The organism is Salmonella sp. A29-2 (assembly GCF_020150755.1).
Classification (GTDB): domain Bacteria; phylum Pseudomonadota; class Gammaproteobacteria; order Enterobacterales; family Enterobacteriaceae; genus Salmonella; species Salmonella enterica.
In genome coordinates this window covers 4,260,980-4,316,298 of record NZ_CP083731.1, presented here as the reverse complement: position 1 = coordinate 4,316,298, position 55,319 = coordinate 4,260,980, and the positions used below count along the sequence as shown (strand labels likewise).

61 protein-coding genes, 3 tRNA genes and 1 pseudogene are annotated in these 55,319 nt (G+C 53.2%); 47 read left to right on the top strand and 18 right to left on the bottom strand.

The window, feature by feature from the left end; translation table 11 throughout:
* Nucleotides 1-261 precede the first annotated feature (261 nt).
* A complete protein-coding gene (epmB, locus tag K8W53_RS21035) occupies nucleotides 262-1,290 on the bottom strand; it encodes an EF-P beta-lysylation protein EpmB (RefSeq protein WP_000940477.1) in 1,029 nt (342 codons plus the stop codon).
* A 40-nt stretch (nucleotides 1,291-1,330) separates the two neighbouring features.
* On the opposite strand from epmB, the gene efp reads away from it, so the two are divergent.
* The 3 genes from efp to ecnB all read left to right on the top strand — a co-directional run bounded on the left by efp (nucleotide 1,331) and on the right by ecnB (nucleotide 2,347).
* A complete protein-coding gene (efp, locus tag K8W53_RS21030; protein ID WP_000257282.1) occupies nucleotides 1,331-1,897 on the top strand; it encodes an elongation factor P in 567 nt (188 codons plus the stop codon).
* A 61-nt stretch (nucleotides 1,898-1,958) separates the two neighbouring features.
* Nucleotides 1,959-2,093, top strand: coding sequence for an entericidin A/B family lipoprotein (locus K8W53_RS21025; RefSeq protein WP_000977687.1), 135 nt, complete (start codon nucleotides 1,959-1,961; stop codon nucleotides 2,091-2,093).
* Between the two features lie 107 nt (nucleotides 2,094-2,200).
* Nucleotides 2,201-2,347: a lipoprotein toxin entericidin B gene (gene ecnB, locus K8W53_RS21020; protein ID WP_000239598.1), complete on the top strand. Its 147-nt coding sequence runs from the start codon at nucleotides 2,201-2,203 to the stop codon at nucleotides 2,345-2,347.
* A gap of 30 nt (nucleotides 2,348-2,377) precedes the next feature.
* Here the strand turns inward: ecnB and K8W53_RS21015 are convergent, their stop codons facing one another.
* Complete coding sequence (locus tag K8W53_RS21015) at nucleotides 2,378-2,965, bottom strand: helix-turn-helix transcriptional regulator (protein ID WP_000912959.1); 588 nt, start codon at nucleotides 2,963-2,965, stop codon at nucleotides 2,378-2,380.
* Between the two features lie 256 nt (nucleotides 2,966-3,221).
* Here K8W53_RS21015 and sugE point away from each other — a divergent pair, with 256 nt between their 5' ends.
* Nucleotides 3,222-3,539, top strand: a complete 318-nt coding sequence (gene sugE / locus K8W53_RS21010; protein WP_000118469.1) for a quaternary ammonium compound efflux SMR transporter SugE — start codon at nucleotides 3,222-3,224, stop codon at nucleotides 3,537-3,539.
* Between the two features lie 16 nt (nucleotides 3,540-3,555).
* Here the strand turns inward: sugE and K8W53_RS21005 are convergent, their stop codons facing one another.
* The 5 genes from K8W53_RS21005 to frdA form a co-directional block, all read right to left on the bottom strand.
* Nucleotides 3,556-4,089 carry a lipocalin family protein gene (locus K8W53_RS21005; RefSeq protein ID WP_001221670.1) on the bottom strand — a complete coding sequence of 178 codons (534 nt, stop codon included), beginning with the start codon at nucleotides 4,087-4,089 and terminating at the stop codon, nucleotides 3,556-3,558.
* A 110-nt stretch (nucleotides 4,090-4,199) separates the two neighbouring features.
* Complete coding sequence (gene frdD / locus K8W53_RS21000; protein ID WP_000609650.1) at nucleotides 4,200-4,559, bottom strand: fumarate reductase subunit FrdD; 360 nt, start codon at nucleotides 4,557-4,559, stop codon at nucleotides 4,200-4,202.
* 10 nt (nucleotides 4,560-4,569) lie between these two features.
* Nucleotides 4,570-4,965, bottom strand: coding sequence for a fumarate reductase subunit FrdC (gene frdC, locus K8W53_RS20995; protein ID WP_000208749.1), 396 nt, complete (start codon nucleotides 4,963-4,965; stop codon nucleotides 4,570-4,572).
* A gap of 10 nt (nucleotides 4,966-4,975) precedes the next feature.
* Nucleotides 4,976-5,710 carry a fumarate reductase iron-sulfur protein gene (gene frdB / locus K8W53_RS20990; RefSeq protein ID WP_000829509.1) on the bottom strand — a complete coding sequence of 245 codons (735 nt, stop codon included), beginning with the start codon at nucleotides 5,708-5,710 and terminating at the stop codon, nucleotides 4,976-4,978.
* The gene (frdA, locus tag K8W53_RS20985; RefSeq protein ID WP_001192952.1) at nucleotides 5,703-7,493 is read right to left on the bottom strand and encodes a fumarate reductase (quinol) flavoprotein subunit; all 1,791 of its coding nucleotides are present in this window, start codon (nucleotides 7,491-7,493) and stop codon (nucleotides 5,703-5,705) included. Before frdA ends, frdB begins: the two co-directional genes overlap by 8 nt.
* 322 nt (nucleotides 7,494-7,815) lie before the next feature.
* Between frdA and epmA the strand changes: the two genes are divergently transcribed.
* The 3 genes from epmA (at nucleotide 7,816) to K8W53_RS20970 (ending at nucleotide 10,887) form a co-directional block, all read left to right on the top strand.
* Complete coding sequence (gene epmA / locus K8W53_RS20980) at nucleotides 7,816-8,793, top strand: elongation factor P--(R)-beta-lysine ligase (RefSeq protein ID WP_000004797.1); 978 nt, start codon at nucleotides 7,816-7,818, stop codon at nucleotides 8,791-8,793.
* Nucleotides 8,794-9,018: 225 nt separating this feature from the next.
* The gene (yjeM, locus tag K8W53_RS20975) at nucleotides 9,019-10,521 is read left to right on the top strand and encodes a glutamate/gamma-aminobutyrate family transporter YjeM (RefSeq protein WP_001651321.1); all 1,503 of its coding nucleotides are present in this window, start codon (nucleotides 9,019-9,021) and stop codon (nucleotides 10,519-10,521) included.
* A gap of 51 nt (nucleotides 10,522-10,572) precedes the next feature.
* Nucleotides 10,573-10,887 (top strand): YjeO family protein, encoded by a 315-nt coding sequence (locus K8W53_RS20970; protein WP_000074656.1) that lies wholly within the window; start codon nucleotides 10,573-10,575, stop codon nucleotides 10,885-10,887.
* 66 nt (nucleotides 10,888-10,953) lie between these two features.
* On the opposite strand, the gene mscM is transcribed toward K8W53_RS20970, so the two are convergent.
* From mscM to rsgA, 3 genes are all read right to left on the bottom strand, one after another.
* Nucleotides 10,954-14,280 carry a miniconductance mechanosensitive channel MscM gene (gene mscM / locus K8W53_RS20965; RefSeq protein WP_001236749.1) on the bottom strand — a complete coding sequence of 1,109 codons (3,327 nt, stop codon included), beginning with the start codon at nucleotides 14,278-14,280 and terminating at the stop codon, nucleotides 10,954-10,956.
* Nucleotides 14,281-14,298: 18 nt separating this feature from the next.
* Nucleotides 14,299-15,267, bottom strand: coding sequence for an archaetidylserine decarboxylase (gene asd, locus K8W53_RS20960; protein WP_023201206.1), 969 nt, complete (start codon nucleotides 15,265-15,267; stop codon nucleotides 14,299-14,301).
* Nucleotides 15,268-15,358: 91 nt separating this feature from the next.
* Nucleotides 15,359-16,411 (bottom strand): small ribosomal subunit biogenesis GTPase RsgA, encoded by a 1,053-nt coding sequence (gene rsgA, locus K8W53_RS20955; RefSeq protein ID WP_000041945.1) that lies wholly within the window; start codon nucleotides 16,409-16,411, stop codon nucleotides 15,359-15,361.
* A 106-nt stretch (nucleotides 16,412-16,517) separates the two neighbouring features.
* Between rsgA and orn the strand changes: the two genes are divergently transcribed.
* Complete coding sequence (orn, locus tag K8W53_RS20950; protein WP_001271546.1) at nucleotides 16,518-17,063, top strand: oligoribonuclease; 546 nt, start codon at nucleotides 16,518-16,520, stop codon at nucleotides 17,061-17,063.
* A gap of 61 nt (nucleotides 17,064-17,124) precedes the next feature.
* Here orn and K8W53_RS20945 read toward each other — a convergent pair whose 3' ends face one another.
* Nucleotides 17,125-17,865, bottom strand: coding sequence for an arginine ABC transporter substrate-binding protein (locus tag K8W53_RS20945; RefSeq protein WP_000727897.1), 741 nt, complete (start codon nucleotides 17,863-17,865; stop codon nucleotides 17,125-17,127).
* A 275-nt stretch (nucleotides 17,866-18,140) separates the two neighbouring features.
* Between K8W53_RS20945 and K8W53_RS20940 the strand changes: the two genes are divergently transcribed.
* From K8W53_RS20940 to K8W53_RS20930, 3 genes are all read left to right on the top strand, one after another.
* Nucleotides 18,141-18,216 (top strand) — tRNA-Gly (locus K8W53_RS20940).
* A 37-nt stretch (nucleotides 18,217-18,253) separates the two neighbouring features.
* A tRNA-Gly gene (locus K8W53_RS20935) sits at nucleotides 18,254-18,329 on the top strand.
* 36 nt (nucleotides 18,330-18,365) lie between these two features.
* Nucleotides 18,366-18,441, top strand: a tRNA-Gly gene (locus K8W53_RS20930).
* Nucleotides 18,442-18,710: 269 nt separating this feature from the next.
* On the opposite strand, the gene queG is transcribed toward K8W53_RS20930, so the two are convergent.
* On the bottom strand, nucleotides 18,711-19,850 hold the full coding sequence (gene queG, locus K8W53_RS20925) for a tRNA epoxyqueuosine(34) reductase QueG (protein WP_001615111.1): 1,140 nt from the start codon (nucleotides 19,848-19,850) through the stop codon (nucleotides 18,711-18,713).
* Between queG and nnr the strand changes: the two genes are divergently transcribed.
* From nnr to K8W53_RS20815, 22 genes and pseudogenes are all read left to right on the top strand, one after another.
* On the top strand, nucleotides 19,849-21,396 hold the full coding sequence (gene nnr, locus K8W53_RS20920) for a bifunctional ADP-dependent NAD(P)H-hydrate dehydratase/NAD(P)H-hydrate epimerase (RefSeq protein ID WP_023223755.1): 1,548 nt from the start codon (nucleotides 19,849-19,851) through the stop codon (nucleotides 21,394-21,396). The two genes, queG and nnr, sit on opposite strands and share 2 nt — an antisense overlap.
* Nucleotides 21,368-21,829, top strand: a complete 462-nt coding sequence (gene tsaE, locus K8W53_RS20915; protein ID WP_000981984.1) for a tRNA (adenosine(37)-N6)-threonylcarbamoyltransferase complex ATPase subunit type 1 TsaE — start codon at nucleotides 21,368-21,370, stop codon at nucleotides 21,827-21,829. Before nnr ends, tsaE begins: the two co-directional genes overlap by 29 nt.
* Before the next feature lie 16 nt (nucleotides 21,830-21,845).
* On the top strand, nucleotides 21,846-23,165 hold the full coding sequence (amiB, locus tag K8W53_RS20910; RefSeq protein WP_000640348.1) for an N-acetylmuramoyl-L-alanine amidase AmiB: 1,320 nt from the start codon (nucleotides 21,846-21,848) through the stop codon (nucleotides 23,163-23,165).
* Between the two features lie 9 nt (nucleotides 23,166-23,174).
* Nucleotides 23,175-25,031 (top strand): DNA mismatch repair endonuclease MutL, encoded by a 1,857-nt coding sequence (gene mutL, locus K8W53_RS20905; RefSeq protein ID WP_017441210.1) that lies wholly within the window; start codon nucleotides 23,175-23,177, stop codon nucleotides 25,029-25,031.
* The gene (gene miaA / locus K8W53_RS20900; RefSeq protein ID WP_023203307.1) at nucleotides 25,024-25,974 is read left to right on the top strand and encodes a tRNA (adenosine(37)-N6)-dimethylallyltransferase MiaA; all 951 of its coding nucleotides are present in this window, start codon (nucleotides 25,024-25,026) and stop codon (nucleotides 25,972-25,974) included. Before mutL ends, miaA begins: the two co-directional genes overlap by 8 nt.
* A gap of 82 nt (nucleotides 25,975-26,056) precedes the next feature.
* Complete coding sequence (hfq, locus tag K8W53_RS20895; RefSeq protein ID WP_001051875.1) at nucleotides 26,057-26,365, top strand: RNA chaperone Hfq; 309 nt, start codon at nucleotides 26,057-26,059, stop codon at nucleotides 26,363-26,365.
* A 71-nt stretch (nucleotides 26,366-26,436) separates the two neighbouring features.
* Nucleotides 26,437-27,717, top strand: a complete 1,281-nt coding sequence (hflX, locus tag K8W53_RS20890) for a ribosome rescue GTPase HflX (RefSeq protein WP_023223752.1) — start codon at nucleotides 26,437-26,439, stop codon at nucleotides 27,715-27,717.
* Between the two features lie 214 nt (nucleotides 27,718-27,931).
* Nucleotides 27,932-29,191: an FtsH protease activity modulator HflK gene (hflK, locus tag K8W53_RS20885; RefSeq protein WP_000312505.1), complete on the top strand. Its 1,260-nt coding sequence runs from the start codon at nucleotides 27,932-27,934 to the stop codon at nucleotides 29,189-29,191.
* 2 nt (nucleotides 29,192-29,193) lie between these two features.
* The gene (gene hflC, locus K8W53_RS20880) at nucleotides 29,194-30,198 is read left to right on the top strand and encodes a protease modulator HflC (RefSeq protein ID WP_001232417.1); all 1,005 of its coding nucleotides are present in this window, start codon (nucleotides 29,194-29,196) and stop codon (nucleotides 30,196-30,198) included.
* Between the two features lie 78 nt (nucleotides 30,199-30,276).
* Complete coding sequence (locus tag K8W53_RS20875) at nucleotides 30,277-30,474, top strand: DUF2065 domain-containing protein (RefSeq protein ID WP_001089290.1); 198 nt, start codon at nucleotides 30,277-30,279, stop codon at nucleotides 30,472-30,474.
* A gap of 102 nt (nucleotides 30,475-30,576) precedes the next feature.
* Nucleotides 30,577-31,875, top strand: coding sequence for an adenylosuccinate synthase (purA, locus tag K8W53_RS20870; protein WP_000527972.1), 1,299 nt, complete (start codon nucleotides 30,577-30,579; stop codon nucleotides 31,873-31,875).
* Between the two features lie 219 nt (nucleotides 31,876-32,094).
* A complete protein-coding gene (gene nsrR, locus K8W53_RS20865; RefSeq protein ID WP_001177632.1) occupies nucleotides 32,095-32,520 on the top strand; it encodes a nitric oxide-sensing transcriptional repressor NsrR in 426 nt (141 codons plus the stop codon).
* A 37-nt stretch (nucleotides 32,521-32,557) separates the two neighbouring features.
* Nucleotides 32,558-34,996, top strand: coding sequence for a ribonuclease R (gene rnr, locus K8W53_RS20860; protein WP_000076354.1), 2,439 nt, complete (start codon nucleotides 32,558-32,560; stop codon nucleotides 34,994-34,996).
* Nucleotides 34,997-35,086: 90 nt separating this feature from the next.
* On the top strand, nucleotides 35,087-35,818 hold the full coding sequence (gene rlmB, locus K8W53_RS20855) for a 23S rRNA (guanosine(2251)-2'-O)-methyltransferase RlmB (RefSeq protein ID WP_001293274.1): 732 nt from the start codon (nucleotides 35,087-35,089) through the stop codon (nucleotides 35,816-35,818).
* A gap of 131 nt (nucleotides 35,819-35,949) precedes the next feature.
* A complete protein-coding gene (locus K8W53_RS20850; protein ID WP_000312604.1) occupies nucleotides 35,950-36,354 on the top strand; it encodes a YjfI family protein in 405 nt (134 codons plus the stop codon).
* A 14-nt stretch (nucleotides 36,355-36,368) separates the two neighbouring features.
* Nucleotides 36,369-37,067, top strand: coding sequence for a PspA/IM30 family protein (locus K8W53_RS20845; protein WP_023224966.1), 699 nt, complete (start codon nucleotides 36,369-36,371; stop codon nucleotides 37,065-37,067).
* Nucleotides 37,067-37,168 (top strand): annotated as a pseudogene (locus K8W53_RS20840) (hypothetical protein); the annotation flags it as partial. The gene K8W53_RS20845 and the pseudogene K8W53_RS20840, both read left to right, overlap by 1 nt.
* 122 nt (nucleotides 37,169-37,290) lie before the next feature.
* Nucleotides 37,291-37,974: a YjfK family protein gene (locus K8W53_RS20835; protein ID WP_000090290.1), complete on the top strand. Its 684-nt coding sequence runs from the start codon at nucleotides 37,291-37,293 to the stop codon at nucleotides 37,972-37,974.
* A gap of 17 nt (nucleotides 37,975-37,991) precedes the next feature.
* Nucleotides 37,992-38,390, top strand: a complete 399-nt coding sequence (locus K8W53_RS20830) for a DUF350 domain-containing protein (protein ID WP_000547738.1) — start codon at nucleotides 37,992-37,994, stop codon at nucleotides 38,388-38,390.
* A 9-nt stretch (nucleotides 38,391-38,399) separates the two neighbouring features.
* Nucleotides 38,400-39,038: a DUF1190 domain-containing protein gene (locus K8W53_RS20825; RefSeq protein WP_001085608.1), complete on the top strand. Its 639-nt coding sequence runs from the start codon at nucleotides 38,400-38,402 to the stop codon at nucleotides 39,036-39,038.
* 2 nt (nucleotides 39,039-39,040) lie between these two features.
* Nucleotides 39,041-40,204 (top strand): glutathionylspermidine synthase family protein, encoded by a 1,164-nt coding sequence (locus K8W53_RS20820; protein WP_000943934.1) that lies wholly within the window; start codon nucleotides 39,041-39,043, stop codon nucleotides 40,202-40,204.
* Nucleotides 40,205-40,288: 84 nt separating this feature from the next.
* Nucleotides 40,289-41,911, top strand: coding sequence for an isovaleryl-CoA dehydrogenase (locus tag K8W53_RS20815; protein ID WP_000118965.1), 1,623 nt, complete (start codon nucleotides 40,289-40,291; stop codon nucleotides 41,909-41,911).
* A gap of 44 nt (nucleotides 41,912-41,955) precedes the next feature.
* Here the strand turns inward: K8W53_RS20815 and yjfN are convergent, their stop codons facing one another.
* The gene (yjfN, locus tag K8W53_RS20810; protein ID WP_001518964.1) at nucleotides 41,956-42,231 is read right to left on the bottom strand and encodes a DUF1471 family protease activator YjfN; all 276 of its coding nucleotides are present in this window, start codon (nucleotides 42,229-42,231) and stop codon (nucleotides 41,956-41,958) included.
* 130 nt (nucleotides 42,232-42,361) lie between these two features.
* The gene (bsmA, locus tag K8W53_RS20805; RefSeq protein WP_000586836.1) at nucleotides 42,362-42,691 is read right to left on the bottom strand and encodes a biofilm peroxide resistance protein BsmA; all 330 of its coding nucleotides are present in this window, start codon (nucleotides 42,689-42,691) and stop codon (nucleotides 42,362-42,364) included.
* A 183-nt stretch (nucleotides 42,692-42,874) separates the two neighbouring features.
* Here bsmA and yjfP point away from each other — a divergent pair, with 183 nt between their 5' ends.
* Nucleotides 42,875-43,624 (top strand): esterase, encoded by a 750-nt coding sequence (yjfP, locus tag K8W53_RS20800; RefSeq protein WP_023224892.1) that lies wholly within the window; start codon nucleotides 42,875-42,877, stop codon nucleotides 43,622-43,624.
* Here the strand turns inward: yjfP and ulaR are convergent.
* On the bottom strand, nucleotides 43,621-44,376 hold the full coding sequence (ulaR, locus tag K8W53_RS20795) for an HTH-type transcriptional regulator UlaR (protein WP_000133618.1): 756 nt from the start codon (nucleotides 44,374-44,376) through the stop codon (nucleotides 43,621-43,623). The genes yjfP and ulaR overlap by 4 nt on opposite strands.
* Before the next feature lie 104 nt (nucleotides 44,377-44,480).
* Entirely contained in the window at nucleotides 44,481-45,545 is a 1,065-nt protein-coding gene (ulaG, locus tag K8W53_RS20790) for an L-ascorbate 6-phosphate lactonase (protein ID WP_000049161.1), read from the bottom strand.
* Nucleotides 45,546-45,907: 362 nt separating this feature from the next.
* Between ulaG and ulaA the strand changes: the two genes are divergently transcribed.
* The 6 genes from ulaA to K8W53_RS20760 are packed head-to-tail and all read left to right on the top strand — an operon-like array spanning nucleotide 45,908 to nucleotide 50,314.
* Nucleotides 45,908-47,305: a PTS ascorbate transporter subunit IIC gene (gene ulaA / locus K8W53_RS20785; protein WP_000404873.1), complete on the top strand. Its 1,398-nt coding sequence runs from the start codon at nucleotides 45,908-45,910 to the stop codon at nucleotides 47,303-47,305.
* Nucleotides 47,306-47,320: 15 nt separating this feature from the next.
* Nucleotides 47,321-47,626, top strand: coding sequence for a PTS ascorbate transporter subunit IIB (ulaB, locus tag K8W53_RS20780; RefSeq protein ID WP_000218358.1), 306 nt, complete (start codon nucleotides 47,321-47,323; stop codon nucleotides 47,624-47,626).
* A gap of 9 nt (nucleotides 47,627-47,635) precedes the next feature.
* Nucleotides 47,636-48,100, top strand: coding sequence for a PTS ascorbate transporter subunit IIA (gene ulaC / locus K8W53_RS20775; protein ID WP_000776531.1), 465 nt, complete (start codon nucleotides 47,636-47,638; stop codon nucleotides 48,098-48,100).
* A 13-nt stretch (nucleotides 48,101-48,113) separates the two neighbouring features.
* Nucleotides 48,114-48,764, top strand: a complete 651-nt coding sequence (gene ulaD, locus K8W53_RS20770; protein ID WP_000056761.1) for a 3-keto-L-gulonate-6-phosphate decarboxylase UlaD — start codon at nucleotides 48,114-48,116, stop codon at nucleotides 48,762-48,764.
* Nucleotides 48,765-48,773: 9 nt separating this feature from the next.
* A complete protein-coding gene (gene ulaE / locus K8W53_RS20765) occupies nucleotides 48,774-49,628 on the top strand; it encodes an L-ribulose-5-phosphate 3-epimerase UlaE (RefSeq protein WP_023224891.1) in 855 nt (284 codons plus the stop codon).
* The gene (locus K8W53_RS20760) at nucleotides 49,628-50,314 is read left to right on the top strand and encodes an L-ribulose-5-phosphate 4-epimerase (RefSeq protein WP_001170770.1); all 687 of its coding nucleotides are present in this window, start codon (nucleotides 49,628-49,630) and stop codon (nucleotides 50,312-50,314) included. The genes ulaE and K8W53_RS20760 overlap by 1 nt, the downstream gene beginning before the upstream one ends.
* 128 nt (nucleotides 50,315-50,442) lie before the next feature.
* On the opposite strand, the gene yjfY is transcribed toward K8W53_RS20760, so the two are convergent.
* Nucleotides 50,443-50,718, bottom strand: coding sequence for a DUF1471 family protein YjfY (gene yjfY / locus K8W53_RS20755; RefSeq protein ID WP_001529484.1), 276 nt, complete (start codon nucleotides 50,716-50,718; stop codon nucleotides 50,443-50,445).
* 193 nt (nucleotides 50,719-50,911) lie between these two features.
* Between yjfY and K8W53_RS20750 the strand changes: the two genes are divergently transcribed.
* The 6 genes from K8W53_RS20750 (at nucleotide 50,912) to K8W53_RS20725 (ending at nucleotide 53,702) form a co-directional block, all read left to right on the top strand.
* Entirely contained in the window at nucleotides 50,912-51,118 is a 207-nt protein-coding gene (locus tag K8W53_RS20750) for a hypothetical protein (RefSeq protein WP_024132254.1), read from the top strand.
* A gap of 70 nt (nucleotides 51,119-51,188) precedes the next feature.
* On the top strand, nucleotides 51,189-51,584 hold the full coding sequence (gene rpsF / locus K8W53_RS20745; RefSeq protein ID WP_001216673.1) for a 30S ribosomal protein S6: 396 nt from the start codon (nucleotides 51,189-51,191) through the stop codon (nucleotides 51,582-51,584).
* Nucleotides 51,585-51,590: 6 nt separating this feature from the next.
* Nucleotides 51,591-51,905, top strand: a complete 315-nt coding sequence (gene priB, locus K8W53_RS20740) for a primosomal replication protein N (RefSeq protein ID WP_001519453.1) — start codon at nucleotides 51,591-51,593, stop codon at nucleotides 51,903-51,905.
* A gap of 4 nt (nucleotides 51,906-51,909) precedes the next feature.
* On the top strand, nucleotides 51,910-52,137 hold the full coding sequence (gene rpsR, locus K8W53_RS20735) for a 30S ribosomal protein S18 (RefSeq protein WP_000135199.1): 228 nt from the start codon (nucleotides 51,910-51,912) through the stop codon (nucleotides 52,135-52,137).
* A 41-nt stretch (nucleotides 52,138-52,178) separates the two neighbouring features.
* A complete protein-coding gene (gene rplI / locus K8W53_RS20730) occupies nucleotides 52,179-52,628 on the top strand; it encodes a 50S ribosomal protein L9 (protein WP_001196065.1) in 450 nt (149 codons plus the stop codon).
* A 147-nt stretch (nucleotides 52,629-52,775) separates the two neighbouring features.
* Entirely contained in the window at nucleotides 52,776-53,702 is a 927-nt protein-coding gene (locus K8W53_RS20725; RefSeq protein WP_023224890.1) for a DMT family transporter, read from the top strand.
* Nucleotides 53,703-53,751: 49 nt separating this feature from the next.
* Here K8W53_RS20725 and K8W53_RS20720 read toward each other — a convergent pair whose 3' ends face one another.
* Entirely contained in the window at nucleotides 53,752-54,387 is a 636-nt protein-coding gene (locus tag K8W53_RS20720) for an OapA family protein (RefSeq protein WP_001119448.1), read from the bottom strand.
* 219 nt (nucleotides 54,388-54,606) lie between these two features.
* Between K8W53_RS20720 and fklB the strand changes: the two genes are divergently transcribed.
* Nucleotides 54,607-55,227, top strand: coding sequence for an FKBP-type peptidyl-prolyl cis-trans isomerase (fklB, locus tag K8W53_RS20715; protein ID WP_000235161.1), 621 nt, complete (start codon nucleotides 54,607-54,609; stop codon nucleotides 55,225-55,227).
* Nucleotides 55,228-55,319 lie beyond the last annotated feature (92 nt).

The following is a 55,319-nucleotide window of genomic DNA, read 5'->3' as shown; positions in this document are numbered from 1 at the left end:
AAATAATTAAATGTTTTACTGCAATGTATTTGATATATAAATTGTTTATGCCGTCCTATAAAAAGGAGAACCAGTATAATTCGAAAATGCAGTACACGCTAAGCGAGTCCTAAAACGGACTTTATTGAAAAGAGAGGACCGGAAAGGTGTATTTAACGAAGGTTAGTTTATCCTCGCCAGAGGGTGAGGAGAATCGCGGGGGAATCTCCTCGTAATATTGCGCGCTAATATTTTTCGTCGTCCCTGACGCGCCCGCGAGGATTAGCACTGCCGAAGCTGTAAATCCAGCGGTGTTTTGCTCGGTTCGCCGCCGATTTCACGCGCCAGTCTTGGCACCATATAGCCGGATACCAGCGTGAGCAGTTCGCGCATGATTTGCCGGGCTTCGTCATCGGTGACCATAAAATGCGCGGCGCCCTGCACTTTATCCAGCACATGCAGGTAATAGGGCATCACGCCGGCGTCAAATAGCGCGTTGCTCAGATTCGCCAGCGTTCGCGCGTTATCATTCACGCCACGCAGCAGGACGCTCTGGTTGAGAAGCGTGACGCCCACGTGGCGCAGTTTCTTCATCGCCAGGCAGAACGCCTCGTCCACTTCATTAGCGTGGTTGATATGGTTCACCAACAAAATTTGCAGACGTGACTGGTCAAAGCGGGCGACCAGTTCGTCAGTAATGCGTGCCGGGATGACGATAGGCAACCGACTGTGGATGCGTAGCCGCTTGACGTGCTTAATGGCTTCCAGTTGCGTGAGCAGCCAGTCCAGCTCATGATCTTTCGCCATCAGCGGATCGCCGCCGGAAAAGATGATCTCATCCAGTTCCGGGTGTGCGGCGATATACTCCAGCGCGACTTTCCAGTTGCGCTTATTGCCTTGATTCTCCGCATACGGGAAGTGACGACGGAAACAGTAGCGGCAATTTACCGCACATCCGCCTTTTACCAGCAATAGCGCCCGGTTTTGGTATTTATGCAATAATCCTGGCACCACGCTGTGTTGCTCTTCCAGCGGGTCGGTGGAGAAACCGGGGGCGACAATAAATTCATCCCGGGACGTCAGCACTTGACGTAAAAGAGGATCGTCAGGGTTGCCCTTCTCCATGCGCGCAATAAAAGCGCGCGGCACGCGGAGGGCAAACAAGCGCCTGGCGTCCTGTCCTGCCCGGAGGTTTTCATCAGCTTCAATCTGTAAAAGATGCAGCAGTTCGTCGGGATTGGTCACAACATCGGCAAGTTGCGCTAACCAATCTTCTCGCAATGGGGTATTTAGGGTTACAATATGCGCCATTTTGTGGCTTAGCTACCAGTTAACAATTTCAGAGGGCCTTATGGCGACTTACTATAGCAACGATTTTCGTTCCGGTCTTAAAATCATGTTGGATGGCGAACCTTATGCGGTTGAATCCAGTGAATTCGTGAAACCGGGTAAAGGCCAGGCGTTTGCCCGCGTTAAGCTGCGCCGTCTGCTGACCGGCACGCGCGTTGAGAAAACCTTCAAATCGACCGATTCCGCAGAAGGCGCGGATGTAGTCGATATGAACCTGACTTACCTGTACAACGACGGTGAGTTCTGGCATTTCATGAACAACGAAACCTTCGAGCAGCTGTCTGCAGATGCCAAGGCTATCGGCGACAACGCAAAATGGCTGTTGGATCAGGCGGAATGCATCGTGACCCTGTGGAACGGTCAGCCTATCTCTGTCACTCCGCCGAACTTTGTTGAACTGGAAATTGTTGATACCGACCCAGGTCTGAAGGGCGATACCGCAGGTACTGGCGGCAAACCAGCCACGCTGTCTACTGGCGCAGTGGTTAAAGTTCCGCTGTTCGTGCAGATTGGCGAAGTGATCAAAGTCGATACCCGTTCCGGCGAATACGTATCCCGCGTAAAATAATTTACGTTATCGGGAAAAATGGTGCAGCGTATGCTGCGCCATCCTATTTTTCGCGCCATCAATGATGAAACGCTTTATCGGCCTTGTCGCGCTGGTTCTTCTTACCAGCACATTATTAACGGCATGTAATACCGCCCGCGGCTTCGGCGAAGATATTCAGCATCTTGGCCACGCCATCTCCCGCGCAGCCAGCTAATCGCTTCTCGTCTTCCTAAAATTAGTCGATCGCCCGTCATTTTCTGGGATGTTGTCTATTATTAAGTTGCTATACACAAACAACATTGGCTAGAAAAGGAAGACATTATGGTTAAAAAGACAATTGCAGCGATCTTTTCTGTTTTGGTACTTTCCACTGTATTAACTGCTTGTAATACCACGCGCGGCGTGGGCGAGGACATCTCGGACGGTGGTAGTGCGATCTCTGGCGCTGCAACCAGAGCTCAGCAGTAATCATCAACGGTACGGCATGGCGTCGTACCGTTAATCGATTTTCTCCGGAAGCATAAGAAAGGGAGAATACCGGTTATCCATATGAAGTTTCATACGGATATTACGCTTATAGGTGTAAACCGTTTTCCCGTGAATGCCAAGCGCATACGCAATCTCTTTATTGCTGGTGCCTTCCGTCCACATCGCGAGCACCTTTTCCTCCTGCGGAGAGAGCAATGGCGTGGCGCTTTCCGGCGCTTCCTGCAGTGGATGAGTATATAGCGCTCCTTTAATTCGTTGTGCAAGCTCATGTAAAGGCGTGTGTTTAGATAACACCGCATGACTGGCATATTGCGGTCTGTACGGCATATTCCCTGACTGTAATAATACCAACGGCGTCATCCTGCAGGCGGCAAAAAATGCATTGATAGGCTGTTCGGGTAAGGCATCGTTGAGAAAACCATATAAATCAGCGATAACCAGATGGGGCTTCCATTGCAGAATATGTTCTTTCGCCAGTATAAGGTTATTCATCCCGGATACCAGCAGTGAAGAACTGAGCACATCAGTGTGATTAAGCCAGGCCTCCATGCCCGTACGGGTAAAGTGGCATCGGTCTATCACTAAAATTTTCAACATAGTTTTTTGCACCCGGAAGTAGATAAAGCACTTTCTTTCCCAGAAGGCGTTCCATCATAGAGAACTCCTGTGGGCGCTAAATGCGAAAACTACGCGGCTTAAAAGGGCCAATTCCCGCCTTTAGACGGAAAAAAATAAAAAGGTTGAAATTTATTTTCTCTCAGGCAAAAATGGCTTTTCATCCGTGTACGTTACAGGACGACCTGTAAACGCTATTCTCACCGGGGACGGCCCCATTAATTATCTGGAGCCTGCTATGTCCTGGATCATTCTATTAATCGCTGGTTTACTTGAAGTGGTATGGGCTGTCGGCCTGAAGTATACCCACGGTTTTTCTCGTCTGACCCCCAGTATTATCACCATTACGGCCATGGTTATCAGTATGGCGTTACTTTCCTGGGCAATGAAAACGCTGCCCGTTGGAACGGCGTACGCCATCTGGACCGGTATCGGCGCCGTCGGGGCGGCAATCACCGGTATCCTTCTGCTGGGCGAGTCTGCCTCACCGGCGCGTTTGCTCAGTCTTGGCTTGATCGTCGCGGGTATCATTGGGCTAAAACTCAGTGCGCATTAATTCGTCGCTGATATTGCTACGAACCTGATTGTTTTACCCAAATTAATTTATTGACGTCAAACCCCTCCCGGGTCGCGACGGCCAGCATTTGCTGTTTTATTTCCTCAGAAAGCGTTGGCGTGCGAGAGAGTATCCACAGATAGTCGCGATCCGGGCCGCACACCAGCGCATGACGGTATTCCCGGTCAAGCGCAATCACGTTATAGCCGCCGTAGAATGGGCCGAAAAAAGAGACCTTGAGCGCGGCGCGGTTTGGGCTACCGGTAAAATACGCTTTGCCTTCTGTTTTTTGCCACATTCCCCGATCCGGGTTATAGCCTTTATTGATGACATTAATCCCGCCATCGTCACGCAGACTATAGGTGGCCGTGACTTGTTCCAGCCCACGTTCAAATCGATGATCGAGGCGTGCGATCTCATACCAGGTGCCGAGGTAACGTTTGGCATCAAAGTTATTTACCACGGTAACGCCTTTAGGCGGGGTAGGTGAACTACAGGCGACAACCAGAAATGCAGCCGTAACTGCAGCAACGACGGGCAGAATGCGCATAAAATTTTCCTTCCAGTGTTTTTTCTAAGTGTAGAACCTGGCGGGAAAATGAGAGGCAGGAAAAGAAAAAACGCCCTCTTATCGGGTAGATAAGAGGGCGTCGTGGCAACTTAGAGAGTGATAACGCCAATTGCCGTCACAACGGTCAGGATTGCCGCCAGACCGTAGAAGACCCATTTGCCCGCAGGCACGTGGATTTTCAGGTCATGCATCGCGTGGTGCATACGGTGTAGGCCACACCATAGCGGCAGCACGATCATCAGGAACAGAAAAACGCGACCAATAAAGCTTTGGGCGAACGTCAGTACGCGCTCAAAACTCAGGGCATCGCCCGGAAATAGCCCCAGCGGCAGCATGATGCCAACCAGTAGCACAATCACCGGCGCGATGATCGCGCCCCACATACCGCCTGCGCCAAACAGTCCCCAGAATACGGGTTCATCAGAACGTTTTGGGTTTGGATTAATCATCCGGGACTCCTTACCAGAACAGGGCAACATACAGAATGACTACGGTGACTACCGCAGTGACCACCCAAAGCCCTTTGATGATTGGCTCTGGCCCCATTTTTTCGTCTTTTACAATGATATTGGCCGCCTTCGGCGCCAGTTCAAACCAGGTTTTGGTGTGCAGCAGCGCGGCCGCCAGAGTGATCAGGTTTAAGATCACTACCACCGGGTTTTGTAAAAAGCCGACGAATCCCATCCAGGATTCCGCGCCGTGTTTGAGCGCAAACAGACCGAAAATCAGTTCAATACTGAACCAGACTGCCGGCACCGCTGTGCCTTCGCGCAGCATATAAAAGCGATAAAACGGCAGTTTTTTCCACCAGGTGGACGTCATCGGCCGCACATAGGGTTTGCGTTTAGTCGTCATGTTGCACTCCTTAGCGTGGTTTCAGGGTGGCGATAAGAAAGTCTTTCGAGCTTTCCACTTTACCCTGCTGAATGGCCGCAGCCGGATCGACATGTTTTGGACAGACTTCGGAGCAGTAGCCCACGAAAGTACAGGTCCATACGCCGTTCGGACTGTTCAACTGCGCCATACGCTCCTTCTTACCGTGATCGCGGCTATCTTCGTTATAGCGATGCGCCAGCGTAATCGCAGCCGGTCCGATAAACTCAGGATTCAGACCGAACTGCGGGCACGCGGCGTAGCACAGACCACAGTTGATGCAACCGGAGAACTGGTGGTACTTCGCCATTTGCGCCGGGGTCTGGACATTCGGCCCCTGATCTGGCGTGCGAGAGTTGCCAATAATGTACGGTTTGATCGCTTCCAGGCTTTCGATAAAGTGCGTCATATCGACAACCAGATCGCGCTCAATCGGGAAGTTCGCCAGCGCTTCCACCTTCATACCGTTGGTGTAATCGCGCAGGAAGGTTTTACACGCCAGTTTAGGGACGTTGTTGACCATCATGCCGCAAGAGCCGCAGATCGCCATACGGCAGGACCAGCGGTAGCTCAGGTCTGGCGACAGGTTATCTTTGATGTAGCCCAACGCGTCCAGTAGCGATGTTGTTTCATCATAAGGAACTTCATAGAAAGCACTGTGCGGCGCGGTATCGGTTTCCGGGTTATAGCGCACCACCTCAACTTTCAGGTTTTTCATCTCAGCCATTCGCCTTCTCCTTCTTATCGGCTGCTTCCGCTTCACCGCCGTAAACACGCTTAGCTGGCGGCAGGGTGGTGATTTTCACGTCGCTGTATTCCAGACGGGTCGTGCCATCAGCATCGCGGAAGGCGAGGGTGTGCTTGAGGAAGTTCACATCGTCGCGCTCGGTACAGCCTTCATCCAGACGCTGATGCGCGCCGCGGGACTCTTTACGCGCCAGCGCAGAGTGCGCCATACATTCCGCCACGTTCAGACCATGACCCAGTTCGATGGTATACAGCAGGTCAGTGTTGAACACGCTGGAGGTATCGGAGATACGTACGCGCTTGAAACGTTCCTGAAGCTCGGCCAGTTTATCAATGGTTTTCTGCATCAGTTCCGGGGTACGGTAAATACCACAACCTTCTTCCATAGACAGACCCATCTCATCGCGGATCTTCGACCAGTTTTCGTTGCCTTCCTGGTTCACCAGATTTTTCAGACGTTGTTCAATATCGGCAACCTGGGCGTCGAGCGCGGCGCTATTTGCGGCGCCTGCCGTCGCAGCGCGTTCCATTGCTTGTTCGCCAGCCAGACGACCAAATACCACCAGTTCCGCCAGTGAGTTGGAACCGAGGCGGTTCGCGCCATGCAGGCCAACAGAGGAGCATTCGCCAACGGCAAACAGCCCTTTGACACGGCTTTCACAGTTCTGGTCGGTTTCAATGCCGCCCATGGTGTAGTGCGCGGTCGGACGTACTGGAATCGGTTCTTTAACCGGATCGACGCCGACATAGGCTTTCGCCAGTTCGCAAATGAACGGCAGACGTTCATGCAGTTTCTTCTCGCCGAGATGACGCAGGTCGAGGTGAACCACATCGCCGCGCGGCGTGGAGATGGTGTTGCCTTTACGCCATTCGTGCCAGAAAGCCTGGGATACTTTGTCGCGCGGCCCCAGTTCCATATATTTGTTTTTCGGCTCGCCCAGCGGCGTTTCGGGGCCCATGCCGTAGTCTTGCAGGTAACGGTAGCCATTTTTATTGACCAGAATACCGCCTTCGCCGCGGCAACCTTCAGTCATCAGGATACCGGAACCTGGCAGGCCGGTCGGGTGATACTGAACGAATTCCATATCACGCAGCGGAACGCCGTGGCTCAGCGCCATGCCCATCCCGTCGCCGGTGACGATGCCGCCGTTGGTGTTATAGCGGTATACGCGGCCTGCGCCGCCTGTCGCCATGACCACGGCGTTGGCGCGGATTTGCACCAGCGTGCCTTCCATCATGTTCATTGCCACCAGGCCGCGCGCATGGTTGTCATCGACCAGAATATCCAGCACAAAATGTTCGTCAAAGCGCTGGATTTGTGGGAACTGCAGGGAAGTCTGGAACAGAGTATGCAGCATATGGAAGCCGGTTTTATCCGCGGCGAACCAGGTACGCTCGATTTTCATACCACCGAAGCGACGCACGTTAACGCTACCGTCCGGACGGCGGCTCCACGGGCAGCCCCATTGCTCCAGCTGCGTCATCTCAGTGGGACAATGGTGGACAAAGTAATCCACGACATCCTGCTCACACAGCCAGTCTCCGCCTGCTACCGTATCGTGAAAATGGTAGTCAAAGCTGTCATGATCCTGGGCGACAGCGGCTGAACCCCCTTCGGCAGCGACGGTATGGCTGCGCATCGGGTACACTTTTGAGATCAGTGCGATTTTAGCATTGGGATTCGCCTGTGCGGCAGCAATTGCAGCACGTAATCCCGCGCCACCGGCGCCTATAATGGCAAGATCGGCTTGAAAGGTTTGCACGACATTCCTCCAGATTATTGTAATTTCACCCTCGCGCAGCCAGATAAAGCCTCTGGGTTCTGCGAAGTATGAATGCGTTTCCACTGCTCCTTTATGGGTACAACAGTATAGTCTCAGGGATGTGAGGGAAATTTGACGTGTTCGATTTTTTTAGCGTATCAGAGGGATGAATTATCATTGATTTTGATTAATTTAATTACTAAACCATCTGAAATCACTTTTTTTACCCTCCAGAAGGCGCCCGATACGCCTGCGCAAAATTTGTTTCGCCCGCGCGTTGCGAGTAGACTTCGTGACCTTGTCTTAAACTGGAGAAAGAATCATGAGCGAAACGGCAACCTGGCAGCCGAGCGCGTCCATCCCCAATTTATTAAAACGTGCGGCGATTATGGCGGAAATCCGTCGTTTCTTTGCCGATCGTGGAGTGCTTGAGGTTGAGACGCCCTGCATGAGTCAGGCGACGGTCACAGACATTCATCTGTTCCCGTTCGAAACGCGTTTCGTCGGACCTGGCCATTCCCAGGGGATGAACCTCTATTTAATGACCAGTCCGGAATACCATATGAAACGCCTGCTGGCGGCAGGGTGCGGTCCGGTTTTCCAGCTATGCCGCAGTTTCCGTAATGAAGAGATGGGACGACATCATAATCCGGAATTCACTATGCTGGAGTGGTATCGCCCGCATTACGATATGTACCGCCTGATGAATGAAGTGGATGATTTGCTTCAGCAAGTGCTGGATTGTCAACCTGCGGAAAGTCTCTCCTATCAACAGGCGTTTCAGCGCCATCTGGAGATTGACCCGTTATCAGCAGATAAAACGCAACTGCGTGAGGCGGCGGCAAAGCTTGATTTAAGCAATATCGCCGATACGGAAGAAGACCGTGATACGTTGCTGCAACTGCTGTTCACGATGGGGGTTGAGCCGCATATAGGTAAAGAAAAGCCGACCTTTATTTATCACTTTCCGGCAAGTCAGGCATCGCTGGCACAAATCAGTACCGAGGATCATCGCGTCGCCGAGCGCTTTGAGGTGTACTACAAAGGTATTGAGCTGGCGAATGGTTTCCACGAACTGACGGACGCACGTGAGCAACAACAGCGCTTTGAACAAGACAATCGTAAGCGCGCCGCGCGCGGTCTGCCGCAGCAGCCGATTGACCAAAATCTACTGGATGCGCTGGCCGCCGGTCTACCGGATTGTTCCGGCGTGGCGCTGGGTGTTGATCGTCTGGTGATGCTGGCGCTGGGAGCAGAAAGTCTGGCGGACGTGATTGCTTTTACGGTCGATCGGGCGTAAATCTGAAATTCACTCTTTAGCGAGATAAAATGGCGCAATAAGCGCCATTTTGTAGCATATTTTTTCAATTATCCTCTGTTTGCCACAACATAAGGCTGGAACTTTGATGCCATTTAGGTATCAATCCTGTGTTGATTTTTTTATCGCTGACCTTTGTAAAAAAGAAGGCGGCGTCAATCGGTGAGCGGCGTCTGGCAAACGCGCTCGAGCGTAAGGGATGGTTGAATGACCCACACGATAAAAAAGATGAGCCTTATTGGGCTTATCCTGATGATTTTTACTTCTGTTTTTGGTTTTGCGAATAGCCCGTCGGCGTTTTATTTAATGGGGTATAGCGCAATCCCGTGGTATATATTTTCTGCCTTGCTGTTTTTTATTCCATTCGCCTTAATGATGGCTGAAATGGGTTCCGCTTATCGCAAAGAAGAGGGCGGGATCTATTCGTGGATGAATAATAGCGTGGGGCCACGTTACGCGTTTATCGGCACGTTTATGTGGTTTTCATCGTATGTCATATGGATGGTAAGTACGGCGGCAAAAATTTGGGTACCGTTTTCTACTTTTGTTTTTGGCGCCGATATGACGCAGCACTGGCGTATTGCGGGGCTTGAGCCTACGCAGGTTGTCGGGCTGCTCGCCGTTGGCTGGATGATTCTGGTGACGTGTGTCGCCGCCAGAGGGATCAATAAAATTGCGCGAATTACGGCGGTCGGAGGTATTGCCGTAATGTGTCTTAATTTAGTTTTATTGTTAGTGAGTGTCGCTATTTTGTTATTAAATGGTGGGCATTTTGCACAAGAAATTAATTTTACCTCGTCACCGAATCCGGGTTATCACTCCGGCCTGGCAATGTTGTCATTTGTGGTATTTGCTATTTTTGCTTACGGCGGTATTGAGGCTGTCGGCGGACTGGTGGATAAAACCGAGAAACCGGAAAAGAATTTTGCGAAAGGTATTGTTTTCGCGGCTATTGTGATTTCAATTGGTTATTCTTTGGCGATCTTTTTATGGGGCGTCAGCACTAACTGGCAACAGATATTAAGTAATAGCGCCGTTAACTTAGGGAATATTACCTACATTTTGATGTCGAGTTTAGGCACGACATTAGGTAACGCGTTAAACCTTTCTCCGGACGCAGCGATGACGGTGGGCGTCTGGTTTGCGCGTATCACCGGCCTTTCTATGTTTCTGGCTTATACCGGCGCGTTTTTTACGTTGAGCTATTCACCGCTGAAAGCCATTATTCAGGGGACGCCAAAAGCGTTGTGGCCCGCGCCGATGACGACACTGAACGCTAACGGTATGCCGGCGATCGCTATGTGGCTACAGTGCGTGCTGGTGAGTCTGTTTATTTTGCTGGTCTCTTTTGGCGGTGACACCGCATCGGCGTTTTATAACAAACTCACGCTGATGGCGAACGTCTCAATGACCTTGCCATACCTGTTCCTTGCGCTGGCATTTCCCTTCTTTAAAGCGCGTCAGGATCTGGAGCGGCCATTTGTTCTCTTTAAAACCAAAGCCTCTACCCTGGTCGCGACGGGTGTTGTGGTGCTGGTGGTGACGTTTGCCAACGTCTTTACCATCATCCAGCCGGTGATTGAAGCTGGGGACTGGGACAGCGCCTTGTGGATGATCGGCGGCCCGATCTTCTTCTCGTTGCTGGCGATGGCGATTTATCAGAATTACAGCAGCCGCATGAGCGCTGATCCGGAGTGGGCGGCGGAGTAATCTTTGTCCGGATAGCGTTAGCTCATCGGCTTTATGAAAAGGATATTTATAATGAGTCCGAAAATGTTTGCATTGTGCGCTATCTGGATTTTACTGGCTATCCCACTCATCGCTGTATTTTCAGTCCTGGATAAAGAGTGGATGATTGGCGAGAGTGGGATAACCAACATTTGTGATGTGATGAGAACTGTCGAAAATGATGATTCCAGAGGTTTTGGCGCGATGATGACGCTGCCCCTGTTTTTCCCGTTTTTTTACGTTACTGTGTATAAGAAAATACGTAGTTGGTTTTTGTACTGTGTCGCGTTGGTGATATTTGCTTACTGGTCCTGGCAATTCTTCTTGCGCTATCAGTTTTGTGTGTGATCTATGCTAAAAGACCTGATAAGCCTATGTCATCGAGTCTTTTAGCGTCATCCGGCGCCATTGCGTTTACAAACTGCCCGCCGGGCGGCTGGTTTTACCCGCTGACGTTAACGTTCTCCCCGTTTGTTTACCGCCGAGACTCTCCAGACGCATCTGGAACGGTGGGAACGGCATATCAATACCGTGCTCGCGGAAGCCCGCCAGAATCAATTGGTGGATCTCATGGCGTAATGGCATACGGTGTCCCATTTCCGCGGCATAGATACGCAGTTCGAAAATTTGAATACCCTGCTGGAGATCCACCAGAAAGATTTCAGGCGGCGGGTTGTCCAGCACCAAAGAACAGCGCTGCGCCGCCGTCAGCAGAATTTGCGTCACCTCTTCGCTATTGGCATCCGCCGGTGCCGGGATGGTTAACACCACGCGCGTAACGGAGTCAGACAGCGACCAGTTGATAAACTGTTCGGTGATAAAGGCTTTATTCGGCACGATAATCTCTTTACGATCCCAGTCGCTGATGGTGGTGGCGCGGGTATTGATTTTGGTCACGCTGCCGGTGAGATCGCGAATGGTCACCGTATCGCCGATACGAATCGGCTTTTCAAACAAAATAATCAGGCCGGAGATAAAGTTAGCGAAAATTTCTTGCAGGCCAAAACCAAGCCCAACGCCGAGCGCGGCCACCAGCCATTGTAGCTTCGACCACTCAATGCCGATCATCGAGAAACCGACCAGCCCGCCAATCAGCATTAACAGATATTTGGTGATGGTCGTGATGGCGTAACCGGTACCAGGCGTTAAATCGAGATGCTGTAATAACGCCAGTTCCAGCAGCGCAGGCAGATTACGCACCAACTGCGTGGTGATGATAAAGACCAGAATCGCAATGAGCACCGCCCCGAGGGTAATCGGCTCCAGGCTTTCCACGCCTTGCACCGTAGAGGTGACATCCCACAGCGAAATATTCTCCAGGAAGCCGAATGCCGAGTGGATTTCCGACCACAGTACAATTACCGATAGCAGGGCGATAAGCATCAGAATTGAGCGGACCAGACGCAGCGACTGAGCGCTAATAGCGTCAAGATCGATTTCACTTTCATCGATGTCGACCGCGCCTTCCAGGCTGGAGGAGTGCGCCGGTTCTTCTTCGCCGCGCGCGCGCTGCGCCAGCATTTCCGCCCGACGATGTTTGGCGCGGTCAAAAGCCAGTCGGCGTCGTTGGATCAGCATCCAGCGGCGAATGACGTGATAAATGACCAGCAACAGGAACCAGATGGCGACCGAGGTTTCCAGTCTCGCCAGTAGCGCCTGCGCCGTGGCCAGATAACCCACCGCCGCCGCCAGAATCGCGATAAGCGGCGCGCCCATCAGCATATTCCACAGCAGGCTGTTGACCATGTTGTCGCCGTTGCCTTCTTTATCAAGATAGAGCGGGATGCCCGCTTTTTTCAGACTCAGCGTGACCAGCGCCAGCGCGCCGCATATCAGGATGAAGCAAAGGCGGCCCAACGAGCCGGAAAACTCCCGATCGTTAAGATTATCAAACATGATCACTGCCATGATGAGCGGCACGATCAGCCCAATGCTCATCAGGTAGTAGCGCATCGCTTTCGCTACCCGGTTTCGCGGCCAGCCGAAATGCGCCACAAACAGACCATTAGGGCGGGCAAACGCGGCGCAAATCATGACTACCCACAACAGCGGTACTGTCGCCGTCACGCCATCGCCGATGGCGACGGCCAGCGGATACGGCCAGGCTTCCTGCAGACCATAGCCGAGCGTCGCCCACAAGACGGGCAGCGGCGAGGCGACCAGAATCGACCAGAACACCGTTCGCAGCGTCAGCGAGAAGTGATCCTGGGTGACTTTCCCGACGCGCGAGGCCGAGCGCTCAAGGAACCGGTTGAAGTGTTGGCGCGAATAGAGGCTAAACCCGACCAGCGCCAGCGCGCCGAATAACGGCAGTAGCGTCTCTTTGCTGGTCAGCATCATGATGCTGGCTTTACCTAACTGATTAAACGTATCTAATGAGATAAGCCGACGTAAATCCTGAACCAAATCAACAGGCCAGGAGAGCGATAGCGGGCTAACGTCAGCGGTCCAGAACAGATAACGGTGGGTCGCTTCATTAACCTCTTTAAGCGCATCCTCCAGTTGGCTGTTGGAGACTTTCAGTTTGGTCAGCTCCAGGATCAGCGTATCGCCGCCCTGTAACAAAGAGTTGAGCAGCTCGCGCTGAGTGCGAAGCTGGGCGTCAAGAATCTGGTTTTGCTCGGCGGTCAGCGGCTGTCCATTGGCCTGACGTATTTGCCGTAGCTGCGGTTGCTTATTGAGTAATTCTTCATAGCGCATACGGTGAACGCGTAGCTGCGCCATTTCCGTATCAAGCTGCTGCGGCTTAGGCATCTCTGGCAGACGGGCGACCTGCGCGCGCAGCGCTTCGCCAAGCATGTTGGACACGCCAAGCCATTGCGACTGCTCCCGCAGCGTATTGAGCGCCTGACGCACCTGTAACGTTTGGCTGGTGGCCTGTCGCTGCTGCGAGGCGACCAGATCCATCCGCTGCGCTTGTTGATTGAGCGCCTGTGACAGCTCGCGGTTGACTTTAAATTGTTCGACGATGCCTTCCGGCAAACCGGCGCTGTTTTCCGCCAGCAGCTCAGTGCTTTCCAGCGCGCGTTCCGCTTCACGTTGGCGCAGGCTGTTGAGCTGATTGCGCAGCGCCTGAAGATACGCATCCAATTGCTGACTCTGTTTTTCCGCCAGCTCGGAACGCAGACGAGCCAGTTCCTGACGGTTGTTGGCGGACAGTTGCGCCAACTCCAGTTCGTCGACTAACGCTTTTAGTTTGGCGGACTCCGCCTGCATATTGAGACTTTGCGCCTGGCTAAGCGCGGCACTTCCGCCTGCGGCGCCGAGCCGTCGCTCAATCTCATTAAGCTGGCGGCGGGCGTCGTTTTGCTGTTGGGGAAGCTGGCTGAGCGAGTCGGCGATCTCCCTGACGCGCTCCTGCTCCTGTTGCGCCTCGCGGGTTTTATCCAGTAGCTGGCTGCTAACCTGCAAGATCTCCTGATTTAACGCTTCGGTGGACATCTCTGGCGGTACGCTGCGAGGTTCATCGCGCAGATTATTCAACTGGGCGCGCAAGGTGGCGGATAGCTTAGGGAAATTATCAATAACGTGTTGATATTGTTTCGCGCGCTCAAGCGAGCCTTTTCGCTCTTCAAGCGCGTTTAACGCAGTCTGGAGCGCCTCAACGGCTTCCGGCTGAGCGGGCTTCGCCGCTTTTGCCTGCTCCAGTTCCTGCGTGATTTGTTTGGCGTCGGGGGCCGTTGCGGCGAACGCCCCCGTGCTGAGGCACCAGGCCATCAGAAAAGCGATAATCAGGCGCACGTCAGCATTCTCTCTTGATTAGGTGTCGTCTTTTTTATTGTCAACCAGCGGGCTGGCGTCGTGTTCGGCTTTAATTTCTTCTGCCGGCAGCGGAGCAGGTTCTACCTCCGGCACGACGAATGTTTCGGTCGACGTCGCCAGCGGTTGGCCAATTTTGGTAACGGACAGGCTTGCCAGCGACGCGATCAGATTCACTTTCCCCGGCGCAAATAAGTTGATGACCGTGGAACCCAGTTTAAAGCGTCCCATCTCCTGGCCTTTCAACAAGGCGACAGACCCTTCATGTTCGCCTTCTGGCCAGGTCCAGCGCTTGATGATGCCTTCGCGCGGCGGGGTAATGGTCCCCGCCCAGACGGTTTCGATACTGCCGACAATAGTTGCGCCGACCAGAATCTGCGCCATAGGGCCGAACTCGGTATCAAACAGGCAGATAACGCGCTCGTTGCGGGCAAACAGGTTGGGGACGTTTTGCGCGGTCAGATGGTTAACGGAGAACAGATCGCCCGGTACGTAGATCATTTCGCGCAGGATGCCGTTGCATGGCATATGCACGCGATGGTAGTCGCGAGGGGAGAGGTAAGTGGTTACAAACGTGCCGTTGCGGAACTTATCCGCCATCAGGTAGTTACCCGCCAGCAACGCCTCAAGGCTGTAATTATGGCCTTTGGCCTGCAAAATTTTATCTTCTTCGATACGACCCAACTGGCTTATCACGCCGTCAGCAGGCATCACCAGGATGTTAGGATCGGTATTGAGCGGACGCACGTCATCACGCAGCGGACGAACAAAGAAATCATTGAACGTACGATAGCTGGCGGTATCCGGTTTTTGCGCCTCGGTCATATCGACTTTGTAATACTTTACGAAGAGATCGATAACCAGTTTTGTCAGCCATCCTGCTCGTTTGCTTGCGCCCCAGCCCGCCAGGCGAGTGAGCCATAGTTTCGGCAGAATGTATTGTAGCGAAAGTTTAAATGAGTTTAACAAGGTAGCCTCCAGGCCATTGTTGTTCCTGAACCGGCAGTTATACCGGTATCCTGAAAAAAGGGGACGATTCTAACGACGCCTAGCGTATCTGTCAGTCGTCCGTATCAGAAAAGTTTTTACGCGTTTTTACCTGCGCCATACTTTCAAGAATTCGGTGATAATTTTCGAAACGGGTTTCCGCAATAGCGCCGTTCTCTACCGCTTCGCGAATGGCGCAGCCTGGATCGGCGTCATGCTTGCAGTCCCGGTATTTGCAATGTCCCAAATAGTCATGAAATTCGACAAAGCCCTGGGTGATTTGTTCCGGCTCCAGATGCCATAAGCCGAACTCGCGCACGCCGGGGGAATCAATGACATCGCCGCCATGCGGGAAATGATACAGACGAGCAGCGGTAGTGGTATGTTGACCCAGACCAGAGACATTCGACACATCGTTCGTCAGAATCTCGTTCTGTAAGCCGAGCAGAGCATTTAGCAGGCTGGATTTTCCGACGCCGGACTGCCCGGCAAAAATACTGATGCGACCGGTTAATGCCTCTTCCAGCGGTTTCAGACCATCCTGCGTATGGCTGGAGACCATCAGCACGCGATAGCCGATATTGCGGTAGATATCCATCTGCTCATTAACGAAGTCCATACCTTCGTCGTCCAGCAGATCAATTTTATTGAGTACGATAAGCGGCTCAACCTGTAGGGTTTCACAGCCGACCAGGTAGCGATCGATGATATTCAGCGACAGCTCCGGCAAAATCGCGGAGACGATAACGATTTGGTCAATGTTGGCGGCAATAGGCTTCACGCCGTCGTAGAAGTCCGGGCGCGTCAATACCGAGGTGCGCTCATGCACCGCTTCAACGATGCCTTTTACGTTGACGCCCTCTGCGGCGGCTTTGCCCGGACGCCAGACGACGCGATCGCCCGTCACCAGCGAACGGATAGTGCGGCGGATATTGCAACGGTGAACCTCGCCGTCAGCAGACTCCACATCGGCATGCATACCAAAACGGCTAATGACGATACCTTCTGCAGGCTCGCCAAACAGGTTGTCATCGTAGTCGGCTTTCTCCGCGGACGTTTTTAAACGACGCTGGTGATTGGCGTTCACACGGCGCTGCTGGCCTTTGGAGAGTTTATTTTTGCTCAATCGTACTGGCTCCTGGTCGCCCATAGTGGGCAAAACATCTATGATACACGCAATTGTAGATGAATATAGTCACAGTGAATGTGACCTCTGAAGGGTGGAAAATAGCATGAGTGCCGATGAAAACAACCTGATTTGGATCGATCTGGAGATGACAGGTCTGGACCCCGAGCGCGATCGCATTATTGAGATAGCCACACTGGTAACGGATGCCAGCCTGAATATTCTGGCGGAAGGGCCGACGATTGCGGTACATCAATCCGATGCGCAACTGGCGTTAATGGATGACTGGAACGTGCGCACCCATACCGGCAGCGGCCTGGTAGATCGCGTTAAGGCAAGTACGATGGGCGAACGAGACGCTGAACTGGCGACGATTGAATTTCTGAAAACGTGGGTGCCTGCGGGTAAGTCGCCGATTTGCGGTAACAGCATCGGTCAGGATCGTCGTTTTCTGTTTAAATATATGCCGGAACTGGAGGCCTACTTCCACTATCGCTATCTGGATGTCAGTACGCTCAAGGAACTGGCGCGCCGCTGGAAGCCGGAGATTCTGGCCGGCTTTACCAAGCAGGGCACGCACCAGGCGATGGATGATATTCGCGAGTCGGTGGCGGAGCTGGCTTACTACCGCGAGCATTTCATTAAGCTGTGAGGCGTAACATGCCGGATGGCAACGCCACAGCGTCTCATCCGGCAGCTCTCCCCACACTGAATTACTGCGTAAACCATTTCTCCTGCATTTGCGCATATTCCGGCGATGCTTTCACCTTGTCGAGCGCGGCATTAATTTCTTGCAATAGCGCGTCGTTGCCTTTGCGTACCGCAATGCCTAACCCTTTTCCGTAGTAGTCAGGATCGCTGGCGCGTTCATCCATGATGGCGTAATCCGGATTGTTTTTTAGCCACTTACCAATCGCGGCGACATCGCCAAACACGCCCTCAAGACGGTTGTTTTTCAGATCGGTAAAGGCGTTTAGATAGCTGTCATAGGCGACAGGCGTGATAGCTTGTTGTTTATCCTGCAAATAGCGCTGATGCGTTGTACCGTTTTCCAGACCGACTTTTTTGCCTTTCAGATCGGCAAAAGTGTGATAAGCCCCTTTACGCGTGACGACTACCGCCGATAGACCTTCGTAATAGGGTTGGCTAAAGGAGACCTGCTGCTCACGTTTGGGCGTCATATCCATACCGGCGATCACCGCATCAAACTTTTTGAAGCGTAGGCTGGGGATCAGACTATCAAAGCTCTGGTTAGTAAATGAGCACTCCGCTTGCATCTCTTTGCAGACCGCGTTGGCGACATCAATATCGAAACCAACAATTTTATTATCGGCATCGACAAACTCATAGGGCGCATAGGTGGCGGAGGTGCCAAAATGTAATGTTCTGGCGGAAACGGAAGCGGCGTGAACGGAGAGGCTGGCTAACAGCATGACAATAAGTTTTTTTTTCATCTTGATCCCTGATATCAATTGGATGTTGTGGTCACCGTGCTATTCTTTTTTTGGCGCAGGGTGCTATTCTGATTCTGTGCCTTTAGGCGTGGCGTGAAAAGTTTTTTGTTGCATAGCGCACGCTTTGCTCGTTTTTTGTCTTGTTTGGTGATTTAATCAGCATTCAAACAAAAATCGCGAAAAAATGCGTTCAGGGGCTTGCAGCTAAATGGATTTCTCGTATAATGCGCCTCCCGTAACGACGCAGAAATGCGAATTACGACAGCAACAAATTTGCGGGAATAGCTCAGTTGGTAGAGCACGACCTTGCCAAGGTCGGGGTCGCGAGTTCGAGTCTCGTTTCCCGCTCCAAAATTTGAAAGTACTTGTTAAGTACAAGCGCACCCAAGCGGGAATAGCTCAGTTGGTAGAGCACGACCTTGCCAAGGTCGGGGTCGCGAGTTCGAGTCTCGTTTCCCGCTCCAAATTTGAAAGTGCTTGTTAAGCACAGACGCACCCAAGCGGGAATAGCTCAGTTGGTAGAGCACGACCTTGCCAAGGTCGGGGTCGCGAGTTCGAGTCTCGTTTCCCGCTCCAATTCTTATCTACAGTAAAATTATCCACAACGAATATCGCGTTGGGGCACGTTTTGTTCCGCTTTCGTCAGATCCTTGTAAACAGACTTATCCACAGGGCGGCCCATTACTCCTGGAATGCAAAAAATTATACCTGACGCGTAGAATTTCTATAATTTACTGAAAAATATAGAAAAAATAAGATTTCAAAACGTTAGCGTTATTGACTATTCCTTTTTTCCCTCTTGAATCGCAATGTGTTTTTATTTTTATACACAGCCTGTGAATAATTCAGGCATCGCGCACCAGCCCTTTTTCAATCACCCTGACCAGACGCTGTTTTTTCGGTAGCTGCACTTCAATGATGCAGGCGTTCCGCTTTTCAATTTGTTGCGCAATCGCCCATTCGATATGCTCATCGAGAAGTGGATGCTCACCCTTGCGGCTTTCCAGCGCCGTAATGACGGCATTACTCCACGGCGCATTCCCCAGCGCGACGGCAACATTGCGCAGCCAGCGTAAATGACCAATGCGCCGAATCGCAGAACCTTCAGTGACTTTCAGAAACTGCGCTTCGCTCCAGCTAAACAACTCAACCAAATCTGGGTTATGCAGCGCCTTGCGTGGGCTAAAATCTGCTTCGTCGGTCAACTGAGAGTAACGATTCCACGGACAGATAAGCTGGCAGTCATCGCAGCCGTAAATACGGTTGCCTATCAGTGGGCGAAATGCTTCAGGAATAGCGCCTTCCAGCTCAATGGTGAGATAAGAAATACAGCGCCGCGCGTCCACCGTATACGGTTCGACAATCGCCCCGGTCGGGCAAATGGTCATACAGGCGACGCATTTGCCGCAACCTTCCTCGACCGGCTGGTCGACCGGCAGCGGTAAATCAATCAACAATTCCCCCAGGAAAAAGAATGAGCCGGCCTCCCGATTAAGGATAAGTGAGTGCTTACCCGTCCAGCCAAGTCCGGCTTTTTCCGCTAATGGGCGTTCAAGAATAGGCGCAGAGTCGACAAACGGTCTAAAATTCAGCGAACCGCAGTACTGCTGGATCTGCTCGCCCAGTTTTTTAAGGCGGCTGCGTAACAGCTTGTGATAATCACGCCCCAGCGCATATCGGCTAACGTAGCCCAGCGTGGGATCCTTCAACGTACTGGCAAACGCGGCGTTGGCGGGCAGATAGTTCATGCGCACGCTGATGACACGTAGCGTACCGGGTAAGAGTTCATGAGGCCGGGCGCGCATCATACCGTGGCGCGCCATCCATGCCATCTCGCCGTGGTATTGTTTGTCCAGCCACGCCTGCAGCGCAGGTTCGGATGCGCGCAGATCGGTATCAGTAATACCGACCTGCTGAAAGCCCAGTTCCAGCCCCCACTGCTTAATATTTTGCGCTAACTGATTGAGATCGAGGGGCTTTGACATGATGGACCATAACATGAAGAAAAACCCTGTAAGTATACCACACTCCATTTGGCCCGCCGATGACATCAAACGGCTGGAACGCGATGCGGCGGATGCCTTCGGACTCACACTCTATGAATTGATGCTGCGCGCTGGCGACGCGGCATTTCGGGTAGCCCGTGACAGTTATCCTGACACCCGACACTGGCTGGTGTTGTGTGGTCATGGCAACAACGGCGGCGATGGTTACGTCGTGGCGCGACTAGCGCAAGCGGCGGGCATTAGCGTAACGTTGCTGGCGCAGGAGAGCGACAAACCGTTACCTGAAGAAGCGGCGCAGGCGCGCGATGCCTGGCTGAATGCTGGCGGCATTATCCATGCTGCCGATATTATCTGGCCGGAAGCGACGGATCTGATTATCGACGCGCTGCTTGGCACCGGCATAGCCCAGGCGCCGCGCGACCCGGTAGCCGGTCTGATTGAACAGGCGAACGCCCATCCTGCGCCGGTTGTCGCCGTCGATATCCCGTCAGGCCTGCTGGCGCAAACGGGTGCTACGCCTGGCGCGGTGATAAACGCCGCGCATACGGTCACGTTTATCGCCCTGAAACCAGGCCTGCTGACCGGCAAAGCGCGTGACGTTACCGGCATATTGCATTATGACGCGTTGGGACTGGAAGGCTGGCTGGCGAGCCAGACGCCGCCGCTCCGGCGTTTTGACGCGACGCAGTTGGGGCAATGGCTAACGCCGCGTCGACCGACCTCGCATAAGGGCGATCATGGTCGTCTGGCGATTATTGGCGGCGACCAGGGAACAGCGGGCGCAATTCGGATGGCTGGCGAGGCGGCGCTGCGTACGGGGGCTGGGTTGGTCAGAGTACTGACCCGCGGTGAAAACATTGCGCCGTTGCTGACGGCCCGCCCGGAACTGATGGTACATGAACTCACGCCTCAGTCGCTGGAAGAGAGCCTGACCTGGGCTGACGTTGTGGTGATCGGCCCGGGGCTTGGGCAGCAGGAATGGGGCAAAAAAGCCTTACAGAAAGTAGAAAACGTCCGTAAACCTATGCTGTGGGATGCGGATGCGTTGAACCTACTGGCAATCAATCCTGATAAACGTCACAATCGCGTGATTACGCCGCATCCGGGAGAGGCTGCCCGCCTGTTAGGATGTTCTGTGGCAGAAATTGAAAGTGATCGCTTACTTTCAGCGCAGCGTCTGGTAAAACGGTATGGAGGCGTGGTCGTGTTAAAAGGCGCAGGAACGATTATCGCCGCTGAACACCACCCTCTGGCTATCATTGACGCTGGTAATGCAGGGATGGCGAGCGGCGGGATGGGCGATGTCCTGTCCGGCATCATCGGCGCATTGCTCGGACAGAAGTTTACCCCGTATGATGCGGCATGTGTGGGATGTGTGGCTCACGGCGCGGCGGCGGACTTACTGGCAGCGCGTTATGGCGCTCGCGGCATGTTGGCGACCGATCTTTTTACTACGCTGCGGCGTATTGTTAACCCTGATGTGATTGACGTAAACCATGATGAATCGAGTAATTCCGCTACCTGACGAACAGGCGACGCTAGACCTGGGGCAACGGGTAGCCAACGCCTGCGATGGCGCGACCGTTATTTATCTGTATGGCGATTTAGGTGCCGGTAAAACGACGTTTAGCCGGGGATTTTTACAGGCGTTAGGCCATAACGGTAATGTAAAAAGCCCCACCTATACGCTGGTAGAGCCTTATGCGCTTGATAACATGATGGTATATCACTTCGACTTATACCGTCTTGCGGACCCGGAGGAGCTGGAGTTTATGGGCATTCGCGATTATTTCGCCAACGACGCCATTTGTCTGGTGGAGTGGCCGCAACAAGGTAAAGGCGTTCTCCCCGACCCGGACGTCGAAATCCATATTGATTACCAGGCGCAGGGGCGTGAGGCTCGCGTAAGCGCGGTATCCTCATCGGGTCATTCGTTACTGGCGCGTTTAGCCGATTAGCTATAAAGGTGGCGGGATGATTTATCGCATCAAAAATGCCGTAATAGCAGCCTTAATCCTGCTGTGCGCGCACGCGGGCGCCGCCAGTCTCTCTGATATTCAGGTGTCCAACGGCGAGCAGCAGGCGCGCATTACGCTGAGTTTTATCGGCGAGCCGGAATATGCTTACTCACAGGACGGTAAACGTACCGTGGCGCTGGATATCAGGCAGACCGGCGTGATTCAGGGGCTGCCGCTTCAGTTTAGCGGTAACAATCTGGTGAAAACGATCCGTGCCGGAACGCCGAAAGATGCGCAATCTTTACGGTTGCTTGTCGATCTGACGGAAAATGGTAAAACCGAGGCGGTGAAGCGGCAAAACGGCGGCAACTATACGGTCATTTTCACCATTAATGCCGATGTTCCGCCGCCGCCACCGCCTGTCGTCGCGAAACGGGTTGAAAGCGCGCCCCGCCCGACGGAGCCTGCCCGTAATCCGTTTAAATCTTCTGATGATCGCCTGACCGGCGTAACCAGCAGCAATACCGTTACGCGGCCTGCGGCGCGCGCGTCGGCAGGCGCTGGCGATAAAGTGGTGATTGCTATTGATGCCGGACATGGAGGCCAGGACCCCGGCGCGATAGGCCCGGGCGGTACGCGCGAGAAAAATGTCACCATCGCCATCGCGCGTAAGTTACGCACATTGCTGAATAACGATCCGATGTTTAAAGGCGTGCTGACGCGTGACGGCGACTATTTTATTTCGGTGATGGGGCGGTCTGACGTGGCGCGTAAGCAAAACGCCAACTTCCTTGTCTCTATTCATGCGGATGCCGCGCCAAATCGCGACGCCACCGGCGCCTCCGTCTGGGTATTGTCCAATCGTCGCGCGAACAGCGAAATGGCAAACTGGCTTGAGCAGCATGAGAAGCAATCCGAACTGTTAGGCGGCGCTGGCGATGTGCTGGCGAACAGTCAGTCAGACCCTTACCTGAGCCAGGCGGTACTGGATTTGCAATTCGGTCATTCGCAGCGGGTAGGGTATGATGTGGCGACGAACGTACTAAGCCAACTCGACGGCGTGGGGTCGCTGCATAAACGCCGCCCGGAACACGCTAGCCTGGGCGTGCTGCGTTCGCCGGATATCCCGTCCATTTTGGTGGAGACGGGCTTTATCAGTAATCACGGCGAAGAGCGATTGCTGGCGAGCGACCGCTATCAGCAACAGATTGCTGACGCTATATACCGGGGGTTGCGTAAGTACTTTGCAGCGCATCCGATCCAGTCTGCGCCGCAGGGCGGCCCAGGCCAGACGGCCAGTACCAACCAGCCTGGCGCCATAACCGCCGCGAATTAAGGAGATTTCATGCCGATTCAGGTTCTGCCGCCGCAGCTTGCGAACCAAATCGCCGCTGGCGAAGTGGTGGAACGCCCTGCGTCGGTTGTTAAAGAGCTGGTAGAGAATAGTCTGGATGCAGGCGCCACCCGCGTTGATATCGACATCGAGCGTGGCGGCGCGAAGCTTATTCGTATTCGCGACAATGGCTGCGGCATTAAAAAAGAGGAGCTGGCGCTGGCGCTGGCCCGTCATGCCACCAGTAAAATCGCCTCGCTTGACGATCTGGAAGCGATTATCAGTCTGGGATTTCGCGGCGAAGCGCTGGCCAGTATCAGTTCGGTCTCGCGTTTGACGCTAACGTCGCGCACGGCGGAGCAGGCGGAAGCCTGGCAGGCGTATGCGGAAGGGCGCGACATGGACGTGACGGTAAAACCCGCCGCGCACCCGGTCGGCACCACCCTGGAAGTTCTGGATCTCTTTTATAATACGCCCGCCCGGCGCAAATTCATGCGTACCGAAAAAACGGAATTTAATCATATCGATGAGATCATCCGTCGTATTGCATTGGCCCGTTTTGACGTCACGCTTAACCTGTCGCACAACGGCAAATTGGTACGACAGTATCGCGCTGTCGCAAAGGACGGGCAAAAAGAGCGCCGGTTAGGCGCCATCTGCGGCACGCCGTTTCTCGAACAGGCACTGGCGATCGAGTGGCAGCATGGCGATCTGACCCTGCGCGGCTGGGTCGCCGATCCGAATCACACCACCACGGCGTTAACGGAGATCCAGTACTGCTATGTGAATGGCCGCATGATGCGCGACCGCTTGATCAACCATGCCATTCGCCAGGCCTGTGAAGATAAACTGGGCGCGGACCAACAGCCTGCGTTTGTATTGTATCTGGAGATTGACCCGCATCAGGTGGATGTCAATGTTCATCCCGCCAAGCACGAAGTGCGTTTTCATCAATCCCGGCTGGTGCACGACTTCATCTATCAAGGGGTGCTGAGCGTTCTGCAACAGCAGACGGAAACGGCGCTGCCGCTGGAGGAGATTGCGCCAGCGCCGCGGCATGTCCCGGAAAACCGTATCGCCGCCGGGCGCAACCATTTTGCTGTACCCGCCGAGCCAACTGCGGCGCGCGAGCCCGCGACACCGCGTTATTCCGGCGGCGCATCGGGCGGTAACGGCGGGCGTCAGTCCGCAGGTGGTTGGCCGCACGCGCAGCCAGGTTATCAGAAGCAGCAGGGCGAGGTTTATCGCACGCTTTTACAGACGCCGACGACGAGCCCCGCGCCGGAGCCGGTTGCGCCTGCGCTTGACGGACATAGCCAGAGTTTTGGTCGCGTACTGACGATAGTCGGCGGTGACTGCGCGTTGCTGGAACACGCGGGGACTATCCAGCTCTTGTCACTGCCGGTTGCGGAGCGTTGGCTGCGTCAGGCGCAGCTTACACCGGGTCAAAGTCCGGTTTGCGCGCAGCCGTTGCTGATTCCGCTGCGTTTAAAAGTGAGCGCCGATGAAAAAGCCGCACTGCAAAAAGCCCAATCTTTGTTGGGAGAATTGGGTATTGAATTTCAGTCAGATGCGCAGCATGTGACCATTCGGGCGGTGCCTTTACCCTTACGACAACAAAATTTACAAATCTTGATTCCTGAACTGATAGGCTACCTGGCGCAACAGACCACATTTGCAACGGTCAATATTGCACAATGGATAGCGCGTAATGTGCAGAGCGAACATCCGCAGTGGTCGATGGCGCAGGCCATATCGCTGCTGGCGGATGTTGAGCGGCTATGTCCGCAGCTGGTAAAAGCGCCGCCGGGTGGCCTGTTACAACCTGTTGATTTACATTCGGCGATGAACGCCCTGAAGCATGAATGATGTAAGCAAGGCGAGCCTGCCTAAGGCGATATTTTTGATGGGGCCGACGGCCTCCGGCAAAACGGCGCTGGCGATAGAACTGCGTAAAGTTTTGCCAGTAGAGTTGATAAGCGTTGATTCCGCCCTCATTTATCGGGGAATGGATATTGGCACGGCTAAGCCGAATGCCGATGAGCTGAAAGCGGCGCCGCATCGACTGTTAGATATACGCGACCCGTCGCAGGCGTATTCGGCGGCGGATTTTCGCTGCGACGCGTTAGCGCAAATGGCGGAGATCACCGCTGCGGGGCGTATCCCGCTGTTAGTGGGCGGTACCATGCTGTATTTTAAGGCATTGCTGGAAGGGTTATCGCCGCTGCCTTCAGCAGATCCGGAAGTCAGATCCCGGATAGAGCAGCAAGCAGCGGAGCTTGGATGGGAGGCGTTGCATCAGCAACTTCAGGAGATAGATCCGGTTGCCGCCGCGCGAATTCATCCAAATGATCCGCAAAGACTTTCCCGGGCACTGGAAGTTTTTTTCATTTCGGGTAAAACTTTAACGGAGCTAACGCAAACGTCAGGAGACGCGCTACCGTACCAGGTGCATCAGTTCGCTATCGCCCCGGCGAGCCGTGAACTGCTCCATCAGCGCATTGAACTGCGTTTTCATCAGATGTTGGCTTCAGGTTTTGAAGCAGAAGTCCGGGCGCTTTTTGCCCGAGGAGATTTGCATACGGACTTGCCTTCCATCCGTTGTGTGGGATACCGCCAGATGTGGTCATACATTGAGGGCGAAATCTCATATGATGAAATGGTTTATAGAGGTGTTTGCGCCACGAGACAGTTGGCGAAGCGCCAGATGACCTGGTTGCGCGGTTGGGAAGGGGTGCGCTGGCTTGACAGTGAGAATCCCGATCGGGCGCGAAAAGAAGTATTACAGGTTGTTGGTGCTATCGCAGACTGAATGTGTACAATTGAGACGTATCGTGCGCAATTTTTCAGAATCGAAAGGTTCAAAGTACAAATAAGCATATAAGGAAAAGAGAATGGCTAAGGGGCAATCTTTACAAGATCCGTTCCTGAACGCATTGCGTCGGGAACGTGTTCCAGTTTCTATTTATTTGGTGAATGGTATTAAGCTGCAAGGTCAAATCGAGTCCTTTGATCAGTTCGTGATCCTGTTGAAGAACACGGTCAGCCAGATGGTTTATAAGCACGCGATTTCTACTGTTGTCCCGTCTCGCCCGGTTTCCCATCACAGCAACAATGCCGGTGGCGGCGCCAGCAATAACTACCATCACGGTAGCAACGCGCAGGGTTCTACTGCGCAACAGGACAGCGAAGAGACTGAATAAGTTCACGCGCTGTTTATCCATGTCGGGGGCGTCGGATAATCGCCCCCGCTGGTTATTAAGAGGGTTTACGCTTGTTTGACCGTTATGATGCCGGTGAGCAGGCGGTACTGGTACACATCTATTTTTCGCAAGACAAAGATATGGAAGACCTCCAGGAGTTTGAATCTCTGGTCTCTTCCGCCGGTGTCGAAGCAATGCAGGTGATTACCGGTAGCCGTAAAGCACCGCACCCGAAGTACTTTGTAGGTGAAGGTAAGGCAGTTGAAATTGCGGAAGCCGTGAAAGCGACTGGCGCAGCGGTCGTATTGTTTGATCATGCATTGAGTCCAGCCCAGGAGCGAAACCTGGAGCGTTTGTGCGAGTGCCGGGTTATCGATCGCACCGGTCTTATCTTAGATATTTTTGCCCAACGTGCGCGTACCCATGAAGGTAAGTTGCAGGTTGAGCTGGCGCAGCTACGCCATCTGGCTACGCGTCTGGTGCGTGGCTGGACCCACCTTGAACGTCAGAAAGGCGGGATTGGTTTGCGCGGTCCGGGTGAAACCCAGCTCGAAACCGACCGTCGTTTACTGCGTAATCGCATTGTGCAGATTCAGTCGCGCCTGGAGAAAGTTGAGAAGCAACGTGAGCAGGGGCGGCAGTCGCGCATCAAGGCCGACGTTCCGACGGTATCGCTGGTGGGCTATACCAACGCCGGAAAATCCACCCTTTTTAATCAGATCACTGAAGCGCGGGTCTATGCGGCAGATCAGCTATTTGCGACGCTGGACCCCACATTACGTCGTATTGATGTAGCGGATGTCGGTGAAACCGTTCTGGCGGATACGGTAGGCTTTATCCGCCATTTACCGCACGATCTGGTGGCTGCCTTTAAAGCTACCCTGCAGGAGACGCGTCAGGCGACGCTGCTGCTGCATGTGGTCGATGCGGCGGATGCTCGTGTGCAGGAAAACATCGAGGCGGTAAACACCGTTCTTGAAGAGATTGACGCTCACGAAATCCCCACCTTAATGGTGATGAACAAAATCGATATGCTGGACGACTTTGAACCGCGTATTGACAGAGATGAAGAGAATAAACCCATCCGCGTTTGGCTTTCAGCGCAAAGCGGCGTGGGAATACCACAGCTTTTTCAGGCTTTGACGGAGCGTCTTTCCGGCGAGGTGGCGCAGCATACGCTGCGTTTGCCGCCGCAGGAAGGGCGTCTGAGAAGCCGGTTTTATCAGCTTCAGGCAATAGAAAAAGAGTGGATGGAGGAAGACGGTAGCGTCAGTCTGCAGGTACGAATGCCGATTGTCGACTGGCGTCGCCTCTGTAAACAAGAACCGGCGTTGATCGAATACGTGATCTAGACGCGAAGTCATTCAGGTCGTATTGAGGCGGTAGCTGAGAGAATTTCAGGAGCTCACAACTAAGTGACCTGGGGTAAAAAAGCCGCCACTCAAGACGCAGCCTGAAAGATGATGTCTGTAACGGCGGTTCGTCTGAAGCATGGAGTAATTTCGCCTTATCCTCTGAGGTCGAAAGACAACGGGGATCACCGCATAACAAATATGGAGCACAAACATGGCGTGGAATCAGCCCGGTAATAACGGACAGGACCGCGACCCGTGGGGAAGCAGCAAACCTGGCAGCAACTCTGGGGGAAATGGAAACAAAGGTGGCCGCGATCAGGGACCTCCCGATCTGGATGATATCTTCCGTAAGCTGAGTAAAAAACTCGGTGGTTTTGGGGGCGGTAAAGGCACCGGTTCCGGCGGCGGTAGCTCATCGCAAGGCCCGCGTCCGCAACTGGGAGGCCGTATTGTCGCCATCGCCGCGGCGGCAGTAGTCATTATCTGGGCGGCCAGCGGTTTTTATACCATTAAAGAAGCCGAGCGTGGCGTTGTGACGCGTTTTGGTAAATTCAGCCATCTGGTAGAGCCAGGTCTGAACTGGAAGCCGACATTTATTGACGACGTCACGCCGGTGAACGTCGAAGCGGTGCGCGAACTGGCGGCGTCAGGCGTGATGCTGACGTCTGATGAAAACGTCGTGCGCGTTGAAATGAACGTGCAATACCGCGTCACCGATCCGCAGAAATATCTGTTTAGCGTGACCAGCCCGGACGATAGCCTGCGTCAGGCCACCGACAGCGCGCTGCGTGGCGTCATTGGTAAATACACGATGGATCGCATCCTGACCGAAGGTCGTACCGTTATTCGTAGCGATACCCAACGCGAGCTGGAAGAGACTATCAAACCGTACAACATGGGGATTACCCTGCTGGACGTGAACTTCCAGGCTGCGCGTCCGCCGGAAGAGGTGAAAGCCGCCTTTGACGACGCGATTGCCGCACGTGAAAACGAGCAGCAGTATATTCGTGAAGCGGAAGCGTATACCAACGAAGTTCAGCCGCGCGCCAACGGTCAGGCGCAGCGTATTCTGGAAGAGGCACGCGCCTATAAAACCCAGACTATCCTGGAAGCGCAGGGTGAAGTCGCCCGGTTTGCGAAGATTTTGCCGGAATATAAAGCCGCGCCGCAGATTACACGCGAGCGTCTGTATATTGAAACGATGGAAAAAGTGCTGAGCCATACCCGTAAAGTACTGGTTAACGACAAGAGCGGTAATTTAATGGTGCTGCCGTTAGATCAGATGCTGAAAGGCGGGAATGCGCCGGCGGCAAAGAGCGACAATAGCGCCAGCAACCTGCTGCGCCTGCCGCCGTCCACAAAGTCTAACGCCAGCGGAGCAAGCAACACGTCGTCCTCAAATCAGGGCGATATTATGGACCAACGCCGCGCGAATGCGCAGCGTAACGACTACCAGCGTCAGGGGGAATAACGATGCGTAAGTCAGTTATTGCGATTATCATCATCGTGCTGGTAGTGCTCTACATGTCCGTCTTTGTGGTCAAAGAGGGCGAGCGCGGCATTACGCTGCGTTTTGGTAAAGTTCTGCGTGACGATGAGAACAAACCGCTGGTTTACGCGCCGGGTCTGCACTTTAAGATCCCGTTTATTGAATCAGTGAAAATGCTTGATGCGCGTATCCAGACGATGGATAACCAGGCCGATCGCTTTGTGACTAAAGAGAAGAAAGACCTGATTGTCGACTCCTACATCAAATGGCGTATCAGCGACTTTAGCCGTTACTATCTGGCGACCGGCGGCGGCGATATTTCGCAAGCCGAAGTGCTGTTAAAACGTAAATTCTCGGACCGTTTGCGTTCTGAGATTGGTCGCCTGGACGTAAAAGACATCGTGACCGATTCTCGTGGTCGTCTGACTCTGGAAGTGCGCGACGCGCTGAACTCCGGTTCAGCCGGTACCGATGATGAAGTAGCGACCCCGGCGGCGGATGACGCGATTGCCGAAGCGGCGGAACGCGTTACGGCGGAAACCAAAGGTAAAGTACCGGTCATCAACCCGAACAGTATGGCGGCGTTGGGTATCGAAGTGGTCGATGTGCGTATTAAGCAGATCAACCTGCCGACCGAGGTTTCTGAGGCGATTTACAACCGTATGCGCGCCGAGCGTGAAGCGGTCGCGCGTCGTCATCGTTCACAAGGTCAGGAAGAAGCGGAAAAACTGCGTGCGGCTGCTGACTATGAGGTGACGAAAACTCTGGCGGAAGCCGAGCGTCAGGGGCGTATCATGCGTGGTGAAGGTGATGCTGAAGCCGCGAAGCTGTTTGCCGACGCGTTCAGTCAGGACCCTGATTTCTACGCGTTCATTCGTAGTCTGCGCGCTTACGAGAAGAGCTTCGAAGGTAATCAGGACGTGATGGTATTGAGCCCGGACAGCGATTTCTTCCGCTACATGAAGACACCGAGTTCGACGACACGCTAAAATAGCGTCAGCGGTTTTAGACCAGCAAAACCACCGCATCCAAAGGATGCCGGTGGTTTTCTTTTATAAGGGCGATAAATGAATTCAACAATCTGGTTGGCGCTTGCTCTGGTATTAGTCCTCGAAGGGCTGGGACCGATGCTGTATCCCGGCGCATGGAAAAAAATGGTTTCGGCACTGGCGCAACTGCCGGAAAATGTTTTACGTCGTTTTGGCGGCGGACTTGTGGTCGCGGGAGTTGTGGTCTACTACATGTTGAGGAAAACGATTGGCTGAGCAAAAAGTGGTCGGATTTGCCGCATATTGAGTGCAAAAAGTGCTGTATATCTGAAAAAGCGATGGTAGAATCCATTTTTAAGCAAACGGTGATTTTGAAAAATGGGTAACAACGTCGTCGTACTGGGCACCCAATGGGGTGACGAAGGTAAAGGAAAGATCGTCGATCTTCTGACTGAACGGGCTAAATATGTTGTACGCTACCAGGGCGGTCACAACGCAGGCCATACTCTCGTAATCAACGGTGAAAAAACCGTTCTCCATCTTATTCCATCAGGTATTCTTCGCGAGAATGTAACCAGCATCATCGGTAACGGTGTTGTGCTGTCTCCGAGCGCGCTGATGAAAGAGATGAAAGAACTGGAAGACCGTGGCATCCCCGTTCGTGAGCGTCTGCTGCTGTCTGAAGCCTGTCCGCTGATCCTTGATTATCACGTTGCGCTGGATAACGCGCGTGAGAAAGCGCGTGGCGCGAAAGCGATCGGCACCACCGGTCGTGGAATCGGGCCTGCTTATGAAGATAAAGTGGCACGTCGCGGTCTGCGTGTTGGTGACCTTTTCGACAAAGAAACCTTCGCTGAAAAACTGAAAGAAGTGATGGAATATCACAACTTCCAGTTGGTTAACTACTACAAAGCTGAAGCGGTTGATTACCAGAAAGTTCTGGATGATACGATGGCTGTTGCCGACATCCTGACTTCTATGGTTGTTGACGTTTCGGACCTGCTCGACCAGGCGCGTCAGCGTGGCGATTTCGTCATGTTTGAAGGTGCGCAGGGTACCCTGCTGGATATCGACCACGGTACTTATCCGTACGTAACTTCTTCTAACACCACAGCAGGTGGCGTGGCGACCGGTTCCGGCCTGGGCCCGCGTTATGTTGATTACGTTCTGGGTATCCTCAAAGCTTACTCCACTCGTGTAGGTGCAGGTCCGTTCCCGACCGAACTGTTTGATGAAACCGGCGAGTTCCTCTGCAAGCAGGGTAACGAATACGGCGCTACTACCGGCCGTCGTCGTCGTACCGGCTGGCTGGACACCGTTGCCGTTCGTCGTGCGGTACAGCTGAACTCCCTGTCTGGCTTCTGCCTGACCAAACTGGACGTGCTGGATGGCCTGAAAGAGGTGAAACTCTGCGTGGCTTATCGTATGCCGGATGGCCGCGAAGTGACTACCACTCCGCTGGCAGCTGACGACTGGAAAGGTGTAGAGCCGATTTACGAAACTATGCCGGGCTGGTCTGAATCCACCTTCGGCGTGAAAGATCGTAGCGGTCTGCCGCAGGCGGCACTGAACTACATCAAGCGTATTGAAGAACTGACCGGCGTGCCGATTGATATTATTTCTACCGGCCCCGATCGTACTGAGACGATGATTCTGCGCGATCCGTTCGACGCGTAATTGATGGATGATGCCCGGTAACGCTACGCTTACCGGGTCTATGATGAGTACGCATTTGTTGGCCGGATAAGATGCTTTGCATCACCCTTCGGCTCAAATGCGTCATTGTTCCCCGCTTTTTTCCTTCCTGAACCGAAATAAATTAGCAGCCTGACAGGTGGCTGGTTTATCATCAATACAGATAAGTTATATCCCGTTTTCCCTTTTCCTGAGGTTGATGTGCAGTTAACGAGTTTCACCGATTACGGCTTACGTGCGCTAATCTATATGGCGTCGTTACCAGATGGACGAATGACCAGCATTTCTGAGGTGACAGAAGTCTACGGCGTGTCCCGTAATCATATGGTCAAAATTATCAATCAGCTTAGCCGGGCGGGCTTTGTCACCGCCGTTCGGGGAAAAAATGGCGGTATCCGCCTGGGTAAACCGGCTAATACTATTTGTATTGGCGATGTGGTGCGTGAGCTGGAACCCTTATCACTGGTCAACTGTAGCAGCGAATTTTGCCACATCACCCCTGCCTGTCGTCTGAAACAGGCGCTTTCTAAGGCCGTGCAGAGTTTTCTCAAGGAGCTGGATAACTACACGCTTGCCGATTTGGTTGAAGAGAATCAACCGCTTTATAAATTATTACTGGTGGAGTGAAGTAAACTTCATTAGAGATGACAATGGAGGAACCTCAATGTCACAAGATCCTTTCCAGGAACGCGAAGCAGAAAAATACGCGAATCCTATCCCGAGCCGGGAATTTATCCTCGAACATTTAACGAAACGTGAAAAACCGGCCAGTCGCGAAGAACTGGCCGTAGAACTGAATATTGAAGGCGAAGAGCAGCTTGAAGCCTTGCGTCGCCGCCTGCGCGCGATGGAGCGCGACGGACAACTGGTCTTTACCCGCCGCCAGTGCTATGCGCTGCCGGAACGCCTCGACCTGCTGAAAGGCACCGTGATCGGTCATCGTGACGGTTACGGTTTCTTACGTGTCGAAGGCCGCAAAGACGATTTGTATCTTTCCAGCGAGCAGATGAAAACCTGTATTCATGGCGATCAGGTGCTGGCGCAGCCGTTGGGCGCCGATCGTAAAGGTCGCCGCGAAGCGCGTATCGTCCGTGTACTGGTACCGAAAACCAGTCAGATAGTCGGGCGTTATTTCACCGATGCGGGCGTCGGCTTTGTAGTGCCGGACGACAGCCGTCTCAGCTTCGACATTCTTATCCCGCCAGAAGACGTCATGGGCGCGCGGATGGGGTTCGTGGTCGTGGTTGAACTGACCCAACGTCCAACTCGCCGTACTAAAGCAGTAGGGAAAATCGTCGAAGTGCTGGGCGACAATATGGGCACCGGTATGGCGGTTGATATGGCGCTGCGTACCCATGAAATACCTTACATCTGGCCGCAGGCGGTAGAGCAGCAGGTCGCCGGGCTGAAAGAAGAGGTGCCGGAAGAGGCGAAAGTCGGTCGTGTCGATCTGCGCGATTTGCCGCTGGTCACTATTGATGGCGAAGATGCCCGTGACTTTGACGACGCGGTTTACTGTGAGAAAAAACGCGGCGGCGGCTGGCGTTTGTGGGTCGCTATTGCTGACGTGAGCTATTATGTACGGCCGCCAACGCCGTTGGATCGCGAGGCGCGCAATCGCGGCACGTCGGTTTACTTCCCGTCACAGGTTGTCCCAATGTTGCCGGAGGTGCTCTCCAACGGCCTGTGTTCGCTAAACCCGCAGGTTGACAGGCTGTGTATGGTCTGTGAAATGACCATCTCGGCGAAAGGTCGGCTGACCGGCTACAAATTCTATGAAGCGGTGATGAGCTCCCATGCGCGTCTGACCTATACCAAAGTCTGGCATATGCTGCAGGGCGATCAGGATCTGCGTGAACAATATGCGCCGCTGGTGAAGCATATTGAAGAGCTGCACAACCTCTACAAAGTGCTGGATAAAGCGCGTGAAGAGCGCGGGGGGATCTCGTTTGAGAGCGAAGAGGCGAAGTTTATCTTTAACGCCGATCGTCGCATTGAGCGTATCGAACAGACCCAGCGTAATGACGCGCATAAGCTTATCGAAGAGTGCATGATCATGGCGAATATCTCGGCGGCGCGCTTTGTCGAAAAAGCTAAAGAGCCGGCGTTATTCCGTATTCATGATAAGCCCACCACCGAAGCGATCACCTCATTCCGCTCCGTACTGGCGGAGCTGGGGTTGGAGCTGCCGGGCGGAAATAAACCGGAACCGCGCGATTATGCCGAACTGCTTGAATCGATTGCCGACCGGCCGGACGCCGAAATGCTGCAAACTATGCTGCTGCGTTCAATGAAGCAGGCGATTTACGATCCGGAAAACCGCGGGCACTTTGGCCTGGCGTTGCAGTCTTATGCGCACTTTACCTCGCCGATTCGCCGCTATCCGGATCTTTCTTTGCACCGCGCCATTAAGTACCTGCTGGCGAAAGAGCAAGGGAACAAGGGCAACACCACAGAAACGGGCGGTTATCACTACTCGATGGAAGAGATGTTGCAGCTCGGTCAGCACTGTTCGATGGCGGAACGCCGCGCTGATGAAGCGACGCGTGATGTCTCCGACTGGCTGAAATGTGACTTTATGCTGGATCAGGTAGGCAACGTCTTTAAGGGCGTGATTGCCAGCGTCACCGGTTTCGGCTTCTTTGTCCGTCTTGATGAACTGTTTATCGATGGGCTGGTACACGTTTCCTCACTGGATAACGATTACTATCGCTTCGATCAGGTAGGGCAACGTCTGATTGGCGAGTCCGGCGGGCAGACATATCGCCTGGGCGACCGGGTCGAGGTACGCGTCGAAGCGGTGAATATGGACGAACGGAAAATTGACTTTAGCCTGATCTCCAGCGAGCGCGCACCGCGTAACGTCGGCAAAACGGCGCGTGAAAAAGCGAAAAAAGGTGAAAGTAAAAACGCCGGTAAACGTCGTCAGGTAGGTAAAAAAGTTAACTTCGAGCCTGATAGCGCCTTCCGCGGCGAGAAAAAAGCGAAGCCGAAAGCAGCGAAAAAAGACGCGAGAAAAGCAAAAAAGCCATCGGCTAAAACGCAGAAAATAGCCGCAGCGACCAAAGCGAAGCGTGCGGCGAAGAAAAAAGCGGCAGAGTGAGCAATACCCTCTTCAAACAGAAGAGGGTGAATTATCTGTAGGCCGGGCAAGCGTATCGTCCCCGGCAAAACGTAAACAATGAGTACATTAATGAGCGAAATGATTTACGGCATCCACGCAGTGCAGGCCCTGCTGGAGCGCGCCCCTGAACGTTTTCAGGAAGTCTTTATTTTAAAAGGCCGTGAAGATAAACGTCTGTTGCCGCTGATTCACGCCCTTGAGTCCCAGGGCGTGGTTATCCAGCTGGCAAACCGCCAATATCTCGACGAGAAAAGCGACGGTGCCGTGCATCAGGGCATTATCGCTCGTGTGAAACCAGGCCGGCAGTATCAGGAAAACGATCTGCCGGATCTGATCGCATTACACGATCGCCCTTTTTTGTTGATCCTCGATGGCGTCACCGATCCGCATAATCTTGGCGCCTGTCTGCGCAGCGCCGATGCCGCTGGCGTACATGCGGTAATCGTGCCGAAAGACCGCTCTGCGCAACTTAACGCGACGGCGAAGAAAGTCGCCTGCGGCGCAGCGGAAAGCGTGCCGTTGATCCGCGTCACCAACCTGGCGCGCACGATGCGCATGTTGCAGGAAGAGAATATCTGGATTGTCGGGACGGCGGGCGAGGCTGACCATACGCTGTATCAGAGCAAAATGCCTGGCCGCATGGCGCTGGTCATGGGCGCAGAAGGTGAAGGTATGCGTCGTCTGACCCGTGAGCACTGCGATGAGCTGATCAGCATTCCTATGGCCGGTAGCGTGTCGTCGCTGAATGTCTCTGTGGCGACCGGGATTTGTCTGTTTGAAGCCGTTCGCCAGCGCACCTGATGCTGATAGTATTTTTTAAGAAAAAACCATCCATAAGCGGATGGTTTTTTTTTATCTTTGACTGGTAATATAAAAAGCAAAACCTACCCTGTAATTTCTTTTATTTATAAAAATGAGATAGAGATAAAAATATGGCATGGACTCCACGGACGTTGGCGGATGCATTAAACAACATCGCCGAATTAGATATTGATATAGAAAATAATGAATCTTCATTAATAATAAAAATGAATGATTATGGCGATTTACCACTGGCGGTTTTATTTACCTCGCAACAAATAGTTATCGAGACCTATATCTGTCCGGTAAATACGATTAGAGATACCGCGGAATTTAATCTTTTCTTACTGAGAAATCAGAAGGTTTTACCGCTGTCTTCGGTCGGTATTACCCAGGTAAAACAGGAGGAATATTATGTCGCTTTTGGCGCGCTGTCGTTAAATTCGTCGCTTGCCGACGTGATGCTGGAAATCACCACGCTTGTAGAAAATGCGTTGGATATCGCTGAAATAACACAAGTCTATTCACAGGAATAATACAGGCGGCTTACATGGGAATTTTAAAAAGTTTGTTCACGTTAGGTAAATCATTCGTTGCTCAGGCAGAGGAAGCCATTGATGAAGCACAGGGTGTACGTATGCTGGAGCAGCATATTCGCGACGCAAAAGCCGAGCTGGATAAAGCGGGTAAATCCAGAGTGGATTTATTGGCGCGGGTGAAGCTAAGCCATGACAAGCTGAATGATTTACGTGAGCGTAAAGTCAGCCTTGAAACGCGGGCGTTGGCGGCAATGAGTAAGAATGTCGACGCCGCTTTACTCAACGAAGTGGCGGAAGAAATAGCCCGTCTGGAAAATGCCATTCTTGCCGAAGAACAGGTGCTGACTAATCTGGAAGCCTCTCGCGATGCGGTGGAGAAGGCCGTAACGGCGACAGGCCAGCGGATTGCGCAGTTTGAGCAGCAACTTGAAGTGGTTAAGGCGACAGAAGCCATGCAGCGCGCGCAGCAGGCGGTGACGACGTCGACCGTCGGAGCCGCGTCGAATGTGTCTACGGCGGCGGAGTCGCTTAAACGTTTACAAACGCGTCAGGCTGAACGCCAGGCCCGGCTGGATGCCGCCGCGCAGCTGGAAAAAGTCGCCGATGGACGCGACCTGGATGAAAAACTGGCGCAGGCGGGTATTGGCGCAACCAATAAAAGCAATGCTCAGGATGTGTTGGCGCGTTTACAGCGTCAACAAGGCGAATAATGCTCTTTACGTGGATTGTCAAAACCTGCCAGCGTCATTTGTCCAGACTGACCTGGCCCGCTTTGCTGGGCCTGTTTATCGGGCAGTATCTGCTTTGTTATCGGTAGCGCGAAAGCGCGCTACCGTGCTGAGCTTCGTCGCTTTCATACGAGACGGCACATGAATGCGCGATCTCAAATGACATTATGCCCAACGACAATCGCATTCTGGCTGAAGAGGTAGCATGGCAAGAGATAGAGGTTCCCCTATGATGCAATTTTTTCAGCGTTTGCTCGGTAAAACAAGCGCGCCAGCGCCGATTCGCGGACCATTAGGATTACATCTTAACGCCGGTTTCACGCTGGATACGCTGGCATTCCGGCTACTGGAGTCGTCGTTGCTGGTGGCGCTACCAGGTGAAAAATACACTGTCGCGGCAGCGAGTCGCATAGATTTAGGCGGCGGCAGTCAGATTTTTCGCTACTACACCTCTGGCGATGAGTTTCTACAAATTAACACCACTGGCGGCACGGATGTTGACGACATTGATGACATCAAACTCTTTGTATATGAGGAAAGTTTCGGTATTAACGAGGAACGTCACTGGCGTTCAGCCATTGCGCCAGCGGCAATAGGGCCGATGACGCTCAACTGGCAAGAACGGCGCTGGCAGCGTTTTTTTAACCATGAAGAGCCGGGCAATATTGAACCTGTCTACATGCTGGAAAAGGTTGAAAATCAGCAGGCAGAGAAATGGGACGTTCACAATTTTACGATGGGCTTCCAGCGCCAGGTGACGGATGACGCCTGGGAGTATCTTCTATTGAACGGGGAAGAATCATTTAACGAGCGCGGTGAGCCTGAATGGGTGTTTTCACGCGCCCTCGGCGTGGATATCCCGCTCACTTCACTGACGGTTATTGGTTAAGCACATACAGGGAAATTATGCATATACTGGACGCATTACTGGCTTTCTGCGCCTATTTTTTTATTGGCGCGGCAATGGTCATTGTATTTCTTTTTATTTACTCAAAGATAACGCCGCATAATGAATGGCAGTTGATAAAAAATAACAATACTGCGGCATCGCTGGCCTTTAGCGGTACGTTGCTGGGCTATGTCATCCCCTTATCCAGCGCGGCGATAAACTCGGTCAGTATCCCGGACTATTTTGCCTGGGGCGGCATTGCGCTGGTTATTCAGCTGCTGATTTATGGTTGCGTAAGGTTATACATGCCTACGCTGAGCGAAAAAATTATTAATCACAACGTGGCGGCGGGGCTATTTATGGGAACCGCAGCGCTGGCTGGCGGTATTTTTAACGCTGCCTGTATGACATGGTAACGGAAGATCATGGCAAAAAAACGAAAATCCAGAAGCACATCCGGCGTAGGCCATTCGGCAATAAGACGGATAGCCGAACCGGTCAATCCCTTTGAGCGGCAACGAAATCGCTACACGCCAAAATACCTGACGCTGGCGATTATGGGCGGAGCGGCCTTTTTTCTCCTGAAAGGGTACGGTGACGGCAGCAATAGTGACAACGACGGCGATGGGACGTTTTACGCCACGGTGAACGACTGTATTGACGATGGCAATAGCGCCAGCGTTTGCGCTGACGGCTGGAATAATGCGAAAACAGAATTTTACGCTAATGTGCCTAAGCAATTGACGCAGGAGCGCTGTCAGACGCAGTTTGGCGATTGCTACTTTGATATCACCGAGCGGAGCTGGGTTCCGGTATTAAGCGGCTTTTTACTCAGCCGCGCGATTCGTCAGAACCGTGACGAACAATATATCTATAGCAGCGGCGGTTCATCTTACGTCTCCCGTCCCGTCTGGCGCACCACATCCGGCGATTATGCGTGGCGCAGCGGCACAGGGAAAAGCGATACCGTGACCAGCCCTGGTTATATCACACGGAAAGCGTCCACCGTCTCCCGCGGCGGCTATGGCCGTTCTTCCAGCGCCCGCGGGCACTGGGGAGGCTAACCATGCTACGACACAACGTACCGATACGCCGGGATCTGGATAAGATCGCCTGCGATCACGGTTTTGACTTTCATGTTATCGATAACGAAATTTACTGGGATGAAAGCCGGGCCTACCGTTTTACATTACGGCAAATTGAAGAACAGATCGAAAAACCGACCGCAGAGCTTCATCAGATGTGTCTGGAGGTTGTCGAGCGGGCCGTCCGGGATGAGCAGATCATGCAGCAGCTGGCGATCCCGCCATTGTACTGGGATGTCATCGCCGAAAGTTGGCGCAGCCGCGATCCTTCGCTTTACGGGCGGATGGATTTCGTCTGGTGCGGCAAAGACCCGGTTAAATTGCTGGAATACAATGCGGATACGCCGACGTCGCTCTATGAGTCCTCCTACTTTCAATGGCTATGGCTGGAGGATGCCCGTCGTAGCGGCGCCATCCCGCGTGATGCCGATCAATACAACGCGATACAGGAGCGGCTGATCGCCCGCTTCAGCGAGCTGTACAGTCGGGAACCGCTCTACTTTTGCTGTTGTGAAGATACCGACGAAGATCGCACGACGGTGCTGTACCTTCAGGATTGCGCGCAGCAGGCGGGCCAGGAAACGCGATTTATCTATATTGAAGAACTGGGGCTTGGCGTAGGCGGCGTGCTGACCGATCTGGACGATAACGTGATTCGCCGCGCCTTTAAGCTCTACCCGCTGGAATGGATGATGCGCGATGACAACGGCCCGCTGTTGCGAAAACGGCGTGAGCAATGGATTGAGCCATTGTGGAAAAGTATTCTGAGTAACAAAGGGCTGTTGCCGTTATTGTGGCGCTTTTTCCCTGGCCATCCGAATCTGCTGCCGGCCTGGTTTGAGGGCGAAAAATCGCTCGCAGCGCCAGGCGAAAGCAGCGTGCGGAAGCCGATTTATTCACGTGAAGGCGGCAACGTCACGATTTTTGACGAGCGGCAAAATGTTATCGATCATGCCGACGGCGACTACGCTGACGAGCCGATGATTTACCAGGCGTTTCAGCCTTTGCCGCGCTTTGGCGATAGCTATACGCTGATTGGCAGTTGGATCATTGACGATGAAGCCTCCGGGATGGGGATTCGCGAGGACAATACGCTAATTACCAAAGACACTTCCCGTTTCGTCCCACATTATATTGCCGGTTAATCATACTTTTGTGATCTTGCTCCGGCGTCAATGGCGCAGTCATGACCATACTTGACTTCAGCGCCATTGAAGGAGGGAGACACCATGTCCTGGCAAACACATACCGTTTTTAATCAACCAGCTCCGCTCAATAACAGTAACTTATTCCTGTCTGATGGCGCGCTGTGTGAAGCGGTTTCCCGGGAAGGCGCGGGATGGGATAGCGATCTTCTCGCCAGCATTGGCCAACAACTGGGAACGGCGGAATCACTGGAACTGGGGCGTCTGGCGAACGCGCATCCTCCTGAGTTGCTGCGTTACGATCCCCAGGGACAGCGTCTGGATGACGTTCGCTTTCATCCCGCCTGGCACCTGTTGATGCAGGGGCTTTGCGCTAATCGGGTACATAACCTGGCCTGGGAGGAAGAGGCAAGGGCGGGAAGTTTTGTCGCCCGGGCGGCGCGTTTTGTATTACATGCTCAGGTAGAAGCGGGAACACTCTGTCCTGTCACGATGACCTTTGCCGCGACACCGTTGCTATTGCAGATGCTTCCCGCCACTTTCCATGACTGGCTGGCGCCGCTGCGCAGCGATCGCTACGATTCACATTTGCTGCCGGGCGGGCAAAAACGGGGCCTGCTCATCGGCATGGGAATGACGGAAAAGCAGGGCGGATCTGACGTACTCAGTAATACGACCCACGCGGAGCGGCTGGCGGATGATTCATATCGGCTGGTGGGACATAAATGGTTTTTCTCTGTGCCGCAAAGTGATGCGCACCTCGTGCTGGCGCAGGCAAAAGGAGGACTATCCTGTTTCTTTGTGCCGCGTTTCCTGCCAGACGGGCAACGGAACTCTGTTCGTCTTGAGCGCCTGAAAGATAAACTCGGTAATCGATCTAATGCCAGCGCCGAAGTCGAGTTTCAGGATGCCGTCGGCTGGCGGCTGGGAGAAGAGGGCGAAGGGATTCGGCATATCTTAAAGATGGGCGGTATGACGCGTCTTGATTGCGCGCTCGGGAGTCATGGCTTAATGCGGCGCGCATTTTCAGTCGCGATTTACCATGCTCATCAGCGTCAGGCTTTTGGTAAGCCGCTGATCGAACAACCGTTGATGCGACAAACCTTAAGTCGTATGGCGCTATGCCTGGAGGGGCAGACGGCGCTTTTGTTTCGGCTGGCGCGCGCCTGGGAGCAACGTCGCGAGGCGAAAGAGGCATTATGGGCGCGATTATTCACGCCAGCGGCGAAATTCGCCATCTGTAAGCAGGGAATCCCTTTTGTGGCTGAGGCGATGGAGGTTCTCGGCGGGATGGGGTATTGCGAAGAGAGCGAACTCCCTCGCCTGTACCGTGAAATGCCGGTGAACAGTATCTGGGAAGGTTCCGGCAATATCATGTGTCTGGATGTACTTCGGGTGCTGACAAAACAACACGGCGTCTATGACGTATTGAGTGAAGCTTTTGCGGAAGTCAAAGGTCAGGATCGCCATTACGACCGCGCGGTACGTCAGCTACAGCAACGTTTACGCAAACCGGACGAAGCAATGGGCAGAGAGATTACGCAGCAGCTTTTCTTGCTGGGATGCGGAGCGGAAATGCTGCGTCATGCCTCGCCGCCGCTGGCGCAAGCGTGGTGTCAGATGATGCTGGATACACGCGGCGAAATGCCGCTGTCTGCCCAGGTACAAAATGATTTACTGTTAAGGGCGACCGGGGGACTGCGGTAACGTTTGGCCTGTAGTACATGCCATCCGGCGCGAGCCACGCGGCATCAGGCATAGAGTATCGCCTGTACGCGCCAGTTATCCGACTGTTGTTCTTCATACATTTGAATAATTCTGTACCAGGACGCACCCTGTTCATCGGCTTTCAGGGCGATAATCCGCTCCACATCCTGTGGGTTTCCTGCAACATTACTGACCGAGATCAGGCCGATTTCATTCAGACCCGTTACGCAGTCAGCACTGGCGAATTCGGCAGACTGTGCCGTCGTACTCACCAGTCCGGCAGAAAGCAGCAGTGAGGATAAGGCAAGTTCTTGTTTCATCGTCAGCTCCTTATTACATACCCCGCATTTAACAGGACGCTCCATCACGGTAAACCTGTTTGTTTATTGTGCACAGGTAAACGCATAGGGGCGCAAAGCAATGTAAAACTGACTAAAAATCAATCTACTGTTATTGACGATACAAAATGGCTTGTGAATACCACTGGCCGGTTACAACCGTTTCATCAACCATTAAGATAACGTAATAATCGGCTTTCGCAGCGACGGCTTTCGCTCTGATTTCATCTATTGCATCATCCGGGGAGCCCCGAACCAGCGCGCTTACGGTCCCCATCCGCTGTAGTCCTTGCGTTTGATCGCGACGGATTTCCTGCGGGTGATCGGCGACAGGCGGTGCAGGTTGCGGCGTACCCTGCAGCACGCTACACGCGCTTAATAACAGCGCTGCTATCAATGAAGCAAACCGACGCATAACTCTATCTCGTTTCCTGATAATCATAGTGTAATGCCTTATTGATTTCCCTTTAGGGGGAATGTTCCCGAAGTGTTACCTGTCACGCGATTTTCGAATGAAAACGTTGCGAAAGCGTAACCCAGTTCTCAAACATTATGAATTATTGCGCTATCCATAAACTTGCGTTAAGTATTTCTCCGTGGCATACCGGATAAAAAGGAGAGAATAATGATAGCGATTGAAACACGACAATTAGCCGGAGGCGTCGTACTACATGCCTTCCCGGAAGGGAAACGCGCCGTGCCGCTTCCCTGTGTGGTGTTCTATCATGGCTTCACCTCCTCCAGCCTGGTTTATAGTTATTTTGCCGTTGCCCTGGCACAGGCAGGATTCCGGGTAGTCATGCCGGATGCGCCGGAGCATGGCGCTCGCTTCGGCGGCGACTCACAGGGACGGATACACCGATTCTGGCAGATTCTGCACCAAAACATGCAGGAATTTACGACGTTACGTGCGGCGATTCAGGCGGAAAACTGGCTACTTGACGGGCGGTTGGCGGTGGGCGGCGCATCCATGGGCGGTATGACGGCGCTGGGCATTATGACGCGTCACCGTGAGGTAAAATGCGGGGCCAGTTTAATGGGGTCGGGCTATTTTACCGGGCTTGCCCGGACGCTTTTCCCGCCGTTATCCCCGCAGAACCCGGCACAGCAGGCGGAATTCGACAATATCATCGCGCCGCTACGTGAATGGGAAGTCACACACCAGTTAGAGCGACTGGCCGACAGGCCGCTTCTGTTGTGGCATGGTCAGGAGGATGACGTGGTGCCTGCTATCGAAACCTTCCGGCTCCAGCAGGCACTCGCCGCGGCGAAGCTGGATAAGCATGTGACCTGTTTATGGGCCGCAGGCGTGCGGCATCGCATTACGCCAGAAGCGTTGTCGGCGACGGTAGCGTTTTTCCGACAGTATCTTTAAACGCGGAGTATGCTTACACCCTGGGCTTCAAGCTGTTGCAAAACCTGCGGATTGGCATTTTTGCCGGTAATCAGCATAGCGATCTGATCGGCGCGGCTGAACAGCATTCCCGCGCGCTCGCCAATTTTACTGCTATCGACCAGCGCGACCAGTTTCCCGACGACGCTGAGCATTTTTTGTTCCGCCATGGCGGTTAGCATATCGGTTTTGTACAGGCCATCCGCGGTTAAGCCCTTTCCGCTGGTAAACATCCAGTGGCCAGCATAGAGACTGTTTTCACTTCCCTGCGGGCTCAGGGTAATCGACTGGCTTTTATTATACTGACCACCCATGATAATCACGCTGTCATGCTCTTGATCGATCAGATAATTCGCCAGCGGCAGATAGTTGGTAATGATCTGTACCGGCTTCCCGCACATTTCACGCCCCAGCAGGAAAGCGGTGGAGCCGCAGTTAATCACTACGCTTTCACCCGGGTTTACCAGCTGCGACGCCGCTTTCGCGATGCGTACTTTTTCATCGTGGTTTTGCGCCTGGTGCAGATTCATCGGCGTCCAGCGGGGCCGCTGTTGGGTAATGGCCTCTGCGCCGTTGCGCACTTTTTTAAGTTTCCCGCTTTCGTCGAGCTTGTTGATGTCGCGGCGCGCTGTCGCCGGGGAGATCCCCAGACGCTCAATCACGTTTTCGACGGTAACAAAGCCCAACTGTGCCAGCATATCCAGCAGTATTTGATGTCTTTGTGCTTCAGTCATGAGCTATTCCGATACAAATTGATTTGAAAAGATGATATTTGAAATAGCCTGGAAATACTAAAGTAAATGGAAAAAATGCCGGGTAATCCCGGCATGATATCGACTCACAGGAAGGATTTGAACGGTAGATCGGGTTCAATGGTAAAGCAATCGTCAAACCCACGCGGATAGTGGTATTCGAAATTGTCTTTATCCAGCGGCCAGGTAAACTTGCCGCCAACCTGCCAGATAAACGGTTTAAAACCATACTTCAGGCGATCTTTCTTCATTTCCCATAGCACGCGGATCTCTTGCGGATCGGCCTGGAAGTTCGACCAGATATCGTGATGGAACGGGATCACCACTTTGGTATTCAGCGATTCCGCCATGCGTAAAATATCCGCGCTGGTCATTTTGTCCGTAATACCGCGCGGGTTTTCACCGTAAGAACCGAGCGCGACATCAATTTGATGTTCGTTGCCGTGTTTCGCGTAGTAGTTGGAATAGTGAGAATCGCCGCTGTGATAGAGATTGCCGCCCGGCGTTTTAAACAGATAGTTAACCGCGCGTACATCCATGCCGTCCGGCAGTACGCCAGCGGCTTTCTGATCGGCGGGCAGGGTGATTAATGCGGTGCGGTCAAAGGCATCAAGCGCATGAATTTCAATATCTTTCACTTTCACGACATCGCCCGGTTTTACCACGATGCAGCGTTCTTTCGGCACGCCCCAGCCAACCCACAAATCCACGCAGGTCTGTGGGCCGATAAACGGAACATCATCGGCGCAATTCTGCATTACGGCAGCCGCGACATTGACGTCAATGTGATCGTTATGGTCGTGGGTCGCCAGTACGGCGTCAATCTGACGGATAGCGAAAGGATCGAGAACAAACGGCGTGGTGCGCAGGTTAGGCTGTAATTTTTTGACGCCAGCCATACGCTGCATCTGATGGCCGGTTTTCATCAACGGGTTACCGTGGCTCTGTTTACCGGTACCGCACCAGAAATCGACGCATACGTTAGTGCCGCCTTCAGATTTTAGCCAGATACCGGTACAGCCCAGCCACCACATAGCGAACGTACCCGGCGCGACCTGCTCTTGCTCAATCTCTTCGTTCAGCCAGCTTCCCCACTCCGGAAACGTGCTCAGAATCCATGATTCACGCGTGATGCTTTGTACTTTACTCATCGCATTTACCTTCATGTTTGTTCAAAATGGTTCAAAACGTGATTTGTTTTGATTAATCCTGACACTATTTTCTCAAGAAGGCAATGGGCTATTTTTTGACTTTTGGGTAGAGGAGAACGCAGCCAGAAGAAAATTTAATCTTTTCTGGCGTCATGGGGATGTATTCATCTTTATGATTTTACTTATTTTAATGAAGAAATGAGTTATTTATAAGTAAACCATGTATTAAGTGTGCTAATTATTTGCGCGCTACGTCACATTTAATCAAATTCAATCTTGTTGTGATTACTTTTGAAAATTACAGTGGAGGGACATTATTCTGAGCGCCTGTGACTCAGCAACCTTGTCTACCGGAGATCGTTATGGAGATCCTCTACAACATCTTTACCATTTTTTTTAATCAGGTAATGACCAATGCCCCGCTATTACTGGGTATTGTGACCTGCCTGGGCTATATCCTGCTGCGTAAAAGCGTCAGCGTGATCATCAAAGGGACGATCAAAACCATCATTGGCTTCATGCTGCTACAGGCCGGGTCCGGCATTCTGACCAGCACCTTTAAACCGGTGGTGGCGAAAATGTCTGAGGTTTACGGCATCAACGGCGCGATTTCCGATACCTATGCTTCGATGATGGCAACGATCGAACGGATGGGTGATGCGTATAGTTGGGTAGGCTACGCGGTGTTGCTCGCGCTGGCGCTGAATATTTGTTACGTCTTGTTGCGACGCATTACCGGTATTCGCACCATCATGTTGACCGGGCACATCATGTTCCAGCAGGCGGGGCTGATTGCGGTCTCTTTCTATATCTTCGGCTATTCCATGTGGACCACCATTATCTGCACGGCGATACTGGTTTCCCTGTACTGGGGTATTACCTCCAACATGATGTACAAGCCGACTCAGGAAGTGACGGACGGCTGCGGTTTCTCCATCGGTCACCAGCAGCAGTTTGCTTCCTGGATTGCCTATAAAGTCGCGCCGTTCCTGGGCAAAAAAGAGGAAAGCGTTGAAGACCTCAAACTGCCGGGCTGGCTGAACATTTTCCATGACAACATCGTCTCCACGGCGATTGTAATGACCATCTTCTTTGGTGCCATTCTGCTCTCCTTTGGTATCGATACCGTACAGGCGATGGCGGGTAAAACCCACTGGACAATCTATATCCTGCAAACCGGTTTCTCCTTTGCGGTGGCGATCTTCATCATCACCCAGGGCGTGCGTATGTTTGTCGCCGAACTCTCTGAGGCCTTTAACGGTATCTCCCAGCGTCTGATTCCGGGCGCAGTACTGGCGATTGACTGTGCGGCTATTTATAGCTTCGCGCCTAACGCGGTGGTCTGGGGCTTTATGTGGGGCACCATCGGCCAGCTGATTGCGGTTGGCATCCTGGTTGCCTGCGGCTCCTCGATCCTGATTATTCCTGGCTTTATCCCGATGTTCTTCTCTAACGCCACTATCGGCGTGTTCGCTAACCACTTCGGCGGCTGGCGTGCGGCGCTGAAGATTTGTCTGGTGATGGGGATGATCGAAATCTTTGGTTGCGTCTGGGCGGTGAAACTCACGGGGATGAGTGCCTGGATGGGTATGGCGGACTGGTCGATTCTGGCACCGCCGATGATGCAGGGCTTCTTCTCCCTCGGTATCGCCTTTATGGCCGTCATCATTGTAATTGCACTGGCTTATATGTTCTTCGCTGGCCGCGCACTGCGCGCAGAAGAAGATGCAGAAAAACAACTGGCAGAACAGTCTGCTTAATAAGGAGTTTTGATTATGACCGTACGTATTCTGGCTGTGTGTGGCAACGGACAGGGCAGTTCCATGATCATGAAAATGAAAGTGGACCAGTTTTTAACCCAATCAAACATTGACCACACGGTAAACAGCTGCGCGGTTGGCGAGTACAAAAGCGAGTTGAGCGGCGCGGATATCATCATCGCTTCTACCCATATTGCAGGCGAAATCAGCGTGACCGGCAACAAATATGTGGTTGGCGTGCGTAACATGCTCTCTCCTGCTGACTTCGGCCCGAAACTGCTGGAAGTGATCAAAGAACATTTCCCGCAAGACGTGAAGTAAGGATGCAACATGAAATTACGTGATTCACTGGCGGAGAATAATTCTATCCGCCTGCAGGCTGAAGCGAATACCTGGCAGGAAGCCGTCAAGATCGGCGTCGATTTACTGGTGGCTGCCGACGTGGTGGAGCCGCGCTATTACCAGGCCATTCTCGATGGCGTTGAGCAGTTTGGCCCCTATTTTGTGATTGCCCCCGGCCTGGCGATGCCGCATGGCCGCCCGGAAGAAGGGGTGAAGAAAACCGGTTTTTCGCTGGTGACCCTGAAAAAGCCGCTGGAGTTCAACCACGAAGATAACGACCCGGTCGATATTCTGATCACCATGGCGGCGGTTGATGCCAACACTCACCAGGAAGTGGGCATCATGCAGATCGTCAACCTGTTTGAAGACGAAGCCAATTTTGACCGTTTACGCGCCTGCCGTACTGCGCAGGAAGTCCTGGATCTCATTGACCGCACCAACGCGGCAGCTTAAGAAGGAATTGAAAATGTCATTACCAATGTTGCAGGTCGCGCTGGACAACCAGACTATGGATAGCGCCTATGAAACCACTCGCCTGATTGCCGAAGAAGTCGACATTATCGAAGTGGGCACCATTCTGTGCGTGGGCGAAGGCGTGCGTGCCGTTCGCGACCTGAAAGCGCTTTACCCGCACAAAATCGTGCTGGCGGACGCCAAAATTGCCGATGCCGGTAAAATCCTCTCCCGTATGTGTTTCGAAGCCAACGCGGACTGGGTGACCGTGATTTGCTGTGCGGATATCAACACCGCAAAAGGCGCGCTGGATGTGGCGAAAGAGTTCAACGGCGACGTGCAGATCGAACTGACCGGTTACTGGACCTGGGAACAGGCGCAGCAGTGGCGTGATGCGGGTATTCAGCAAGTGGTTTATCACCGCAGCCGTGACGCGCAGGCGGCAGGCGTGGCGTGGGGCGAGGCGGATATTACCGCGATTAAGCGGCTCTCCGATATGGGCTTTAAAGTGACCGTGACCGGCGGACTGGCGCTGGAAGACCTGCCGCTGTTCAAAGGCATTCCGATCCATGTCTTTATCGCGGGGCGTAGCATTCGCGATGCCGAATCGCCGGTAGAAGCCGCACGGCAGTTCAAACGCTCCATTGCCCAACTGTGGGGCTAAGGAGCGGCTATGCTGTCGAAACAAATTCCGCTCGGCATCTATGAAAAAGCGCTCCCTGCCGGGGAGTGCTGGCTGGAGCGCCTGCGGCTGGCGAAAACGCTGGGTTTTGACTTTGTTGAAATGTCGGTGGACGAGACCGACACCCGACTGGCGCGGCTCGACTGGAGTCGCGAGCAGCGCCTGGCGCTGGTGAGCGCGGTTGCTGAAACCGGCGTGCGTGTGCCGTCCATGTGTCTGAGCGCGCATCGTCGTTTTCCGCTCGGTAGCGAAGATGACGCGGTACGGGCGCAGGGGCTGGAGATTATGCGTAAAGCGATTCAGTTTGCGCAGGACGTCGGGATTCGCGTCATTCAACTGGCGGGGTACGACGTTTACTATCAGCAGGCCAACGACGAAACGCGTTGCCGCTTCCGCGATGGGTTAAAAGAGAGCGTTGATATGGCCAGCCGCGCCCAGGTGACGCTGGCGATGGAGATCATGGATTACCCATTGATGAATTCCATCAGTAAAGCGCTGGGCTATGCTCACTACCTCAATAACCCGTGGTTCCAGCTCTATCCGGATATCGGCAATCTGTCTGCCTGGGATAACGACGTACAGATGGAGCTACAGGCGGGAATCGGGCATATCGTCGCGGTACACGTCAAAGATACTAAACCCGGCGTGTTCAAAAATGTGCCGTTTGGCGAAGGCGTTGTCGATTTCGAACGCTGCTTCGAAACGCTCAAACAGAGTGGCTATTGCGGGCCCTATCTGATTGAGATGTGGAGTGAAACAGCAGAGAACCCGGCGGCAGAGGTAGCGAAAGCGCGTGACTGGGTGAAAGCGCGCATGGCCAGCGCCGGTCTGGTGGAGGCAGCCTAATGCAAAAGCTCAAGCAGCAGGTATTTGACGCTAACATGGATTTGCCCCGTTATGGACTGGTGACGTTTACCTGGGGCAACGTCAGCGCTATCGATCGCGAACGCGGGCTGGTGGTAATTAAGCCAAGCGGTGTCGCCTATGAAACCATGAAGGTAGATGACATGGTGGTGGTGGATATGGATGGCAAAGTGGTGGAGGGACGTTATCGTCCTTCTTCCGATACCGCTACCCATCTGGCGCTGTATCAACGCTATCCGTCGCTTGGCGGCGTCGTTCATACCCACTCCACCCACGCCACGGCATGGGCGCAGGCGGGGATGGCTATTCCGGCGCTCGGTACCACGCACGCGGACTATTTCTTTGGCGATATTCCTTGTACCAGAGCGTTAAGCGAAGAAGAAGTGCAGGGCGAGTACGAGCTGAACACCGGTAAGGTGATCATCGAAACGCTGGGCGAGGTGGAACCGCTGCATACGCCAGGTATTGTGGTGTATCAACACGGGCCGTTCGCCTGGGGGAAAGATGCGCACGATGCGGTACATAACGCGGTCGTCATGGAGGAAGTGGCAAAAATGGCGTGGATTGCGCGCGGCATTAACCCGGCGCTGAATCCCATCGACGATTATCTGATGAACAAGCACTTCATGCGTAAGCATGGCCCGAATGCGTATTACGGGCAGAAGTGAAGTATGAGCTCCGGAATGTGAATATTATCGGGATGTCACAGGTCTAATTCCGGAGCCATCTTTCCGCGAAAAAAGCCCCCTGTTCAGGGGGCAAATCAACTATGGCTTTTTCGTTGGTTTTCCTGATGCTAGCGATAAATATTCGCGCTGGCGTGTATATTGCCATTGCTACCCGGTTCCCGGATAAGTATGACGTGATAATACATTGCGTTTCGCACGTCGGCCTCTTCATTCAGCGCCAGATTGGCTTCACTTTCCGTGGCGAAGTTGTGGTTGATGTAGATCACGCCTAAGCTGCGCACATCATCCATATTTCTGGCCTGATGATTATTTAACTCGATGGCTGCCGTTGCCGTTATGCCAGGCAAAAGCGCAGCCAGAAATAACATTATCCGGGCTCGCATAGAGTACCTCCTCAGCAGCGCGGTCTGGTTGGCGATATCCCCCTTTAGTGAATCGCTTCTGGTTTAATTTTAACCATAACCCGCCGCAGAGATGGCGACCTTTTCTGATGCTGTTGTTCAAAAAATTATCGCATTGTCGTTTTTTACCTGATTAACAACCCGTTGATGTATGCCGCTATGTTTAAGAAACCCTGTGTGGCAAAAAAGTGCGCTGCCCACAGTGTCAATTTCTCTGCCGCAACAGGCCGTTTATAGTGGCATGCGATATGAAGTTAATATCTCAGCAGCAAAATGCGACGGGACAGGCGTTACGTTCGGCACGATAAATAATTGTACAATCACCTTGAGTTTGCCCGCAGGCGCCAGTATTATAACGCGTCATTTTTCAGCCGACCTTTAACACGTTCCTTGCCTCCATGGGCCGCGGCTGACCCAGACAGGAGGCTGAATAATCCGTAAGGAGCAATTCGATGCGTCATTACGAAATCGTTTTTATGGTCCATCCTGACCAGAGCGAACAGGTTCCGGGTATGATCGAGCGTTACTCTGCCGCCATCACTGGCGCAGAAGGCAAGATCCACCGTCTGGAAGACTGGGGCCGCCGTCAGCTGGCTTACCCGATCAACAAACTGCACAAAGCGCACTACGTTCTGATGAACGTTGAAGCGCCGCAGGAAGTGATCGATGAGCTGGAAACTACCTTCCGCTTCAACGATGCCGTTATCCGCAGCATGGTTATGCGTACTAAGCACGCTGTTACCGAAGCTTCTCCGATGGTTAAAGCGAAAGACGAGCGCCGTGAGCGTCGCGATGATTTCGCTAACGAAACCGCAGATGATGCTGAAGCTGGGGATTCTGAAGAGTAATTTCTGATGACCAACCGTCTGGCGTTGTCCGGCACCGTGTGCAGGGCCCCCCTTCGAAAGGTCAGTCCATCAGGAATTCCGCATTGCCAGTTCGTGCTTGAGCATCGTTCTGTGCAAGAGGAAGCCGGCTTTCACCGGCAGGCGTGGTGCCAAATGCCCGTTATTGTTAGCGGACACGAAAACCAGGCCATTACTCACAGTATAACGGTCGGCAGCCGCATAACCGTTCAGGGGTTTATCTCTTGCCACAAGGCAAAGAACGGTCTGAGCAAAATGGTTCTGCATGCCGAGCAGATTGAATTGATAGATTCTGGAGACTAGCCATATGGCACGTTATTTCCGTCGTCGCAAGTTCTGCCGTTTCACCGCGGAAGGCGTTCAAGAGATCGACTATAAAGATATCGCTACGCTGAAAAACTACATCACCGAAAGCGGTAAGATTGTCCCAAGCCGTATCACCGGTACCCGTGCAAAATACCAGCGTCAGCTGGCTCGCGCTATCAAACGCGCTCGCTACCTGTCTCTGCTGCCGTACACTGATCGCCATCAGTAATCGGTCACGGTCCATTAATACGACTTTGAGAGGATAAGGTAATGCAAGTTATTCTGCTTGATAAAGTAGCAAACCTGGGTAGCCTGGGTGATCAGGTTAACGTTAAAGCGGGCTATGCTCGTAACTTCCTGGTACCACAGGGTAAAGCTGTTCCGGCTACCAAGAAAAACGTTGAATACTTCGAAGCACGTCGCGCTGAACTGGAAGCTAAACTGGCTGACGTTCTGGCTGCTGCAAATGCACGCGCAGAGAAAATCAACGCCCTGGAAACCGTTACTATCGCGTCTAAAGCAGGCGACGAAGGTAAACTGTTCGGTTCCATCGGTACTCGCGACATCGCTGACGCTGTGACTGCAGCTGGCGTTGACGTGGCTAAGAGCGAAGTTCGTCTGCCGAACGGCGTTCTGCGTACCACTGGCGAACACGAAGTGAACTTCCAGGTTCACAGCGAAGTATTCGCAAAAGTTATCATCAACGTGGTTGCTGAGTAATCAGTCATTCTCGTTTTTGCTAGCAACAAAACGTCGGCCCAGCGCCGGCGTTTTGCTTTTTTAACCCCATAGCTTTTCGACTGGCTATCTCCCCCTCTTTTCGCGATAATCAAAAATAAAACATTATTTTAATTTCTTGGTGAAAGAATGGATACCCAACGCCAGGCCTCCCCGTTTGCCCGCAAAAACGTCGTTTATGTGTGTGCCGCATTTTGTTGCCTGCTATGGGGCAGCGCTTATCCAGCCATCAAAAGCGGTTATGACCTCTTTCAGATAGCCACCGACGATATCCCTTCTAAAATTGTTTTTGCTGGTTATCGTTTTTTATTTGCGGGTGGGTTGCTGCTACTGTTCGCGCTGCTTCAGCGTAAACCGATTGGTCGGTTTCGTCCGCGCCAGTTTGCTCAGTTAATGTTACTGGGTCTGACCCAGACGTCGCTGCAATATCTCTTTTTCTATATCGGCCTTGCGTTCACCTCCGGCGTGAAAGGCTCAATCATGAACGCGACAGGCACATTCTTCAGCGTATTGCTGGCGCACTTTATTTATCAGAACGACCGATTGAGCTACAACAAAACGCTCGGCTGTATTCTGGGCTTTGCGGGCGTCATGGTGGTGAACGTCAGCAACGGCCTGGATTTCAGCTTTAATCTGCCGGGAGAAGGCTCCGTGGTGCTGGCGGCGTTTATTCTTTCTGCGGCCACGTTGTATGGCAAACGTCTCTCGCAGACGGTCGATCCGATGGTCATGACTGGCTATCAATTGGGGATTGGCGGTCTGGTACTGGTCATTGGCGGTTACGTTTTTGGCGGTACGCTGACGATACATGGCTTCTCGTCGGTGGCGATTTTAGTCTACCTGACGCTGCTCTCGTCGGTCGCTTTTGCGCTATGGAGCATTTTACTCAAATATAATCGCGTGGGGATGATTGCGCCGTTTAACTTTCTGATACCGGTTTCCGGCGCGGCTCTTTCGGCTATTTTTCTCGGCGAGAATATCTTGGAGTGGAAATACATGATTGCGCTGGTGCTGGTATGTTCGGGGATCTGGTGGGTGAATAAGGTGAAGCGGTAATGCTTCACCTGAACGAATAGGGTACAGGCGGGGTAAGGCGTAGCCGGCGTTACTGTGCGCGAATAAAACTGCCGTCAGGCTGACGCGTAAACAGCACCTGTTGACCGTTATCGCCATCTATCGTTAAACCTGTCACCACCCCGCTGGCATTCTGGCGAATTTTAATCATTTGACCATTTTTGAGATTACTCAGCGGCTTGCCAGCGCCTTCTACCTGCGCCATTGCATAAACGTCTGTCGGGGGCAGTCCGTGGTCACGGAACAGTTGCGCCAGAGTTTTACCAGACTCTACCCGGTACGAGCGCCACTGTTGACCGATGCCGCTATCCTGCTGGAAAGGCTGCGTCTGCGGCTGGTTTTGTTCTTCCGGCTGGCCTTCCTGGATAGGTTCCGGCGCAACGGGCGCCACCTGATCCGGATCGTTTTGCGGCGCGACCAGCTGCGCCTGAAGCTGGGCCTCCGTCGGCGGCTGTGATTGCGATTGCAGATCCAATTGCGCTTCCCGCGTGACGACAGGCGAGTCGCTGGTCTCGCTGGCGGGCAGCAGGAAACCGATCACCAGCACGATAGCGGCAATGATAATGCCACGACGATGCATAGGCGGCAGCGGCTCCATGATGCGAAAATTATCCGGCGCGTGCCAGATTTTCGCCAGGGTTGGTTTTAATTCAAAGCGCCCGGGCATGGTTTACCTCCTGCTCCGCATCTCGTTCCTTAATCATAGAGTATAGATGGCTAACGCTATGATACTGGTAGTGCTATCCGCTTTCGTGACATCAATACGGATAATCTATTGTTTCTTTTTCCCTGCGATTTGTCATCCTCCCTGAGACAAAGTTTTACCAGAAGAAGCGTGGCTGTTATGCTGCCCGCTACTTTTTTGATATCCAATGAAGGAAAAATAATGGCCACCCCGACTTTTGACACTATTGAAGCGCAAGCGAGCTACGGCATTGGTTTGCAGGTAGGGCAGCAGCTCAGCGAATCCGGTCTTGAAGGGCTGTTGCCTGAAGCGCTGGTTGCTGGCATTGCTGATGCGCTGGAAGGTAAACACCCGGCGGTTCCTGTTGATGTGGTGCATCGCGCGCTGCGTGAAATTCATGAGCGTGCGGACGCGGTGCGTCGTGAGCGTTTCAAAGCGATGGCGGCCGAAGGCGTGAAATATCTGGAAGAAAACCGCGAAAAAGACGGTGTGAACAGTACTGAATCTGGTTTACAGTTCCGCGTTCTGACGCAGGGCGAAGGCGCGATTCCGGCGCGTACCGACCGCGTACGCGTGCATTACACCGGTAAGCTTATTGATGGCACCGTATTTGACAGCTCCGTCGCGCGCGGCGAGCCGGCTGAATTCCCGGTAAATGGCGTGATCGCCGGCTGGATTGAAGCGCTGACTCTGATGCCGGTAGGTTCCAAATGGGAACTGACTATCCCACAGGAGCTGGCCTATGGCGAGCGTGGGGCCGGGGCATCTATTCCGCCATTCAGCACCCTGGTGTTTGAGGTGGAACTGCTGGAAATTCTGTAAGCGCCCCGGGTTTGCCGGATGACGGCGTAAACGCCTTATCCGGCAACCCTGACTTCAGTAGATGCCAATATTTTATTTTGCAAATGGCGTCG

Coding starts and splice junctions, on each gene's coding strand:
- epmB (WP_000940477.1), bottom strand. CDS start 1,290: ATGGCGCATATTGTAACCCTAAATACCCCATTGCGAGAAGATTGGTTA.
- efp (WP_000257282.1), top strand. CDS start 1,331: ATGGCGACTTACTATAGCAACGATTTTCGTTCCGGTCTTAAAATCATG.
- K8W53_RS21025 (WP_000977687.1), top strand. CDS start 1,959: ATGATGAAACGCTTTATCGGCCTTGTCGCGCTGGTTCTTCTTACCAGC.
- ecnB (WP_000239598.1), top strand. CDS start 2,201: ATGGTTAAAAAGACAATTGCAGCGATCTTTTCTGTTTTGGTACTTTCC.
- K8W53_RS21015 (WP_000912959.1), bottom strand. CDS start 2,965: ATGTTGAAAATTTTAGTGATAGACCGATGCCACTTTACCCGTACGGGC.
- sugE (WP_000118469.1), top strand. CDS start 3,222: ATGTCCTGGATCATTCTATTAATCGCTGGTTTACTTGAAGTGGTATGG.
- K8W53_RS21005 (WP_001221670.1), bottom strand. CDS start 4,089: ATGCGCATTCTGCCCGTCGTTGCTGCAGTTACGGCTGCATTTCTGGTT.
- frdD (WP_000609650.1), bottom strand. CDS start 4,559: ATGATTAATCCAAACCCAAAACGTTCTGATGAACCCGTATTCTGGGGA.
- frdC (WP_000208749.1), bottom strand. CDS start 4,965: ATGACGACTAAACGCAAACCCTATGTGCGGCCGATGACGTCCACCTGG.
- frdB (WP_000829509.1), bottom strand. CDS start 5,710: ATGGCTGAGATGAAAAACCTGAAAGTTGAGGTGGTGCGCTATAACCCG.
- epmA (WP_000004797.1), top strand. CDS start 7,816: ATGAGCGAAACGGCAACCTGGCAGCCGAGCGCGTCCATCCCCAATTTA.
- yjeM (WP_001651321.1), top strand. CDS start 9,019: ATGACCCACACGATAAAAAAGATGAGCCTTATTGGGCTTATCCTGATG.
- K8W53_RS20970 (WP_000074656.1), top strand. CDS start 10,573: ATGAGTCCGAAAATGTTTGCATTGTGCGCTATCTGGATTTTACTGGCT.
- orn (WP_001271546.1), top strand. CDS start 16,518: ATGAGTGCCGATGAAAACAACCTGATTTGGATCGATCTGGAGATGACA.
- K8W53_RS20945 (WP_000727897.1), bottom strand. CDS start 17,865: ATGAAAAAAAAACTTATTGTCATGCTGTTAGCCAGCCTCTCCGTTCAC.
- nnr (WP_023223755.1), top strand. CDS start 19,849: ATGATGGACCATAACATGAAGAAAAACCCTGTAAGTATACCACACTCC.
- queG (WP_001615111.1), bottom strand. CDS start 19,850: ATGTCAAAGCCCCTCGATCTCAATCAGTTAGCGCAAAATATTAAGCAG.
- tsaE (WP_000981984.1), top strand. CDS start 21,368: ATGATGAATCGAGTAATTCCGCTACCTGACGAACAGGCGACGCTAGAC.
- amiB (WP_000640348.1), top strand. CDS start 21,846: ATGATTTATCGCATCAAAAATGCCGTAATAGCAGCCTTAATCCTGCTG.
- mutL (WP_017441210.1), top strand. CDS start 23,175: ATGCCGATTCAGGTTCTGCCGCCGCAGCTTGCGAACCAAATCGCCGCT.
- miaA (WP_023203307.1), top strand. CDS start 25,024: ATGAATGATGTAAGCAAGGCGAGCCTGCCTAAGGCGATATTTTTGATG.
- hfq (WP_001051875.1), top strand. CDS start 26,057: ATGGCTAAGGGGCAATCTTTACAAGATCCGTTCCTGAACGCATTGCGT.
- hflK (WP_000312505.1), top strand. CDS start 27,932: ATGGCGTGGAATCAGCCCGGTAATAACGGACAGGACCGCGACCCGTGG.
- hflC (WP_001232417.1), top strand. CDS start 29,194: ATGCGTAAGTCAGTTATTGCGATTATCATCATCGTGCTGGTAGTGCTC.
- K8W53_RS20875 (WP_001089290.1), top strand. CDS start 30,277: ATGAATTCAACAATCTGGTTGGCGCTTGCTCTGGTATTAGTCCTCGAA.
- purA (WP_000527972.1), top strand. CDS start 30,577: ATGGGTAACAACGTCGTCGTACTGGGCACCCAATGGGGTGACGAAGGT.
- rnr (WP_000076354.1), top strand. CDS start 32,558: ATGTCACAAGATCCTTTCCAGGAACGCGAAGCAGAAAAATACGCGAAT.
- rlmB (WP_001293274.1), top strand. CDS start 35,087: ATGAGCGAAATGATTTACGGCATCCACGCAGTGCAGGCCCTGCTGGAG.
- K8W53_RS20850 (WP_000312604.1), top strand. CDS start 35,950: ATGGCATGGACTCCACGGACGTTGGCGGATGCATTAAACAACATCGCC.
- K8W53_RS20845 (WP_023224966.1), top strand. CDS start 36,369: ATGGGAATTTTAAAAAGTTTGTTCACGTTAGGTAAATCATTCGTTGCT.
- K8W53_RS20835 (WP_000090290.1), top strand. CDS start 37,291: ATGGCAAGAGATAGAGGTTCCCCTATGATGCAATTTTTTCAGCGTTTG.
- K8W53_RS20830 (WP_000547738.1), top strand. CDS start 37,992: ATGCATATACTGGACGCATTACTGGCTTTCTGCGCCTATTTTTTTATT.
- K8W53_RS20825 (WP_001085608.1), top strand. CDS start 38,400: ATGGCAAAAAAACGAAAATCCAGAAGCACATCCGGCGTAGGCCATTCG.
- K8W53_RS20820 (WP_000943934.1), top strand. CDS start 39,041: ATGCTACGACACAACGTACCGATACGCCGGGATCTGGATAAGATCGCC.
- K8W53_RS20815 (WP_000118965.1), top strand. CDS start 40,289: ATGTCCTGGCAAACACATACCGTTTTTAATCAACCAGCTCCGCTCAAT.
- yjfN (WP_001518964.1), bottom strand. CDS start 42,231: ATGAAACAAGAACTTGCCTTATCCTCACTGCTGCTTTCTGCCGGACTG.
- bsmA (WP_000586836.1), bottom strand. CDS start 42,691: ATGATTATCAGGAAACGAGATAGAGTTATGCGTCGGTTTGCTTCATTG.
- yjfP (WP_023224892.1), top strand. CDS start 42,875: ATGATAGCGATTGAAACACGACAATTAGCCGGAGGCGTCGTACTACAT.
- ulaR (WP_000133618.1), bottom strand. CDS start 44,376: ATGACTGAAGCACAAAGACATCAAATACTGCTGGATATGCTGGCACAG.
- ulaG (WP_000049161.1), bottom strand. CDS start 45,545: ATGAGTAAAGTACAAAGCATCACGCGTGAATCATGGATTCTGAGCACG.
- ulaA (WP_000404873.1), top strand. CDS start 45,908: ATGGAGATCCTCTACAACATCTTTACCATTTTTTTTAATCAGGTAATG.
- ulaB (WP_000218358.1), top strand. CDS start 47,321: ATGACCGTACGTATTCTGGCTGTGTGTGGCAACGGACAGGGCAGTTCC.
- ulaC (WP_000776531.1), top strand. CDS start 47,636: ATGAAATTACGTGATTCACTGGCGGAGAATAATTCTATCCGCCTGCAG.
- ulaD (WP_000056761.1), top strand. CDS start 48,114: ATGTCATTACCAATGTTGCAGGTCGCGCTGGACAACCAGACTATGGAT.
- ulaE (WP_023224891.1), top strand. CDS start 48,774: ATGCTGTCGAAACAAATTCCGCTCGGCATCTATGAAAAAGCGCTCCCT.
- K8W53_RS20760 (WP_001170770.1), top strand. CDS start 49,628: ATGCAAAAGCTCAAGCAGCAGGTATTTGACGCTAACATGGATTTGCCC.
- yjfY (WP_001529484.1), bottom strand. CDS start 50,718: ATGCGAGCCCGGATAATGTTATTTCTGGCTGCGCTTTTGCCTGGCATA.
- rpsF (WP_001216673.1), top strand. CDS start 51,189: ATGCGTCATTACGAAATCGTTTTTATGGTCCATCCTGACCAGAGCGAA.
- priB (WP_001519453.1), top strand. CDS start 51,591: ATGACCAACCGTCTGGCGTTGTCCGGCACCGTGTGCAGGGCCCCCCTT.
- rpsR (WP_000135199.1), top strand. CDS start 51,910: ATGGCACGTTATTTCCGTCGTCGCAAGTTCTGCCGTTTCACCGCGGAA.
- rplI (WP_001196065.1), top strand. CDS start 52,179: ATGCAAGTTATTCTGCTTGATAAAGTAGCAAACCTGGGTAGCCTGGGT.
- K8W53_RS20725 (WP_023224890.1), top strand. CDS start 52,776: ATGGATACCCAACGCCAGGCCTCCCCGTTTGCCCGCAAAAACGTCGTT.
- K8W53_RS20720 (WP_001119448.1), bottom strand. CDS start 54,387: ATGCCCGGGCGCTTTGAATTAAAACCAACCCTGGCGAAAATCTGGCAC.
- fklB (WP_000235161.1), top strand. CDS start 54,607: ATGGCCACCCCGACTTTTGACACTATTGAAGCGCAAGCGAGCTACGGC.